A 57671-nucleotide genomic window follows, 5' to 3' on the forward strand; every position below is an offset into this window, starting at 1 on the left:
CCCATAGGAGCACAGGACTATACATCACCAGTAACCTATACAGTAACGGCAGAGGACGAAAGTACAGAAACCTATACAGTAAATATAACAGAAAACGCTTTTGAGGCTTTTGTAACAACGTGGAAAACAACAACTGCCAACGAGGAGATAAAGATTTACACCAATCCTAATCTCACAGGCTATAGTTATGATATAGATTGGGGAGATGGCAGTATCGAGAGTGGGTTAACAGGCGATGCACCCCACCAGTATGCCACAGCTGGTATTCACACAGTATCGATAACAGGAGATTTCCCGGCGATTTATTTTGCTTTCACTTACAGCACCGAATTACAAGCAACAGCAGCAAAATTACAGACCATAGAGAGTTGGGGGGATACACAATGGAAGAGTATGGAACGGGCATTTGCATATTGTACAAACCTTACTAGCAATGCCACAGATGTTCCGGATTTAAGCCAGGTAACTAATATGTCTGGTATGTTTAGAGAAGCCAGTGCTTTTAATCAGGATATAGGTAGTTGGGATGTTAGCTCTGTAGAGAGTATGTCTGGTATGTTTAGAGAAGCCAGTGCTTTTAATCAGGATATAGGTAGTTGGGATGTTAGCTCTGTAGAGAGTATGTCTTCTATGTTTAGAGAAGCCAGTGCCTTCAACCAGGATATTGATAATTGGGATGTTAGCTCTGTAGAGAATATGTTTTATATGTTTAATGAGGCCAGTGCCTTCAACCAGGATATTGGTAGTTGGGATGTTAGCTCTGTAGATAATATGTCTTATATGTTTAATGAGGCCAGCGCCTTCAACCAGGACATTGGTAATTGGGATGTTAGCAATGTAACAAATATGTATGAGATGTTTAGAGCAGCCAGTGCCTTCAACCAGGATATTGGTAATTGGGATGTTAGCAATGTAACAGATATGTATGAGATGTTTAGAGAAGCCAGTGCCTTCAACCAGGATATTGGTAATTGGGATGTTAGCTCTGTAGAGGGTATGTCTGGTATGTTTAATGAAGCCAGTGTCTTCAACCAAGATATTGGTAATTGGGATGTTAGCTCAGTGGAGTATATGTCTTCTATGTTTAATGGAGCCAGTGCCTTCAACCAGGATATTGGTAATTGGGATGTTAGCTCAGTAGAGAATATGTCTCAGATGTTTAATGAGGCCAGTGCCTTCAACCAGGATATTGGTAGTTGGGATGTTAGCAATGTAACAGATATGCTTTATATGTTTTTAAGTGCGAGTACCTTTAATCAGAACCTTTCTGATTGGGCTACCGATAATGTAACAAGCTGCAGACTCTTTAGTCTTTATTCTGGTTTAATACCCGCACAGTTACCAACTTTAGGAAGTTGTTTTGGTGATGAATAAAGTATAACGTTAGGGGTTTTGAACATATAGAAAACCAGCGTTTTTTAGTAACCCTCAAGGCTTAATGTTTTGGGGGTTTTTTAATACCATTATATAGGTATAAACAAGAGTCTATTTATATAATAAAAGAGAAATACAGGTTTTCTGTTATAACGATATTAAAACAAATACTTATTAGTAGGTAATAAGTATGAGCAAAGATTTGGCACAGACAGAGCAGGTTATTACGATATAGGAGTTTATGAATACAAAGCACTATAAAGATTACAGATATCACAAACCGAAAATTAAAAGCATAATCGAAAAGCTGGTAAATGTCTCTAAAAGAATTTTGCTAGTTCTCAATCGGTATAACAGGCTTTTATAACCTGAGTTCGACGTAAAGATCGTAGATAAAAGTCAATAAATATGCTAGATTCAACTTATAATTATTATAGACTATCTAGCTAGTTTATGATAATTTAAGGAAGAGGATGGTATGTTTATTGGTTTTTAGCTTGAAACTAATAGAGTTGAATATGTTTCAGATATCTAAAATTCACTTTATAAATATCTCATAAGTAGCATTCTACAAAAAAACAATCTCATTTTTCTTACGTTGAACCCAGATTTATACTACTGTAATTTAAAATAATTGAATGATTTGTGATGTCGATTGACCAATTAGTGATTTTAAATATTTGTTGTTTTGTATCATTAATTTAAACATTTCAAAAAAAGAAATAATGAAAACAAATCTATTAAAATTTAAAAACCTACTATTGTTAATAATAGTTATAACACTTGCAAGCTGTTCTAAAGACGACCCAGCAAAGAGTGATGGCAAACAAATTCTGAGTTTTATATTTGCCTCCGAGAACAATAGTATACTTAGTGAATCCGTAACCGCTACCATAACCGAAAGTGATAAAACGATAAGTGCGATCTTTCCAAACGGCAGCGATGTAAAATCATTGACCCCGAAGATAGAAGTGTCAGAGTTAGCAACCGTAAGCCCTACTGGCGCACAAGATTTCACTACGGGAGTAACCTACACGGTAACAGCAGAAGACGGTAGTACCCAAGCTTATAGAGCAAGTGTAAGCGTAGAAGAAAGCACTGGCAAACAAATTCTGAGTTTTATATTTACTACAGAAGCCAATACCGTACTAAGCGAAGCCATAACTGCTACTATAGACGAAGCCAGTAAAAGCATATCGGCGAGCGTTCCATACGGAACAGTTATCACGTCACTAACCCCGACTATAGAAGTATCACAATTAGCCACCATAAGCCCCATAGGAGCACAGGACTATACATCACCAGTAACCTATACAGTAACGGCAGAGGACGAAAGTACAGAAACCTATACAGTAAATATAACAGAAAACGCTTTTGAGGCTTTTGTAACAACGTGGAAAACAACAACTGCCAACGAGGAGATAAAGATTTACACCAATCCTAATCTCACAGGCTATAGTTATGATATAGATTGGGGAGATGGTAGTATCGAGAGTGGGTTAACAGGCGATGCACCCCACCAGTATGCCACAGCAGGTATTCACACGGTATCGATAACAGGAGATTTCCCTGCGATTTATTTTGCTAACAGCATCGAAATACAAGCCATAGCAGCCAAACTCCAGACGATAGAGAGTTGGGGGGATACACAATGGAAGAGTATGGAACAGGCATTTGCATATTGTACAAACCTTACTTACAATGCCACAGATGTTCCGGACTTAAGCCAGGTAACCAATATGTATTATATGTTTCTTGAAAGCTCCTTTAATGGAGATATCAGTAATTGGGATGTTAGCTCAGTAAAGGATATGAGTTATATGTTTAGAAAAGCAAGCGTTTTCAACCAGGATATTGGTAGTTGGGATGTTAGCTCTGTAGAGAGTATGGAAGGTATGTTTGATGAAGCCAGTGCCTTTAACCAAGATATTGGTAATTGGGATGTTAGCTCTGTAGATATTATGTCTGCGATGTTTAATGAAGCCAGTGCCTTTAACCAGGATATTGGTAATTGGGATGTTAGCTCAGTAAAGGATATGAGTTATATGTTTTTAGAAGCCAGTGCCTTTAACCAGGACATTGGTAATTGGGATGTTAGCTCAGCAAAGGATATGAGTTATATGTTTAATAGTGCATCAGCGTTTAGCCAGAACCTTTCCGGCTGGGCTACCAATAATGTAACAGTCTGCGCAAACTTTAGTGTTAATTCTGGTTTAACAACCGCACAGTTACCAACTGCAGGAAGTTGTTTTAATGAATAAAGTATAACGTTTGGGGTTTTAGACATAAAGAAAACCAGCGTTTTTTGGTAACCCTCAAGGCTTAATGCTTTGGGGGTTTTTTTAGGTACGTGATAATATAAAGTATTTTTGGTTTTCTACTTCTAACTTAAAATGCTATAAATTATAGTATATATAACACCAAATATATTTTAAGAATTATCTGTAATTTTGGTATGAATCTTGTTTTTAACATAAGAGATACTAAAAAAATGGAAAATAAAATAAAAACCTTATTTACCAGACTGGGTTTCCTTGGCTTACTTATTGGTTATACACAATGTGCCAGTACCCAAAAATTAGAAAATAAATTACCCTTGGAAATAGGCGATGTTTATTACCAACATTGGGTTGCGGGGGTTAAAGGAGGAGGATCGGGCTATAACCTGTTTATTCCAATACAGTCAAACCCAAAAAGCATAGTTTTAGATAGTCTTTATTTTAAAGGACAACAAGTAAAGTTAGAATTAAAAAGGACGTCTGTTTTTGTAGGAAGATTTATATCTGAAGCAAACCAAAAACAGGATATTATTATGAGTCGTGATCCATTAGAAGAATATGGTAATTCTGTTCCAGAACCTTCCAAAAAAACAGCCTTTAAATTGAATGATACAGAATGTGTTGTTAGCTATAAAAAAGGAGATAAGACATTGTACTATAAAATTTCTAACATAACTAAAAAAACATCTACAAAATATCCCAGCACATCATTAAACCAGTAAAACATATCTTTTGGTTTACATAAGCTAAAAACGTATTTTTAGCAGAATAAAAAACGAATCGTTGAGCGGACTTAAAATATTATTTATACAAACATTTATCTATGGTTTAGCGACAGTGCTACCCAGAATGTTAAGTTTTTTATTGGTGCCGCTTTATACTACAGACGGTGTGTTATCTTCTGTTGCAGAGTATGGAGAAGTATCGGTTATCTTTTCATATTTTGTACTATTCAATGTTGTTTTAGCTTATGGCATGGAAACCGCTTTTTTTAGGTTCTTTAATAAAGAAGAAGATAAGAATAGTGTGATAGGAACCTCGGCAATTTCTTTAATAATATCATCTATTGGATTTTTTATAATGGCTTTATTATGTCAAAATCAAATAGCATCATTTATAGGCATTGATATTAAATACATTAATCTGGTTATATGGATCTTATTGCTAGATGCTCTTGTAATTATTCCTTTCGCATGGTTAAGAGCAACACAAAGACCTGTGCGCTATGCCGTAATTAAAATTTTAAACGTAGTCATAAACTTAGGGTTGAATCTATTCTTTCTATTGGCTTTAAAAAACTTAGCAATTAAAGGATCATTATTTGAAAGCATTTATAAATCGAATTTCGAAATAAACTATATTTTTATTGCTAACTTAATTGCAAGTGCTGTAACACTAATAGTAATGGTTCCATTCTATGTGAAGATTAAATATGTATTTAATTCTAACTTGTGGAAAAAAATGGTACGTTACGCACTTCCTGTCTTAATTGCAGGTATTGCTTTTTCAATAAATGAAACGTTTGATCGTGTTTTATTAAATTACCTGCTTCCAGAAGATATCGCCAAAACCCATATAGGTATGTATTCTGCCTGTTATAAATTGGCTTTGTTTATGACGTTATTTGCAACAGCATACAAGCTTGGTATTGAACCGTTCTTTTTCAGTCATGCCAATACCGAAAACCCTCAAAAAAATTATGCTAAAATATTAGAGTTTTTTGTGGCATTTGGAGCAATTATTTTACTTAGTGTTGTTGTTTTTGTAGATGTTTTAAAACCCATAATTGTAAGAGGTGAAGCCTACTGGGAAGCCATGTGGATCGTTCCAATTATTTTGTTAGCCAATTTCTGTTTAGGGATTTATCATAACTTGTCTGTTTGGTATAAAATAACCGACAGAACAAAATTTGGAGCCTATATTTCAATTATTGGTGCTTTAGTAACACTCGTTATTAATATATTATTTATTAAAACCTATAGTTATAAAGCATCAGCCATAGCCACGCTTGTTGCTTATGCCATAATGATGCTATTGTCCTATTATTACGGTAGAAAATATTACCCCATTCCCTATAACCTTAAAAAGATTGGACTTTATTTAGTGGGCTCAATAGGGTTATCGGGGTTGTCATTCTATCAATTTAGAGGCAATTATATAATGGGAATAACAATGCTAATTGTTTTTTTAGGAATTGTTTATATGTCTGAAAGAAGTCAAATAAAACAAATGTTAAAAAAGTAGTATTAAATCACTATTAAGTTTTTTCCCGAGTCTGTCTTTCCCTTTCCCAAGAGCGTATTCAAATTTTAATCAGAAAAGCGATCAAAAACGTCACGTATACTGTTAAAAATAAATAAAGGAATTGTCTTAGAAAATTAAACATAAAAGCTTTTTTAACTTTAATAAAAAGTGTTTTAAGCCTAAATTGACTAATTAGTGATGCATTTTGACCAAAAAATGATGTTAGAATCTAGTTCTTTTGCAAGAAATAAATGAATGAAAACAAATCTAATGTTTGAAAACCTACTAGCATTACAACTATTGATGGTAATCTCCATGGCAAGTTGCTCAAAAGACGATTCAAGCGAACCTAAAAAAGCGACACCAAAGAAATGATAAGCTTTGTATTTGCTACATATAACAATACAGGCTTATCTGAAGATGTCACTGCTACTATAGAGGAGGATCCCAAAACCATTACCGCTACTTTTCCTATTGAAACAAATGTAACAGCATTAATACCTACTATTGAGGTTTCTGGATCAGTAACAGTAAGCCCAAGTGGCTCACAAGACTTTTCAAGTGCAGTAACCTATACCGTAACCGCTGAAGATGAAAGTACCGTAGCATACACGGCAAACATTACAGTAGAAACAAGCGATGAAAAACAGGTATTAAGTTTTGTATTTGGAGCAACAGACAATGATGCACTTAGTAATGATATAACTACGACTATAAACGAAGCCGACAAAAGCATATCGGCCAGCGTTCCATACGGAACAGCTATCACGTCACTAACCCCGACTATAGAAGTATCAGCATTAGCTACAGTAAGTCCTACAGGTTCTCAAGATTTATCGAGTTGGAATACTGCTAACGTAACCTTTTGTGAAGATTTTAGTCCTTTCTTAACAACAGATCAACTCCCAGCGTTAGGGTGTTTCGAATAATACATATATAACTCGGTTATTAGCACAGTAACCAAATTAATAATTTAAAACATAATCCAAAAAAACATGAAAACATACCTACAAAAATTAAAAGCCCTACTCATTTTATTTGTGTTTATAGTGGTAATAACAAATTGCTCTAAATCAGTAGATTCTATGGAAGAACTTGAAAATAAAGATGAAGAAATAGTTAATCTAGCATGTAGTGAATGCGATTTAGTTATAGATACGAGCACAGGAATTGTTGATGGCGAAATACTAAATATACAACCTGGGGCAATTATAGGTTTATCTGGCTCTGGAGATAATTATCAGAATATAACTTTTAATAATATTAGAGGAACAGAAGAAAACCCGATTATCATAAAAAATTGTGATGGAAGGGCTATTGTAATATCTAAAGGTTCTTTCGGAGTAAAATTTAGAAATAGTGAATATTTTAAGTTAGCTGGAGCTGGCGATAAAAATCATGAATATGGAATTAAAATTTCAACTCCAACAGGTTTCTTTTTAACTTTTGAATATTTCACTAAAAATTTTGAAACCTATAATATAGAAGTTGCAGGTTTAGAAACCAATGGAATAGGAGCAGATAATGGTTTTGCAGGCATAGGTATAAAAACAAGCCCATATCAAGATTGCGATTTATTTACAGATCCTACAAGAACCGCTTGGATTATGGAAAATGTCACCGTAAGAAACTGTTATATACATGATGTTGGTGGAGAAGGTTTTTATATAGGTCATGGCTTTTATAATGGTAGGGTAGAAAGTTCTTGTACAGAAATCACCTATTCACACTCAATTCAGCATATAAGAATACATGATAATTTAATTGAAAATGTGGGTTATGACGGTATCCAAATCAAAAATGCCAATCTAGATTGCGAGTTATACAATAATGTGATTCGTAATTATGGAACTTTAAATGAAGGTTTCCAGAATGAAGGTTTGCTTATTGGAGGAGGAACTACTGGTAAGTTTTACAATAATTTTATTTTTGAAGGAACAGGGAACGGAATTCAATTCCAAGGAATGGGAAATGTAGATATATTTAATAATGTAATAGCAAATAGTGGCGGTAATGGTTTTTACGGATCAAATGGTGATCAAGTGTATCGTATACCAGACGGTTACTTTAATATTATAAATAATACTTTTGTTAATTCTGGAGAAAATGGATTTGCCTTTTTTAACAACGAGGGAGGCACCAAAAGACTCATCAATAATATTTTTGCTGTCTCAGCAGAAGACATATATAGAAAGGGAGCTACTATAGACACGATTAGTAATATTATGTCTCAGAATATTAGTGATTTAGATTTTTTTGATATAGCAAATAATAATTATGCTATTGGGAAAAATTCTATAGCTTATAAGAAAGGAACGGATGTTAGTTTGTACGATATAATTGATGATATTTTAGGAAATACACGTTCAGTTCCATATGATATAGGAGCCTATCAATTAGATTAAAACCCTTTAACAGAGAGGTCTCGAGGCCTCTCTGTTTACCTTCACTTTCCTTTCAGAACTCTTCTAGTGCATAGCCGAAGTATATTTCAGTATCTATTGGAATATCAGACTTCAGATAAAAACACGCGCTCTTGAATCTGCCTACCTGTTGGCAGCTCAATGTCATTAAGTTAAGACTAAAATGTCAGTCTGAGCGCAGTCGAAGACCTTATAAGCCTTAGTTTTTAAAAGCATTTCGACTGTGCTACCAATGTGACAAAACAGAACAAATCCCCTTAACTTAATGACATTGGTTGGCAGGCAGGCAGGTTTGTTACTTTTCTTTGGACGAGCAAAGAGAAGTAAATAATAAAATATACCTCTTCTTTAAAAGATGTGGGTACACCGTAGCTGTTGGCAGACAGGAACGAAAATCTAATACCATTTATTGTTAAAGCAAAATAGGCGTTATACCGCTCCTGTTTGTCATTTTATCAATTTAAGGGTATTATATTATAGGAATTTCTATGTTAATTGTATTTTTGGGTATTGTTTATGTATTCGAAAGAAACCAAATAAAAAAATATTAAAACGATAACATGCAAATAAAAATAATAAATAAATCCAACCATACTTTACCACATTACGAAACCATAGCGTCTGCTGGTATGGATTTAAGAGCAAATATATTAGAACCAATAACATTAAAACCTTTAGAGCGTATTATCGTAAAAACAGGTTTGTTTATTGAACTACCCATAGGGTTTGAAGCACAAGTACGCCCACGTAGCGGACTCGCAGCAAAAAAAGGAATTACCGTTTTAAATGCACCAGGAACTGTAGATGCCGATTATAGAGGTGAAATAGGTGTGATTTTAGTAAATCTTTCAAATGAAGAATTTACTATCGAAAATGGCGAACGCGTAGCGCAATTAGTGATTGCAAAACACGAACGCGCAGAATGGATTACTGTAGAAGAACTATCTGAAACGTCGAGAGGTGAAGGAGGATTTGGTAGTACGGGAGTGAAATAAATTCATGCGTAGGTAGGAATCTCATGATAAAGAAGTATGAAACTAATGGTATGTCTATATCATGACAAACAAACCTAATGGAGTATTATATATTTATATTGGAGTAACAGATAATATAGAAGAAAGAATAAAAGAGCATAAGTTAAAAATATATCCTAAATCATTTATAGCAAGATACAATTGCGATAAATTGATTTATTCTGAAGAATTTGAAAAAGGAAGTGAGGCAGAAAAAAGAGAAAGGCAATTCAAAAAATGGAAAAGGAAGTGGAAAATAAATCTGATAGAAGAAATGAACCCAAGTTGGTCTGATCTTAGTATCAACTGGAATTTAAATTTTAATAAATTAAGATAAGAACAATGAGATTCCTATTTTCACAGGAATAAAGTATAACCAAAAAAGATACCTGCTTACGCAGGCATGCATATGAAAATAATAGTACCAATGGCAGGACGAGGTTCTCGTTTACGACCACACAGTTTAACCGTACCAAAACCATTAATTCCAGTAGCAGGACAACCGATTGTTCATAGATTAGTAAAAGATATTGCTAAAGTTTTAAAGCAACCTATCGAAGAAATAGCTTTTGTTTTAGGCGATCCAGCTTGGTTTGGTGACGAAGTGGTTTCAAGTCTGGAGGATCTAGCTAAAAACTTAGGCGCAAAAGCTTCTATTTACCGTCAAGATAAACCATTAGGAACTGGTCACGCCATTATGTGTGCAAAACCATCATTGTCTGGACCAGCAGTTATTGCATATGCAGATACATTGATTAGAGCTGAATTTGATTTAGACCCAACTGCAGACAGTGTTATTTGGACAAAACAAGTAGAAAACCCCGAAGCCTATGGTGTTGTTAAATTAAATGAAAGCAACGAGATTATAGAGTTGGTTGAAAAACCAGAAACCTTTGTGAGCGATCAAGCCGTTATAGGCATTTACTATTTTAAAGATGTAGCTGTTTTAAAAGGAAAATTACAAGAAATACTGGATGAAAACATTATGAATGGTGGAGAATACCAGATCAATGATGGTATTAAACGAATGATGGCCGAAGGCAACGTTTTTAAAACAGGAACCGTTGATGAATGGATGGATTGTGGCAATAAAGCCATAACAATAGAGACTAACGAAAGAATGTTAGGCTTTTTAAAAGCAGATGGGGATGAGCAATTAGTATCGTCTTCAGCAAAATTGGATAATGCAACCATTATAGAACCCTGTTTTATTGGTGAAAATGTTATTCTTAAAGACAGTACCATTGGACCTTATGTATCTATAGGGAATAATAGTGTTATTGAAAATTCGAGTGTTAAGAATAGCTTAATTCAAACAAATACTACAATTAAAAATGCTAATTTAGATGATGCTATGATTGGTAACCATGTTAAATATGATGGGAATTATACCTCTATAAGTATTGGTGATTATTCAGTATTAGAGTAATTCCTGCGACATGTGCTGGACTTGTTTCGGTAAAGCAGGAATCTCATAATAAAAATACATGAATATTGGTATGTTCATACTCATTACAAATAGACCTAAAGGAGTAATTTATATTGGAGTAACAGATAGATAATATAAAAGAAAGCGTAAAAAGATATAAATCGAAGCAATGAACCCAAATTGAACTGATTTAAGTTTAAATTGGAATCTAAACAATAAATTTAAGATACTTACACAGGTATTATATGAAACATAAAATCTACATACTTTTTTTAGCCTTCGGAATGTTAATTTTTCCACATATTATCTATGCGCAAGTAGATTTTAATAAAAAACATGATGATGATTTAGGAGATGTTGAAGATAAGTTTCAAGAATTTTTCTACGAAGCCTTAAAGCAAAAAGGGATTGAGAATTACGATAGATCGGTAGAATCGCTTTTAAAGTGTATAGCATTAGATAACTCTGTGCCCGTTTTGTATTACGAATTAGGTAAAAATTATAATAAGCTTAAAAATTATGGTGCGGCAGAAGAAGCATTAAAAAAAGCGGTTAGTAAAGCACCAGATAATGAATGGTTTTTAGATGAGTTGTATGGATTTTATACATCGCAAAATGATTATGATAAAGCCATAAAAGCAGTTAAGCAATTAGTTAAGTACCACCCAGATTATAAAGAAGATTTGGCGTCACTTTATTTAAGAACAAAGAAATATGATGATGCTTTAGCACTTTTAGATGCCTTAGATTCAGAATTTGGAGTTTCAGTTTCACGAGATGCGATGCGTAACCGAATTTATAAAGAAACAGGACGAAAAAAAGATCAAATAAAAAACCTTGAAGCACGCGTTGAAAGCCACCCAAATAAAGAATCTAATTATTTAGCTCTAATTTTCCGTTATAGCGAAAGCAACGAAAAAGAAAAAGCCTTTGAAACAGCTAAAGAGCTTTTAAAAATGAATCCGAATTCGCAATTAGTACATTTAGCATTATATAAGTTTTATTTAGATGATAACAATACCGAAAAAGCAATTGAATCTATGAAAATTGTTATTAAAAGCAATGAAATAAAACCAGAATCGAAACTTAAAGTCTTAACAGATTTTGTAAAATTTGTTGGGAATAATCCGCAGTATGAGGCAGATTTGGTAGAAGCTACTACGATAGTTAATGGTAATAATAGCAAAACACTTACTGAGTTAGGCCAGTATTATTTAACTAAAAAGAATAAAGAAAAGGCTTTAGAGTATTTTGAGGCCGCATTAAAGTTAGAAGCAAATAATTTTACCCTTTTGCGTAATGTATTATTACTATATATAGATTTAAAAAAGTACAACCTAGCTAAAGAAAAAAGTAACGAAGTACTTCAAAAATATCCATCACAACCCATATTTTATTTAATACAAGGTGTCGCTTTAAATCAATTAAATCAACCAAAAAAGGCTGTTGAAGCTTTAGAAATAGGATTGGATTATATTATTGATGACACAAAAATGGAAACAGACTTTTACAGTCAACTAAGTAAGGCCTATACCCTATTAAACAATACAGCTAAAGCAAAAACGTTTAGTGATAAAGTAAAACAATTAGAAAGTTCAAATTAATGAAAATACGCTCTCAACTCACTTTAGCCTTATTAACCTTATTAGTATTTAATTGTAAATCATCAAAAACAATTGTAGAAGGCAACGCTAATTATAACCTTTCCGCCAGGCAATTAATAAAAGAAAACGCCAAACAAACTCCCAGTTTTAAAACACTTAAGTCAACGCTTAAAGTAACCTATATACAAAAAGACAATTCGCAAACCTATACGTTAAGCTTTAGAGCTAAAAAAGATGAAGCCTTATGGATTAGTGCTACGTTTTCAATAGTAAAAGCATTAGTAACGCCAGAGAAAGTTAGTTTTTATAATAAGTTAGATAGAACCTATTTTGAAGGAGATTATAAATATTTAAGTGATTTATTGGGAACAGAACTAGATTTTCAAAAGGTTCAAAATTTACTATTAGGAGAGACCATTTTCAATTTAAAAAATGGAGCTTACAGCAGTTCTGTTGATGATTCTTCTTATGTGCTTAAACCAAAAAAGCAACGCGAACTTTTTGAAATATTCTTTCTGTTAGACCCATCACATTTTAAAGTAAAGTCGCAACAAATATCGCAACCAAAGGAGTTTAGACATTTACAAATCGATTATTTGTCACACCAAGAAATTGAAAAACAAATTCTTCCAGAAAAAATAAAGATAATTGCTTTAGAGTCTAATGAAGAAACGATTATAAATTTAGAATTCAAAGGTGTTTCTTTAAATGAAACATTGCGTTTTCCGTTTAAAATACCATCGGGTTTTAAAGAAATAGAACTTTAATGTTAAAAAATAAAACATCATATAAAACAATTTTTCTTCTGGTTTTTCTGCTAGGTAGCTCTTTTGCCTTTTCTCAAAATAATAAACAAAAGGAGTTAGAGACGCGACGACAAGAATTGCGTAGAGAAATTCAGAAAATTAATGAATTGCGTTCCGAAAATAAATCAAAAGAAAAATCGCAAATATCATTAATAGAAGATTTTAATTATAAGATTCGTGTTTTATCTAACCTGATTAAAGTAACCAACCAGCAAGCCAATTTACTAACACGTAAGGTTAATTCGAACCAAAAGAAAATAACCGTACTTAGAAACGAATTAAAGGCGTTAAAGAAAGGGTATGCTGCTATGTTAGTAAAGTCTTATAAAAGCAAAAATAAACAGAGCAGAATCATGTTTTTGTTGTCGTCTGATGATTTTAAACAAGCATATAAACGATTACAGTATATTAAACAGTATTCAGACCACCAAAAGCAACAAGGTGAAACCATAAAAAAGAAAACACTCGAATTACAGGATATTAATAAAGACCTACAAAATCAAAAGGATGATAAAAAGAGGCTAATAGCGAGTAATAAAGTCATTCAAAAATCATTAGAATCAGAACGGAAACAGCATGAGGTTTTAATGCAATCAATTAAAAAGAACCTATCGTTGTACGCCTCTCAAATAAAACAAAAGCAAAGAGAAGCTAATAGAATTGATAGAGAAATAGACCGTATTATTAAAGCGGCTATTGCAAAATCTAATAAAAAAGCCAAAGTAACCAATTCAAAAAGTTTTGCGCTTACAGCAGAAGAAAAAGTTTTAGCCTCTAACTTTATAGCTAATAAGGGTAAATTGCCTTGGCCAGTTGAAAGAGGCGTAATAAGATTAGGGTATGGGACACAACGACACCCTATTGATAAGTCATTAACAATTAAGAGTAACGGTGTGCGAATTGCTACGCAAAAAGGCGCTAAAGTTAGAGCCGTTTTTAATGGGGAAGTGAGCGAAATACTTAAAATGAAAAATGTAAACCCCATCGTGATGATTCGCCATGGAAGTTATTTGACTTTATACAGAAATTTATCTAACGTTTATGTTAAGAAAGGGGATAAAGTATCAACTAAGCAAGTTATAGGAGAGGTTTTTACAAACCCTTCAAATGGAGAGACTATTTTAAGCTTTACGATATCTAAGGGAACAAAAACAGAAAATCCAGCTTCATGGGTTTATAAAATGTAAGGTTATCTTTCGTTCTTTTTGTCAGACAATGTGTTCGGTATAGTGAATACGAAAGAAGAAAAATATTTTCAAAAATTAGGTGCTAAAATCAAGCAATTAAGAGAAGAAAAGGGCATTGACCAAAAGGCATTCGCTTTTGATTGTGAGATTGGAAGAACACAATTATATATGATTGAAAATGGTAGAACGAATCCGAGATTATTAACCTTGATGAAAATAGCCGATGGATTGGAAATTCCTGTTTCTCAACTTCTAGAAATTTAATAAAGTAACGTATTTTTAACTTCGTTCTTTGGTGGTTGCTGCCTATTTTAATTCAAACAATTTTATCGTATAGTCAAATAATTCCGTTCCGCCCCATTTTCCGTGTCCTGGAATTACAATTTCTGTTTTTGGATATTTTAATTTGATTTTACGAACGGTCTCAGACCATTTGTTCGTGTTTGCATCTCCCAAATACCCCTTGTTTGCTCCAACTTTTTTAATCAAACATCCACCAAAGATGGCATTGTCTTCTGGGAAATATCCTATGATATTATCTTTGGTATGACCTTCTCCAAAGTACTCCGCATAAACCTTTTTATTTCCAATATCTAACGTAAGATTATTATCAAATCCTTTAATTGGTTTAGAGAAGTTTAAACCATTATTTTTTAGTAATTCTATAGTTTGATTTGTAGCGTATGTTTGAATATTATGTTCTTCAAATTCCTGTATGCCACCAACACAATCTTCGTGAAAATGAGTTGGAATAACAGCTGTTATTTCGCTTTTAAGTTCATTAGTAACGAAATTTATTAATTCTAATGAACTTTTGTTGTCCGTTGGTGTGTCAAAAACAATTCCTTTATTTTCATTTACAACTAACATGCCATTACAGGCTACTTTTCCATAATCGTCTGTATTTAGAAAGGAAATATGTTTGTAAATATGATTCGATAACTTTTTAATTATCAAATTTTCGGTTTGATAGATTATTAAACTATCAACTGCATTCGTTTTAAATTTTTCGTTGTTAGTTTCTTGTTTTGTCTGATTATGTTTAGATGATGATTCTTTACAGGAAATAAAGGTTAATCCTGTAAGAAGAAAAAGTGCTAAAAATAATTTTGTCATAAATTTTGTTCCTTATTTCGGGCTTTTTTTTGGTTGTTGCTAATGTTGTTGTATAAGATTAGTTGGGTTGCGTAAGTTTTTATTCCATTTTACTGAGTTCAATCTCATTCGGACTTTCTGGAAATCCAATTAGTTTATTTTTATAAAAATACATTTCATAGGTTTTTCCTTGTTGCCACCATTTTAATATAATACTATCTCCTTTTCGTTCATTCATACCCATTTCGATAATTTTCAGAGAATCTTTAGAATTTGGTGTTAATTCATATATGCCATAAGTATTTGGATTTTCGGAAATTCTTAATTGAATATTTCTGTCTTCAATTGTAAAATTGTACCTAGTTTGAGAATAAGGGTGATTTTCCATCCAAGAATTCCAAAAGAAAGAAAAGATTAAATAGCAGACGATTGTATTTATAAAAAATAAAATCGAAAGTCTTTTTTTAATAAAGAATGCAAAAATTCCAATCAGAATATTCACGATAACTATGCGAGGTCTATAAGATTCAATTCCAATAGACATAAAAGGGTCAGGTTTAATATTACTAACCCAATATTTCATAAAAAATATGTCAATTAGTAAAATCAGAACTCCAATTCCTAGTATTAATTTTGTTTCAGATTTCGTCATTTTCAAACTTACGCACAACGGTTTTGTGTAAGATTACATTAGCAATGAATTTTATAGTTATTGTAACGGTACCGCACTCGTCAAAGACGAAGCGCTAGCAATACGAGAACTAGCAGGGGCTTTTTTGTGTTACTATAACCTGTATAGGGCAAAAAAGGTAATAACCTTTCAAGTTTGCACTAAGCTAAAAGAACAAACGTTTTTATTTTTTAGAAGAGACAAGAAGTTCTCTAACGTCTACATCCAAAGCTTTGGCTACTTGAAATAAGTTTTCAATTCTCGGTTGCATGTCATTTCGGCACCATTTTGAAATGGTATTTGTATTCATATCTAACTCTTCTGCTAACCAATTATTGGTTTTACCTTTTTCAGCTAGAACGGCCTTTATTCTATTATAAATCGGTTTATCCATAGTAATTGCAATTATCTAGTACCAAAAATAATGAAGAAAAATAAATGTTATAAGTATTAAAATATGCTTTATTAGGAGATTTAAAAATCTTTATGTAACTTTGAAATGCTTTAAAAGGATATAAATAAACTTTTAAGGTTTTTTATTAGAAGTTAAAAACATATTATGAAAATCAATTATCCGAAATCAGTTTTTTAACGTTTTATAACAAAAAGCTTTCTCATAAAAAACAAGATTCTATCTCTAAAATGTGGTTTCGATTGTTTTTATGGCTTACTCGATATGGCACTCGTCAAAGACGAAGCGCTAGCGCATACGAGGACTAGCAGGGGAGTTAATGTGTTCGTTAAGGGACATAGTTTATACAAGTTAAAGATTAGACTTTACACTAAATTAGTTTCTAACCTTATATTTTTTTTATTCATTAAAAATTCCATTTCAGATTAATTATTCAATAGATGAGTAACAAAACGATACCTTAGCATAAGAGCTGTGATTTTTTAAAAATTAAACCCTTTTTGCTAACATAGGGATGATAAACTCTAAGTATGGATCTTAATTTAATTTAGACTCTAACAATCACAAAGCCTCTTCTTGTTTTCTTATAATGGTTTCCATTCCAAAAATAATAGCGCTTTCCTCTAACTTTTACAATTTTGTAATGTCTAGGAGCGGTTTTTACAATAGTTACTTTTGCAGGTTTAGTAACGACACGGGTAGCACAAGATGAAAAGCTCATCGTACATAAAGCAAAAAATAAAATAATAAGTAATCTCATAGCTTTTTAAGATTTGATTCTACTATAAGACTCGTAAAAAAGGTAAAAGTTTAATTATTCAAATAGTGCTTTTAATTCCGTAGCCTCATTTGGTTTTATTTTTCCAGCTAATAATAGGCTTAATTGTTTACGACGCAATGCAGCATCAAAACGTTCTTTTTCTAAATCGGTTTCTGGTAGTACTTCAGGAACTGCAATAGGGCGTGCAGTTTCATCTACAGCCACAAAGGTGTAAATAGCTTCATTTGCCTTTGTTTTATCACCAGACTCCCTATCTTCTATCCACACATCAATAAAGACCTCCATAGAGGTTTTAAAAGCACGAGACACTTTAGCTTCAACCGTTACGACACTTCCTAAAGGAACGGCTCTATTAAAAGCGACATGGTTAACTGATGCAGTTACGACAATACGTCTTGAGTGACGTCTGGCAGCAATACTTGCAGCACGATCCATTCTCGCTAGTAACTCGCCACCAAATAAGTTATTTAAGGGGTTGGTTTCACCAGGTAAAACCATATCGGTTAGTATGGTTTTCGATTGTTCAGGAGTCTTTGCTTTCATTACAAAAAAAATTTAATCTAAAAATTCCCCAACTGCCCTATGATTTGCCTAAAGGATAGTCCGTTTTAAGAATTTTTTATTGATTTGGCAAAGGTAAAACGATTCTAGGAGTTATGAAGTACGATTTAAAATATAATTAAGTTAAGAGAATTTAGTCCAATGCCCTAACAGATAACCAAGCGTCATTGTTATGCGTTTCTTTAATAGTTCTTAGTGCTCGAAGCGCTTCAAACCTATCTTCATAACTAGCATAAACAACTTCATGTAAACCATATTTATTCACACCAATTTTTCTGGCTTTAAAGCCTTCTGCTTTTAGCTGTGAGATTTTTTTATCACAGTTTTCTTCAACTCTAAAAGCACCTGCTATTATATGAAAATTACCAGTTTGTTTCGAGACATTTAAATTAATGGCAGGAAACGGGTTTAAATTAAATGTGGCTTGTTGTATTTTAGTATCTAATTGTTGTGTTGCTTCCTCTTGCGCTAATTGATTATGTTGTTCAATTTGATTTACATAATAATTAGACCCAGCAATACCACCAAGTGTTAAGGCAATTAAAGCAACCGCAGCATATTTTAAATACGGCTTGGTTTTGCGCTTTTCGGGAGTTACAGTAATAGGAATTACTTTTTCAATGCTTTCAACTTTTTCTTTGTAAACCTCACGAGTTACTTTAGGCGATACAAATTGAGACATGCCAAAAGAATCTGTTAGATAGTTAAGGTGATTTGAAGGTTCGAATAAAATTTTACCTTCACTATTAAAAACAATGTCTCCAATATTTTTAAAAGTAAGTGTTTCCCCTTGTTCTAAATAAGACTTTAATATACTTACTCGCTTAGCAATTTTTTTATTGGCAACTTCAAAAGGGATTTTTTCTACATCAGCAATATAATGGGCTAATAAACCATCATTTTTTTGAATTTGCTCATTAAAAGACACCGTTTTATTAGGTGGATAAAAGGCATTTGTGGTTTCATGAATGGTTGCAGATACACGTTGTGTTAAAAAAGCACCAAACTCAGGAATGGTAACACACTCATATCTATATAGTAAATCGCTTATGTAGGTTTCTAATTGCATAAAAACAAAGTTAGAAAATTATACTTTCAGATAAAAATTAGAGCAAGAATTTATTAACAAATTTTTATTTTATTCTAACACCTATTTATTTATAGCTAAATTCGTACATTTTTAAAATCAATTATATAGAATGACCGAAACGGATTTGCTTTATGCTTTGGCTTTACAGCACGTATCAAATATTGGTGATATAACAGCTAAACGCCTTATTTCACATTGTGGTACTGCCGAGGCTGTTTTAAAAGAAAAGAAGCAAAATTTGCTTAAAATTAGTGGTGTTGGGAGTGCTATTTTAGGCGATTTATTTGAAACAGATCATTTAAAGGCTGCTGAAAAAGAAATTGATTTTATAAAATCGAATACTATTAAAGTGTCTTACTTTAAGGACGATGGTTATCCCGAAAAACTAAAACATTGTATTGATGGTCCTATTTTATTATTTCAATCGGGGGCTATTAATTTAAAAGAACAACATATTATTAGTATAGTTGGTGCTCGGAAAATAACAACGCATGGTATCGCGTTTTGTGAAGCATTGGTGGAAACCTTAGCACCCTATAACCCTATTGTTGTTTCTGGTTTTGCATATGGAACCGACATTACTGCACACAAAGCAGCTATTAAAAACAAGTTACAAACAGTTGGTTGTTTAGCACACGGATTGAATCAAATTTACCCTAAAGTACATAAAAAGTATATGGTTGATGTGGAGAAAAACGGCGGCTTTTTTACCGATTTTTGGAGCAGTGATAAGTTTGATAGAAATAATTTTTTAAAACGAAATAGAATTATTGCGGGATTAAGCGAAGCGACCATTGTTATAGAATCTGCAGAAAAAGGAGGAAGTTTAGTTACTGCCGATATTGCAAATTCTTATAATAGAGATGTGTTTGCTGTTCCTGGAAGAACAACAGATAGCCAGAGTATTGGGTGTAATAATTTAATAAAATATCAAAAAGCACATATGCTAACCACGCCTTTAGATGTTCCTTATATTTTAAACTGGGAATTGGAAAAAGATAAAAAACCAGCAATACAAAAACAGTTGTTTGTTGAATTGAATCCTACAGAAAAAACAATTTATTCGTATCTAAAAGAAAACGAAAAACAACAACTAGACGTGATTGCTATTAATTGCAACATGCCTATTTTTAAAATAGCAAGTGTATTACTTACTATGGAACTTAAAGGAGTGATTAGACCTTTGCCTGGGAAGTTGTTTGAGATTATTTAATTCCTGCCTTTGCAGGAATTAAATAATTGAAATTTATTATTTTCTAATTGAATTTCTGCCTTCAAAAGAATGACAAAAAGTAAATTTTTAATACCCAATCTTTTCTCGTACTCTGTTTAAAACAGAATTGGCTACTACTGTTGCTTTTTCTGCTCCTAAACTTAAGACCTTATCAATCTCTCCGAGGTTATTCATGTAGTAGTTATATTTTTCACGTTCGGTAGCAAACGTTTCAACAACCAATTCAAATAAAGCTTGTTTTGCATGCCCATAACCATAGCCACCATTTTCATAGTTAGTTTTCATGGTTTCTATTTGTGCATCATTAGCTAATAAACTATAAATTGAAAAGCAATTACATGTTTTCCAATCTTTAGGGTCTTCAAGTGGTGTACTATCCGTTTGAATAGTCATTATTTGTTTGCGTAGTTTTTTATCATCTAAAAAGATATTGATGATATTATTTCTACTCTTACTCATTTTTTCACCATCGGTTCCAGGAATGAGCATGGTGTTTTCTTGTATTTTTCCTTCAGGGAGTACAAATGTGTCACCCACTTTAGCATGAAAACGAGAGGCCACATCACGTGTCATTTCAATATGCTGTAGCTGATCCTTGCCAACAGGGATAATTTCGGCATCATACAACAAAATGTCGGCAGCCATAAGCATAGGGTAGGTAAATAAACCAGAGTTTACATCTTCTAACCTGTCGGCCTTATCTTTAAAACTATGCGCTAATGTTAAACGCTGGAAAGGAAAAAAACAGCTTAAATACCAAGATAACTCAGTAACCTGCGGGATATCACTTTGTCTGTAAAACACTGTTTTTTCTATGTCTAAACCAAAAGCTAGCCAGGTGGCTGCAGTAGAATACGTGTTAGTACGCAACGTTTTAGCATCTTTAATTTGAGTTAAAGTATGCAGATTTGCGATAAATAAATAAGAATCGTTTTCAGGATTATTAGACATTTCTATTGCTGGCATGATAGCCCCTAATATATTTCCTAAATGCGGTGTTCCTGTACTTTGTATACCAGTTAGTATTCTTGCCATAATTTTATTTAAAGCGCAAATTTAGAGATAAGTTATGCAATAAAAAAAAATGGCACTAGCCTCTTTGATAAAAAAATAAAAATGGTTACTTTTTAAATAAGCCTGCAACAAATAATATGACCGAAGCACCAATAGCACCCGTTAAAATATCGCCTATAATACCTCCTATAAATGAGATGTTAAGCGTTGCAAATAACCAGTTACCAACAAAGCCTCCAATAATACCAATAACAATGTTTAATAGTAATCCAAAACCACCACCTTTCATTAGTTTTCCTGCTAACCAGCCTGCAATAGCACCAATTAATAGTGAATAAAGTAAACTCATAATTATATAATTTTAAAATTATTATGTTTTAAAGATAATCAATTTATAATAGTATTTTTGATACTTATGAAAGTTATAAAACACATATTTTGGACGTTTTACCGTATCTGGTTTTACATTCTTGTAGGGTTACCAATACTTATTCTGTTTCCTGTACTTATAATTTCTATTTCAAAAGAATCATGGTATCCGTTCTTTTTTAAGATTGCCAGATTTTGGGCAAAAATAATTTTAATTGGTATGGGGTTCAGGTATCGTATTGAACGAGAACAAACGCCCAGAAAAGATAAGAGCTATATGTTTGTAGCGAACCATACTTCTATGACAGATATTATGCTCATGCTGGCTTCTATTAAAAATCCATTCGTATTTGTCGGAAAAAAGGAGCTTACTAAAATTCCGCTTTTTGGTTTCTTTTATAAACGGACTTGTATTGTGGTTGATAGAAGCTCACCAAAAAGTAGGCAAGCTGTTTTTTTAAGAGCACAGCGCAGATTACAATCTGGTTTAAGCATTTGTATTTTTCCCGAAGGAGGTGTGCCAGAAGAACACATAAATTTAGATGAATTTAAAAATGGGGCTTTTAGATTGGCAATAAATCATCAAATTCCTATTGTGCCATTAACTTTCGCCGATAATAAAAAACGATTTCCGTACATATTTTTTGGTGGTAGCCCAGGAAGAATGCGTGTTAAGATTCATAAATTTTTATCTACAGAAAATTTAACAACAGATGATACGAAACCTTTAAATGAAACGACTAGGAATATTATCTTGAAACAATTACAAATTTTTAATAAATAAAAAACTGCTCATGGGGATGAGCAGTTTTTTTCGATATTGATTTTCCTTAAACTCGAAAATCAATATCCAGATCTAACCAAAAACCTAGAATTTAATGGCGAATCCAGTATAAACCCCTATAAAGAAAGGTTTAAAATCGCCAGATGTATTATTAAATGTGTTAATTTGATATTTAAACATAGGCTCTAAATTCAAGTCTATCTTTTTAGATATTTGATAATTTAAACCCAATCCCAAATTAGCACTATAACTTACTTTGTTTATATTATTTGCTTTACCTATAAGTGTTTTTTCACCACTATTTGCCTCAGAGAATATTTTATTATTATTTAAAAAGAATGAGCTAAAGCCACCAATAAAATTAATTCCTAATTTTTTGTCTGAAAGGGCGTATTGAAATTCCAAAGGAATCTCGATATACCCCATATCTTGATTAATAGAAATGTTATCTGACGATGACAATGATTCAGGAGTGTCATTTGATACGAAACTTTCATCACTAACGAGAACGACTTTTTCTTGAACACTATTACTAGTATTGTTGTTGGTTTGAATAGCATCAACATTTTGTAATGTAAGACTACTTGAGGCTTTACCTATAGTTTGAAGAATAACCGCACCGTTAGTGTTATATCCCAAATTAACCTTATTAATACCAGAACGGATACTTAGCCTTTTGTTAATAGCATAACTAGTAGAAATACCATAACTCATATTAAGTTCACCACTTTTAGAATTATTATTGAATTGAGAACCTCCTATTGAAGAACCTTTTCCTAAAGTATTAAAATAAACAGGCGCAGCATTTGGGGCGATACTCCACCTATTTGATTCTTTCTCTTTTTCAATAATGTCTTTGGTTTTATCTATGGCTTCTTCTATGCTAAGCTTATTTTCTTCTACTGTATCATTAATTACAGTTTCTGTATTTTCTTTTCTGATCCCTGTAATTGCAGTATTATTTTTTGAAGTGTTATTTATGATCTTTTTTGCTTTTTCTTTATCAATTAATGATTCTTTATTTTGTTGAATAACTTGATTGTTTTTTTCAGAATGAGAAGCAATGGCGGTACCATTTTTCAATGTATTTTGAAGTTTTTCTGGATCTCTTTTTTCTTCAGAATTATCTGTGATAACAATATTGTTTTTTGATTGATTAATAATGTTATCAGGATCATTTTTTTCTTCAAGACTCTTTGCAACGGCGGTATTACTTTCAGTATTTGATAATTTGTTGATTGTATTTTGTTGCCTATTTGCAGAAAGATTAGTACCCTTTTTGCTTTCATCATTGTTTTTTGAAGCAGGTGTTTCTACAATTGATGATTCTTTTGAAATTATTATTTTCTTAGATAAAGGGTTTGTTTTAATTTGTGGCTCACTATCTAAATTTTCATTTTCATTAGAGCCAGTGTTAGTAACAGCATCTTTTGTATGATACAAATTATTAGGGTCGTCTTTTTTAAGATCTGAAGATGTTGTGTTTTCAGTATCGGTATTAGTTATTTCATTGGTTGGAGTTGTATTATTATTAAAATAAGCACCACCAATAGTTAATAAAAGCAATAATAACGCAGCAACACCAGCATAACGCCACCAAATAGGAATAACACGACGTTTTTTCTTTTCTGGGTTAAGTTTAGCTTCTATATTTTCCCAAACAGCATCACTAGGAATGGCTTCAAAATCTTTAAAGCTTTCCTGAAACAATCTGTCAATATGTTTTTTATCACTCATTATAATGATTGTAAACTTTGTATTGTCTTATATTTTTCAATAGTTTCCTTCAAACTTTGTCTGGCACGTGCCAAATTAGATTTTGAAGTCCCTATATTTATATCTAACATGTCTGCTATATCTTTATGTGAATAACCATCTAATACATATAAGTTAAAAACCAACCTATATCTGTCTGGTAATTCTTGAATAATTTGTAAAAGATAATCGATGGATATAGCATCTTCATCGACTTCTAGTTCAACATCTTCAATTACATTTTCATTTATAATATCAAAAACCTTTTCGTTTCTGTATCGTTGCAATACTGTATTTACAGTAATGCGCTTTAACCAACCTTCAAAAGAACCTTTATTCTTATACTGTTCAATTTTTTTAAAAATTGTTAAAAATGCGTCTTGCAAATTATCTTCAGCTTCGGCACGATTTCGTGAATACTTTAAGCATACAGAAAATAGTTTACTCGAAAAGAGTTTATATAATTCTCCTTGGGCTTTCGTATTATCAACTTTACAATTTTCTATGAGTTGGTCTAAACTCAAACTAAAACATGTATTAAATTAATTCTTAATTTTTAGTCAACTACGGGTATTTCGATAGTTAAATATTGACTTTCCCCATCTGTGTCTTTTCCTTGCCAAAATTTAAAAATATAAGAACCATTGCTTGTAACCGTAAAGTCGAAAGTTGCTTCTACCAATTCTTCTTGTAGGTTTTCGCAATTGTCTCTTTCAAAGACATAGTTTATTGGAGCAATAGTACGTTCATTATTTTCTTTTAAATAATAAAATTCTTTAAACGCATGACAGGTTGAGGGTCTAAGGTAAGAAACAGTAACTGGATATGTTTCTCCTAGGGTAAATTCATCAGGAATATCAACACTCTCAACTGGTAGAATTTCAAGACTGAAATTCTGATCATCATCATCAAGACTACACGAAGATGCAGATAAAACAGCTATTAAACAAAGAACAAAAAACTTTTTCATAGGTAAATACATTTTAGGGAGTAATATACATGCTTATTTTATGTAGATGCTTAAGAAATAAAAAGGTTGCGTGTAAAATCAAAAAATCCCGAATTAACGGGATTTTTTAATTATTCTGCTACTACTATTTTTCTGACTTTTCCTTCGAGTTCGTCCATGAGTTCGGGATTATCTTTAATAAGAGCTTTTACAGCATCACGCCCCTGCCCCAGTTTCGTGTCATCATAACTAAACCAAGAACCGCTTTTCTTTACAATTTCATGTTCCACAGCAAGATCCAATATTTCACCTACTTTAGAGACACCTTCTCCGTACATAATATCAAATTCTGCCATTTTAAAAGGAGGAGCTACTTTATTTTTAACCACTTTTACTCGGGTTTTATTACCAGCAACACTTCCGTCGGTTTCTTTAATTTGAGTAGAACGACGTATATCTAATCTAACAGAAGCGTAGAATTTTAAAGCATTTCCCCCTGTTGTGGTCTCTGGGTTACCAAACATAACCCCAATTTTTTCACGTAATTGGTTAATAAATATAACGGTACAGTTGGTTTTACTAATAGAACCTGTAAGTTTTCTTAAAGCTTGAGACATTAATCGAGCGTGTAAACCCATTTTAGAGTCTCCCATTTCACCTTCAATTTCACTTTTAGGTGTTAATGCTGCTACAGAATCGACTACCACAATATCAATAGCTCCAGAGCGAATTAAATTATCGGCAATCTCAAGGGCTTGTTCACCATTATCTGGTTGCGAAATAATTAAATTATCAATGTCTACTCCTAGCTTTTCAGCATAAAATCTATCAAAAGCATGTTCAGCATCTATAAAAGCAGCAATACCGCCAGCTTTTTGAGCTTCAGCTATAGCATGTAAAGTAAGTGTGGTTTTTCCAGAAGATTCTGGACCATAAATTTCTATAACACGTCCGCGTGGATATCCACCAACGCCTAAGGCAATATCTAAGCCTAAAGAACCAGACGGAATAGCTTCTACATCTTGTACAGCTGCATCGCTCATTTTCATTACTGTTCCCTTTCCGTAAGCTTTGTCTAATTTATCTAATGTAAGTTTAAGTGCTTTTAATTTGGCTTCTTTTTCGCTGCTCATTTATAATTTTTTTTTCTGAAGTTATGCCTGCTAAAATACTACATCTTTTATCATGATACAATAATAGTTTTCAACATAAATTCAGAAATAAAAAGACTGATTATTAATTTAAAAAAAATAAAGTGCCATGGCGCAACGCAACCTTTTTACATATTTTGCATCTACTAATTAAAGTGGAAAATTTTGCTATGAAAAAGAATTAAATTGAAATTTTTCAAACAAACAATTTTAATAATGTATTAGGTGTTTCAGTAACTGTATATTGTAAATAGTAACTGTAAAGCCGATGGTGACTAAACTCGTGAGATATTATTTAAAGAAAATTAAATTAATATTAACGGATCAGTCAAAAAAAAGCACTTTATATTTACTAAAGTGCTTTTTTTATACAATAAATTGTGACACGTCTTTAAAATTGTATTTTTGCCCCTTAGTTTCATTTTTCTTTCCCTTTAGGAAGGCTAGGATGAGAATTCTTTAACCTTATAAATTAGTATAGCATGCAACTGTACAATAAATTAAGTGCAAAAGAAAGAGCCGAATTAATTGATAAAGCAGGAAAAAATCGATTAACACTTTCTTTTTACCAATATGCCAAAATTGGCAACCCACGAGTTTTTAGAGATCATTTGTTTATCACTTGGGATGCATTAGATGTCTTAGGCCGAATTTATGTTGCTCACGAAGGTATTAATGGTCAATTATCACTACCAGCCGATCGCTTTAACGAATTTAAAGCACATTTAGATACCATTACATTTTTAAAGGATATCCGATTAAATATTGCGGTAGAGCAAGACAACAAATCGTTTTTAAAGCTAAAAGTAAAAGTGCGTAACAAAATTGTTGCCGATGGTTTAAATGATGCTACGTTTGATGTTACAAATAAAGGAATCCATGTAGGGGCAAAACAGTTTAATAATCTTATAGAAGACGAAAAAACGGTTTTGGTAGATATGCGGAACCATTATGAAAGTGAGATAGGCCATTTTAAAAATGCCATAACACCAGATGTAGATACTTTTAGAGAATCTTTAGATATTATTGAGGACGATTTAAAAACTCATAAAGAAGATAAAAATCTTGTAATGTATTGCACTGGAGGAATTCGCTGCGAAAAGGCAAGTGCTTATTTTAAGCATAAAGGCTTTAAAAATGTATATCAATTAGAAGGGGGTATTATTGAGTATGCACGTCAAGTAAAAGAAGAGCATTTAGAAAATAAATTTTTAGGTCAAAACTTTGTTTTTGATGACCGAAGAGCAGAACGTATTAGTGCAGATGTTATAGCGAATTGCCATCAATGTGGAACCCCGTTCGATGTACATACTAATTGTGCTAATGAAGCTTGTCATTTACTGTTTATTCAATGCGATTCTTGCAAAGAAACCAATGAAAACTGTTGTTCTACCAATTGCATGGAAATAAATAGGCTACCTTATGAGGAGCAAAAAGAATTGCGCAAAGGACAAGGAAATAGTAACGATATTTTCAAAAAAGGACGGTCTGAAGCTTTAAAATTCAAATAAGATGCAGCATATAGAATTAATGGCTCCAGCAGGAAACTTTGAATCGCTTCAAGCAGCTTTAGATAATGGCGCAGACTCTGTTTATTTTGGTGTAGAACAGCTAAATATGAGAGCTAGGGCATCAATAAACTTCACTTTAGATGATTTGCCTGAAATTTCAAAGCGATGTAAAGCAAAAAATGTAAGAACGTATTTAACATTAAATACAATCATTTACGATCATGATTTATCTATCGTAAAAACACTTATAAATAAGGCAAAGGAAGCAGATATTACAGCTGTAATAGCAATGGATCAAGCTGTAATAGCTTCGGCACGAGAAATTGGTTTAGAGGTGCATATTTCAACCCAAATTAACATTACCAATATTGAAACGGTTAAGTTTTATGCGCTGTTTGCAGATACTATGGTGTTGAGCAGAGAATTAAGTTTGCGTCAAGTAGCAAAAATTACCGAAGCTATTGAAAAAGAACAAATAAAAGGACCTTCGGGTAAATTAATAGAAATTGAGGTATTTGGTCATGGGGCGCTTTGTATGGCTGTTTCTGGGAAATGTTATATGAGTTTGCATTCTCAGAACTCATCAGCAAATAGAGGGGCTTGCAAGCAAAATTGTAGAAAGAAGTATACAGTTATAGACCAGGAAACTGGTTTTGAAATGGAATTAGATAATGAATACATCATGTCTCCCAAAGACTTATGTACCATAGATATTTTAGATCAGGTAGTAGAATCTGGTATTAAAGTATTAAAAATTGAAGGGAGAGGTCGAGCTCCAGAATATGTTGCCAGAGTTATAAAATGTTATAGAGATGCTATTGATAGTCTTGAGAATAAAACCTATAATAAAGAAAAGGTTATTTCCTGGATGCAAGAATTGGAAAAGGTTTATAACCGCGGATTTTGGAATGGTTATTATTTAGGACAGAAATTAGGAGAATGGAGTAATGGTTCTGGGTCGCATGCAACCCAAAAAAAGGTGTATATAGGTAAAGGTGTGCATTTTTATACCAAAGCTAAAATAGGGGAATTTAAAATTGACGCTTACGATGTTGCTCTTGGAGATACTATTTTAGTAACAGGACCAACCACGGGAGCTAAAGAAATGGAAGTAAATGAGATGTTGGTAAACGATGAAAAGTTAACAATAGGCTCTAAAGGTGATACGATAACGATACCATTAGATTTTAGAATAAGACCTTCTGATAAATTATATAAGATTGTTGAAAATAAAGCCGAAGCTTAATGGTTGTTATTACATTACAACGTAATAAGTGTATAGGCTGTAATTACTGTGTGGAGTTGGCTCCTAACCAATTTCAAATGTCTAAGAAAGATGGTAAAACCGTTCTTTTACATTCAAAAGATAAAAAAGGATTTTTTACAGTAAAATCTAACGATGATGTTATTTTTGATGCATGCGATAAAGCATCCAAAGCATGTCCTGTAAACATAATTAGTGTTAAGAATGTTTAAGTTTAAGTAAACATAGCATTATTACCTTTGTTCGTAAGAACTAAATTGTCTTATTAAAATAACAAGAGGAACTTCGGAAAAGAGAAGGAAACAGTACTCTTCTCTTGAGCAGTCCCAACTGTAGTTAAAAAGGATGTGCTTTAGTCCATTTGACTTTCAGCTTCTAAAAAAAATGACACGAATTTCACAAACTCACAGGAATTTAGTTTTACCATGTTTATTCTTTTTCTTTTGTTTTTCAAAGTAGATTTAACTAGGAAACGAGTTAAATTGATAAAATTTAAGTTGTTAAAAAAAAATCAGATTTTATTCATGAGAATAGGAAGAAAATATAAAAACTTGTGAATTCGTGACAAAAAAATCTCAAAAAAAGTACGAGTTTGCCCTGCGCATTTACCTTATAAAAAGGATTTAAGGAATATTTTTAATACATTAGGCAAAAAAAGTAAATGAACGTTTACAAGCTTTTGCGGTTAAATAGGAAAATTAAAAGCCATAGAATTAAATTTTTTGGTCTTTGGTTATTACATACTTTTAATAAACGCTATCTAGCAGTAAATCTAGATCCTGTATTGGCTTGTAATTTACGTTGTAAAATGTGTTATTTTACAGATGCGGATTATGTGAAAACATTAAAAGGTCAATTTAAAGAAGAAGAACTTGATTTGATTGCTAAAGCTATTTTTAAAAGGGCTTTAAAACTTCAAATTGGTTGTGGAACAGAACCAACATTATATAAGAACTTAGTAAAGATTGTTAAACTAGGAAAGGAATATAAAGTACCTTATATTTCTTTAACCACAAATGCGAATCTACTTAATGAGGAAAGTATTGAAGCGCTTTTAAAAGCAGGGTTGAATGAATTTACGATATCGCTTCATGGAGTGACTAAAGAAAGTTATGAAGGATTTATGAAAAAGGCTAGTTACGAAAAGTTTCACAATGCCTTTAATGCTTTGCAAAAGCTAAAACAGAAATACGATTTTAAAGTTCGCATTAATTATACATTTAATAAAGATAATTTTTATGAACTTAAAGATCTTTTTGCTCATTTTAATGGAGCAAGTTTTGATTTACTTCAAGTTAGACCAATTCGAAAACTAGGGAATACAGAATATAGTGATTTTGATTTAGAACCTTTACGTAAAAATTATTCTGAGACCATTCAAAAAATTAGAGAAGACTGTAAAGCTAATAATATTACTCTTTTAGCTTCAGATTATATTCCAAATAAGGAGTTAATTAATGATTCTAGTTTAATATTTGATTATACTTTTTGTTATGTTTCTCCAGATAGCTTTTGGAAAAAAGGTTTTAATTGGAAAGAGGAGTCGTTTAATCAATACTCAAAAAAAATTGGTTGGAATAATCAACTTTTTTTAAATGTTTTCAAATCCAAAAAGAAGCTTAGATCTCTTTCAAATAGACTGAACTACGAAGTGGAGTTTAATTAGAAATCTTTGTTTTTAGTTTTTAGAATAGTCTTATCTTTACATTTCAAAATGATTATTAACCTTCATTCGTAATATAATAATTATTAACGAATTCAATATATAAATATATGGCTTGCGCAAGTTGCTCTACTAAAGATGGCCAACCTAAAGGCTGCAAAAACAATGGTACTTGTGGTACAGACAGTTGTAACAAGCTAACTGTTTTCGATTGGCTAGCAAATATGTCGTTGCCCAGCGGAGAAAAACCATTCAATTGGATTGAGGTACGTTATAAAAACGGAAGGAAAGAATATTATAATAATAAAGAAAATTTAACACTTAGTATTGGGGATATTGTAGCTACCCAAGCAAAAGCAGGTCATGATATTGGTATGGTTACCCTTACGGGGGAATTAGTGCGTATTCAGATGAAACGCAAAAACATATCGGATAAGAAAGAAGAGGCTTTAAAAATTTACCGAAAAGCAAGTCAAAAAGATATTGATATTTGGTCGTCTGCACGCGATAAGGAAGAACCAATGAAAGTAAGGGCGCGCCAGTTTGCAATTGATTTGAAATTGCAAATGAAGATTTCCGATATCGAATTTCAAGGAGATGCCAGTAAAGCTACTTTTTATTATACGGCCGAAGAACGCGTTGATTTTAGAGAGCTTATAAAAGTTTTTGCTCGCGAATTTAGAACGCGTATAGAAATGAAACAAGTCGGGTTTCGCCAAGAAGCTTCAAGACTTGGAGGTATTGGATCGTGTGGCCGTGAGTTATGTTGTTCAACATGGTTAACAGATTTTCGATCGGTAAGCACATCGGCAGCAAGATACCAGCAGCTATCATTAAATCCTCAAAAATTGGCAGGACAATGTGGTAAATTAAAATGCTGTTTAAATTATGAACTAGACACCTATCTTGATGCCTTAAAAAGTTTTCCTAAAACAGATACAAAAATATATACCGAAAAAGGTACTGCAGTGTGTCAAAAAACAGACATTTTTAAAGGGCACATGTGGTATGCTTATGAGGGAGAATGGAATAATTGGTATAAAATAACGACGAGTCAAGCCAATGAAATTATTCAACTAAATAAGAAGAAGAAGAAAATTGCTAGCCTTGAAGAATATGCTTCAGAGTTAGTAGATGATATTAAAGCTGAATTTGAAAATGTTGTAGGTCAAGACAGTTTAACGCGTTTCGATAGTCCGAAATCGAATAATAAACGTAAAAATAATAAAAGAAGGAACAATAGGAACAATAAAAATAATAAGAACAACAGAAATAAAAGAAAACCTCAAAACAGTAAAAATGCAACAAAGTAATGTATTATTATTTCTTTTAATGTCTTGTTTAGTCTTTGTGTCTTGCGATTCTAATCGCGTTTTCGATACTTATAAGTCGGTTCCTAACAAATGGCATAAAGATTCTATAATTAGTTTTAAAGTAAACCCACCAGATTCTACGAATGCGTATAATCTGTTTGTTAACTTAAGAAACACTAATGACTATAAGTACAATAATTTATTTTTAATAGTTGAAATGAGTTTTCCACATGGTAAAACTATTAAAGACACTTTAGAATATAGAATGGCAGACCCAAGCGGAAAATTTTTAGGCACAGGCTTTACAGATGTTAAAGAAAATAAGCTTTGGTATAAGGAGCAAGTCGTTTTTGAAGAAAAAGGAGACTATACCGTTAACATACAACACGCTATGCGAGAAAATGGAAAAGTGAATGGTGTTATAGAGTTAGAAGGTATTACAGATGTTGGTTTTAGAGTTGAAAAACCGTAAAAAAATAAATAATAGATCCCCCAAAATTCTGATTTTTTTTCAGAATTTTACCGTAAGAATTTAATATTATAAAGTTTAATGGCAAAAAAGAAACAAGCAACAACAACTCAAGATTTTTCAAAATACATCCGTTGGTTTTGGATGCTATTTTTAGGAGGAATACTTTCGGTAGTGCTTATATTTTTAGTTACATCCTTTTTTGGGGATCTACCAGACCACACAGTATTAGAAAATCCTAAAACCCATTTAGCAACTGAGATTATTTCATCTGATGGGAAAACTTTAGGCAAATTCTATTTAAATGATAATAGAACCCCAGTAGGTTATAATGAGTTACCACAAAATTTGATAGATGCATTAATTGCGACAGAAGATGCACGTTTTCATGATCATGCAGGGATAGATGCTAGAGGGACGCTTCGAGCTATTGTTAAATTAGGCTCTGGAGGAGGTGCAAGTACTATATCTCAACAACTGGCTAAACAATTATTTACAGGGGTGGCTTCAAAAAATATAATTGAACGAGTCCTTCAAAAAGTAAAAGAGTGGATTATAGCTGTTCGTTTGGAGCGTCAATATACTAAAGAAGAGATTATTGCTCAATATTTTAATATTTATGATTTTGGTAACAATGCAGATGGTATTCGCAGTGCAGCTGCAATCTATTTTGATAAAGAGCCAAGTGAATTAAATATGAAAGAGTCTGCTATGTTGGTTGGGATGTTTAAAAATTCTTCATTATATAATCCAAGAAGAAACCCAATAGGAGTAAAAAATAGACGTAATGTTGTTTTACATCAACTGGAAGACTATGATTATATTAATGAAACTGTAAAAGATTCACTTCAAAAAACGGCGTTAGATTTACGTTACACACCACAGTCACATCGTGATGGTATTGCTACTTATTTTAGAGCATATTTAGATGGTTTTATGAAAGATTGGATCAAGGAGAATCCGAAACCAGATGGATCAAATTATAGTTTATACAATGATGGTTTAAAAATTTATACTACCATAGATTCGCGCATGCAACAATATGCAGAAACTGCTGTAGGACAGCATATGCCTAGGCTACAAGCAGAGTTTGATAATCAAAATACACCTAAACGTAACCCAACGGCACCGTTTTTAGAACTTACAGGAAAAGAAATAGATCTTTTATTGAAACGTAGAATGAGGCAAGGTGAACGATGGAGAATATTAAAAAAAGCAGGAAAGTCTGATAAAGAGATTGAAGCATCATTTCAAAAACCTACAAAAATGACTGTTTTCAAGTGGGAAAAAGGAAAAGCTTCAGAAGTAGATACCATTATGAAACCTATAGACTCCATGCGATATTACAAATCGTTTTTAAAAACAGGAATGATGTCTATGGATCCTTTAACGGGGCATGTAAAAGCATGGGTTGGAGGTATGAATTACAGGCATTTTCAATACGATATGGTAAAACAAGGAAAACGTCAAGTAGGCTCTACATTTAAACCGTTTGTTTATACCACAGCTATAGATCAGTTGCATTATTCGCCTTGTGATGAATTTCCAGACACACCATTTTGTATAGAGAAGGGTAAACATGGAAACATGGAAGAATGGTGTCCTAAAAATTCTAATGGAGAGAATGATTATGGAGGTAGCAGAACTTTAAAAAATGCTTTAGCGAACTCTGTAAATACCATAACAGCAAGATTAATTGATAAGGTAGGGCCGCAACCTGTTGTGAATTTAGCAAAAAACTTGGGAATTCAATCCGAAATACCTCCAGTGCCTTCAATAGCTTTAGGGGTTCCAGAAATAAGTGTCTACGAAATGGTTGGTGCTTATGCTACGTTTGCAAACAAAGGTGTTTATACAAAACCCGTAATGGTGACTACTATTCAAGATAAAAATGGTGCTATTTTATATCAGTTTAAACCAGTAACACGAGATGTTTTAAGCGAAGAAACTGCTTATGTTGCAGTGAAACTTATGGAAGGGGTTACGCAAGGAGGTTCTGGAGTAAGATTAAGACATAGCTCTGCAACTAGCCCAGAATACAAAAAAATCATTACAGGCTACCCTTATGGGTTTAAAAACGATATTGCAGGAAAAACAGGGACGACTCAAAACCAAAGTGATGGTTGGTTTATGGGTATGGTGCCTAATTTAGTTACTGGTGTTTGGGTAGGTGCAGAAGATAGATCTGTCCATTTTTCAACTGGCAGATACGGACAAGGAGCTGCTATGGCATTACCAATTTGGGGGTTATACATGAAAAGTTGTTATGCAGATAAAGCTTTAAGTATTTCTAAAGAACCATTTGAAAAACCTTTAAATTTATCTATTAATGTAGATTGTTCTAAAGTTTCAAATACTATTGATAGTGATGAAGGTGATGATCTTCCCGAAGATTTAAACGGATTTTAAAACATCAATCATAGTTAACACTAATAATAAAAACCATTCTTTTTGAATGGTTTTTTTATTGGTATTTTCTCTATAAATAAAATTCTACTCAAATCGTTTAATTTTATTGATATAATAAGTTATTGTGTAATTATTTTAAAAATAATTCATTTATACGTAATTTTATGCAGTAAAAATTTAATAAAAATGATTAATAAAAAGGTTGCTAGTGTTCAAGATGCTCTTAAAGGAGTATCGGATAACATGACATTTATGCTTGGAGGGTTTGGACTTAGTGGAATTCCTGAAAACGCTATTTCAGAATTAGTGAAACTTGGTGTTAAAGGAGTAACATGCATCTCTAACAATGCTGGAGTTGATGATTTTGGACTGGGTTTACTGCTTCAAAAAAAGCAAATAAAAAAAATGGTATCGTCTTATGTGGGAGAGAATGATGAATTTGAAAGTCAAATGCTTTCAGGTGAATTGGATGTAGAACTGATTCCTCAAGGCACGTTGGCCGAGCGTTGTCGGGCAGCCCAAGCGGGTTTCCCAGCTATTTATACACCCGCAGGTTACGGTACCGAAGTGGCTGAGGGTAAGGAAACTCGGGATTTCGATGGGAAAATGTATGTGTTAGAGCATGCTTTTAAAGCCGATTTTGCATTTGTAAAAGCTTGGAAAGGTGACGTAGCGGGTAACTTAATTTTTAAGGGGACTTCTAGAAATTTCAACCCTAATATGTGTGGTGCTGCAAAAATAACGGTCGCTGAGGTTGAAGAGTTGGTTCCTTTAGGGGTTTTAGATCCTAATCAAATTCATATTCCTGGCATTTTTGTGCAACGTATTTTTCAAGGAACCAATTATGAAAAGCGTATTGAACAGCGAACAGTAAGGTCAAAAAGTTAAAGTGCTTGTCATTCCTGCAAAACAGGAATCCACTTTTACAAATATTAAGTTTCAAATAAAAATTTTCGTATTCAAGGGAATAACAAAATAGGAAAATATAAGATTTCCACCTTCGCGGAAATGAAAGAAGTATAATTATATGTTAGATAAAAACGGAATAGCAAAGCGAATAGCAAAAGAAGTAAGAGACGGGTATTATGTAAATCTGGGGATAGGTATACCAACTTTAGTAGCAAACTATGTAAGGAGCGATATAGAAGTAGAATTTCAAAGTGAAAATGGTGTTTTGGGTATGGGACCGTTTCCGTTTGAAGGCGAAGAAGACGCGGATCTTATAAATGCAGGAAAGCAAACCATAACAACATTGCCAGGAGCCAGTTTTTTTGATTCGGCTATGAGTTTTTCCATGATACGTGGGCAACATGTAGATCTCACCATTTTAGGTGCTATGGAAGTTGCTGAAAATGGAGATATAGCTAATTGGAAAATACCAGGCAAAATGGTAAAAGGTATGGGAGGCGCTATGGATTTAGTTGCTAGCGCCGAAAATATTATAGTTGCTATGATGCATACAAATAAAAGAGGTGAATCAAAACTTTTAAAACAATGCTCATTGCCGTTAACTGGTGTAGGTTGTGTTAAAAAGATAGTAACAAATATGGCAGTACTTGAAGTAACAAACAAAGGTTTCAAACTTTTAGAACGTGCTCCAGGAGTTTCTGTAGATGATATAAAAAAGGCTACTGAAGGTACTTTAATTGTAGATGGAAATATTCCCGAAATGGAATTGTAATATGCTGCTTATTACGAAAAAATGATCCCTTATAAACATTCAATTTGAAAGTTTTCTAGCAAAAGGTTCAAATTAAATGACTGCTAAAAGAATATAAATCAGATTAAAATCGATGAAATGTTAAAAATTTGTGCATTTTATCGATTTTTTATGTTTTTAATCTGGTTTATAGAAAAATTGTTTCATATTTGTAGTCCCCAAAATTATCAAACAAAAATAGATTTCCCCAAATCTACCATAAATTTAAAAACTTATGAAATTTGCAACAAATCTACCTGAACAACCTACATTAAGTGAAAGTAAATTTAAAGAAACACTTAAAAGTAATTTGAGATTTTTAAAAAGTTTACTGTATTTAACAAAAAAAGTATTTATGCTATAACCCTTTGGGTATAGCATAAATTAATTTTTTAGTATATGCTTCTTTGGGCGTATTATAAATAACATCTGCATCGTCCAATTCTTCTATTTTACCATTATTCATCACTAATAATTGATCAGACATATATTTTACGACAGCTAAGTCATGTGAAATAAAAATATAGGTAAAACCAAAAGTTTCTTTAAGCTCATTTAAGAGGTTTAAAACTTGTGCTTGAACAGATATGTCTAATGCAGAAACAGATTCGTCGCATACAATTAATTTTGGCTGTAGTGCTATGGTTCTTGCAATTCCAATCCGCTGTCTTTGTCCACCAGAAAATTCATGTGGATATCGGTTAAAATAGTCCTCAGACAATCCAACACGATTTAAAATATCTATAACTTTTTCTTTTCGTTCTTTATCCGAATTAAAAAGCTTGTGAACCACCATAGGTTCCATGATAGCTTCACCAACAGGAATTCTAGGATTTAATGATGCGTATGGATCCTGAAAAATAATTTGAATGTCTTTGCGAAGCTTTTTAATTTCTGAATGCCGTAATCTTGTAATATCAATACCATTATATAATATTAATCCAGCAGTTGCTTTATCTAGTTGAAGAATAGCATTGCCTAATGTAGATTTACCACAACCAGATTCTCCTACTAGTCCCAATGTTTCTCCTTCATACAATTTGAAACTAACATCATTAACAGCCTTAAATGATTGCGGCTTGGTAAACCAACCCGATTTAGAAATATATTCTTTTTCAACATTTATAACCTCTAGTAGCGGTGCTTTGTTATATAGTTTTTCGTGTTGAAGTTTACGTTGCTCAGTTGTAATGATTTCGTTTGAAGTTGTGCCATTTAGATAATCATCTATGGTTGGTAATGTTTTTAATCGAGTATCTAATGAAGGTCGTGAGTTAATAAGTGCTTTTGTATACACATGTTTTGGTGATTTAAAAATAGTTGAAACATCTCCCTGTTCAACAATATCACCTTTATACATAACTAGAACTCTATCGGCTATTTCAGAAATTAAAGCCAAATCATGAGTAATGAAAATAACACTCATTTTTGTCTCAATCTGCAAGGTTTTTAATAATTTAATAATTTCTTTTTGAACAGTAACATCGAGTGCTGTCGTAGGTTCATCTGCAATTAAAATATCGGGCTTGCAAGCAATGGCTATAGCAATCATAACACGTTGTTTCTGTCCGCCAGAAATCTCATGCGGATAAGAATTGTAGGCTCTTTTGGTGTCTGGAAGTTTTACTTTTTCAAATAATATAAAGGTTTCTTCTTTTGCTTCTTGTTTAGAAAGTGTCGTGTGTTGTAATAAAATTTCTTGAACCTGTTTTCCACAGGTCATTGAAGGATTTAAAGAACTCATAGGTTCTTGAAAAATCATGGCAATTTTTTTTCCACGAATATTTTGAAACGCCTTTGAAGCAAGGACGCTTAAATCTTTGTTATTATAGTTAATACTTCCTGAAGTAATTTTTGAAATATTTTTTGGCAATAAACCCAAAATAGCTAAAGATGATACTGATTTTCCCGAACCAGACTCTCCCACAATACCCAATATTTCATTTTTATTCAGATGATATGAAATGTTATGAATCACTTCGTTTTCTCCAAATGAAATGGAAAGATTTTTAATATTTAAAATAGTGTTTTCCTGCATTTATATAAATTGAATTATACTAAAATAAATTCAGCACAGGTTTTTTTGATTCGTTAAGGCTAAAAATATAAACATAGCCAAAGTTACGGTTCTGTTTTTAAAACGTCAAATAAGCAAAAAACAATAATTTAAGACACGAATTTTCCTGCCTGCCAGCAGGTTTAAATCTGTATGTAGACTTAAGATAGACTGAAAGTCTGGGTCGTGTTTATGTTAGACATAGAGATATTAACCACATTACGATTCTATTCGTGTAGATTTGTGCAATTCGTGTCTTAAATTATTATTTGATGCTCAGGTTCTAGTTTACAGTTGCATAGGAAAACTAATCTAAAAAAGATATGGATATATAGGTAGCTGAAGTTACCAACAGGTTTTAGGAAATAGAAAAAGTCAAGATGAGTTCGGTATTAGATATGAATAATTTCATCTTCCATTAAAAGATCATCACCGCGTAATCTTAAAAATATTTGAGCTACAGCAATAGTGTCTTTTTCACAATAAATAATAATTCTATCAACTTCGTTTTCTTCATAATATACACGATAAACTTCACTACCATCAATATCGTCTTTTGGTGATGGAATTCCTAAAACATTAGTTAATAATTTTAATGATGTATAGGCTTTATAATCTCCAAATTTCCATAATTCTAAAGTATCTAAATGAGGTACTTCCCATGGTTTCTTTCCGAAGAGGTTTAGTTTATAAGGTAGCTCAATATTATTAATTATCATACGACGTGCTATGTATGGGAAGTCGAATTCTTTACCATTGTGAGCGCAGAGGAGGTGTTTTGTTTCATTGAAATGTGATAACAATAAATTTTTGAAATCTTTTAAAATTTTAATTTCATCACCGTAAAATGACGTTACTCTAAAAGTACGGGCGTCATTTAAAATATTGAAATACCCTACTGATATACAGACTATTTTTCCGAATTCAGCCCAAATACCAGCGCGATCGTAAAATGCTTCGGCAGTAAACTCATCTTTGCGTTGGTATTTCGATTTATGGTCCCAAAGAGCTTGTTTATCTTCATTTAATTCAGAAAAATATTGTGTTTCAGGAACCGTTTCAATATCTAGAAATAAAATGTGTTCTAAATTGAGTTTAGAGATCATATAAAACTTTAATTCTTTTAAAATTTAAATGTACGCTTTTATCATCTTAAATAACAAGTATTTACGCACATAAAAAGAAAGATTAAGATTTTTTTTAGATTGTGGTAATCCCACAAATTTGATTAATTGCTGGTATTTTGTCAAAAACATTGATTAATTTTCACTAAAACATTGAATATGTTAATTATATTTAAATAACTAAAATAATTTATTATGCCTAAAAAATCTACCATTAAAAAAATTTCTTTGTCTTTTTTAGCATGCTTTGCAGTTGGATTTACCTTTTATTTCAGTAATGAAAAGCTATTGAAAGATGATATTTCTAAACAAAGAGAACAACATTCTGAATTTTTGAAAAACAGTCCATTTATTGAAACACTTACTTGGGACAAAAAAACAAGAAAACAAAAAGGATTACCTCCAAATCGTTATTTTGAACAAATGTGGGAATTAACCATAAATCCAGGTACAGGAAAACTTGATATTGAAGAGCTTACTAATTTAAGAGAACAATTAAAAAAAGAACGCAAAACGAAAGGATCATCAAGTGGTTTAGCACAGCGTAATCCTGGTAATGCTTCCAATGCTTGGGAAGAGAGAGGTCCCAACAATGTTGGTGGGAGAACAAGAGTGATTATGTTCGATCCAAATGATAGTTCCAATAATACTGTTTATGCGGGAGGCGTAAGTGGAGGTTTATGGAAAAACACAAATATTAGTAGTAGTGCTTCTTCTTGGTCTAGAGTAGAAAATGTTCCAGGTAATTTATCTGTAACTTCGATTACAGTAGATCCAAGAGATTCTGATATTTGATATGTTGGTACAGGAGAACAATACACCGCAGGCGATGTTGTTGGTAACGGTGTATATGTTACTACAGATGGAGGTACAACATGGAGTGCCTTAAATATTCCACCAGCAGATAGTGGTGATATAGATTTTAGTGCAGCAAATTTATTTCTTTCAGGGATTTATTATGTAAATGATGTTTTAGCTTGGGATAATGGGACTTCAACAGAATTGTTTGTTGCTGTTGGTGCTCATGCTTATGGTGACTCATCTAGTCCAACAAACTGGTTAGGGTTACAATCGGCTGGATTATATCGTTCAACCAATGGAGGAACCTCTTGGAGTAGGATTGAATCTACAAATATGGAACATACATTTGGTGGTTTATCCTATTATTATATTCCTAATGATCTTGAAGTGGGTGCTGATAATAAACTATGGATGGGAACTATAGGATCTGCACTTGGTGCAGGTGGTGGTCGTGTATATAGCTCTACAGATGGAGGTACATGGACTGAAGCTGCAGCTTCTCCTTTAACGGATTCCAATCGCGTTGAGCTTGAACCGTCTGCAACAGATGCTAATAAATTATATGCTTTAACAGGAGGGGTGACTTCTCCTGTTCATATTTATAGTACTACAGATGGTTTTGGAAGCATTTCTTCTACTAGTCTTCCTAATGATGCTGACACTGGTATCCCAGCCAATGATTTTTGTAGAGGACAAGCGTTTTATGATTTAGTTATTGAAACAGATCCTTCAAATGATGATATTGTTTATGTAGGAGGGATTGACTTATTTAAAACAACGAATGGAGGCTCTTCTTGGTCGCAACTCTCGCATTGGTATGGTGGTTTTGGGTATCAGGGAGTTCATGCCGATCAACATGCTATTGCCTTTGGAAATAATTCATCTTCACAAATCGTGTTTGGGAATGATGGAGGTTTATACTACTCTGGCAACTCTGGAAGCACTATTTCTGTTAGAAATAATGGATACAATGTAACACAATTTGTAAAAGCAGGAATAGGACCCGATGGAACTGGTGATACCAATGGTATCTTTTCAGCTGGCTCACAAGATAACGGAACACAGGCATTTAGAAGTGCTACAGTGGGGGTTAATAGCTCTGAAGAACTAAGTGATGGTGATGGCTTTTATACATTTGTAGATAAGGATGGTCAATACATGATTGCAACGTATGTATTTAATATTATTTATAGATTTGATTTACCTTGGGACGGGCTAGGTCGTATTGATGGAGCTGCTACAACATTGTCAAATAGTCAATCCACTGGAGATTTTGTAAATCAAATGGATTATGATAGTGATGCGAATCGTTTGTTATCCAATAACTCTTCGGGTTTTAGTTATTCTATTAGAAGTATTAATGTTGCTGCAAACAGCAGTGGGACATTAACAGACGCTACTTTAACATCTAAACCAACGGCCTTTAGAGCATCTCCTTTTGCTGCTAATACATGGTATGTTGGCACTGCTACTGGTGGTCTTTTAATGTTGACTGGTGTTACTAATTCTTCAGCAACTTGGACAACCATTACAACACCTTTTGTAGGTTCTGTATCTTCTGTTAGATTTGGAGGCACAGCAAATGATTTAATTGTAACCATGCATAATTATGGCGTTACAAGTGTTTGGTATTCTTCAGATGCAGGTTCTAATTGGTCGAGTAAAGAAGGAAACTTACCCAATATGCCTGTTAGAGACTTTTTATTAAATCCGTTAAATTCTAACGAAGCCATTATTGCAACACAGTTAGGGGTTTGGGAGACATCCGATTTTAGTGCTACTAGTCCTACATGGTCTCAAGCTTATAATGGCATGAGTGATGTTAGTGTCACTTCGTTAGACTATTGGGATGTTAGTGGAGATGATACAACGAATAAAGTTATCGCATCTACATACGGTCGAGGCGTATTTACAGGTAGTTTTACATCGTCGATCCCAGATACCGAAGCACCAACAGCACCAACTAATTTAGCAGCTTCTAATCTTACTCAAGCTAGTGTTGATTTATCATGGACAGCTTCAACAGATAACGTTGGGGTATCAGGATACGACATATATCAAGATGGTTCGCTAATAACAAACGTTAATGGTACTATGTATCAAGTTACTGGATTGAGTGCTAGTACAATGTATAGTTTTACTGTTAAAGCAAAAGATGCAGCAGGAAATGAGTCGACTGTAAGTAATATAGTAAATACAACAACGCTTGCACCAGATACCGAAGCACCAACTGCACCAACAAATTTAACTGCTTCAAATATTACAGATTCAGGCGCTAGTTTAACGTGGACAGCTTCTACAGATAATGTTGGGGTGAGTGGTTATGATGTGTATCAAGGTGCATCCATTATTGCTACAGTGATAGGTACAGCATACGAAGTAAGTGGCCTAACGGCAAATACAAATTATGACTTCACCGTTGTTGCAAAAGATGTAGGAGGAAATATATCAACGGCAAGTAATGTCGTTTCTATAACAACAGATAGTGTCGTTATTACTTATTGTACTTCTGCGAGCAGAAATGTTAATGATGAGTATATAGGTAGAGTTCAATTAAATACGATAGACAATTCATCTGGAGCACAATTTTATTCAGATTTTACAAGTCAATCAACAACTTTAACCAAAGGCTCACAGTATACAATTACTGTAACACCAACTTGGACAAGTGCAATTTATGATGAAGGCTATTCGGTTTGGATAGATTATAACAGAAATGGAGATTTTACTGATGCTGGCGAACAAGTTTGGACACAAGCAGCTACTACTACTACACCAGTAAGCGGAAGTTTTACAGTGCCTACTAGTGCTGTTGAAAATTCAACAAGAATGCGAGTAACTATGAAATATAATGGGATTCCAACCTCTTGTGAATCTTTTCAATATGGTGAAGTTGAGGATTATACTATAGTGATTCAAGGTTCTGGGGCTATAGCTCCAGTAATTGCATTAAATACGGATGATGGATTTAACTTAGATGAAGCCTTTACAATTTATCCAAACCCAGTTAACAAAGGCGTTTTAAATATTAGAATGCCTAGCGAAATTAATATAAACTATAGAATTTTTAATATGCTAGGCCAAAAGGTAACGAGCGGTACTACATCTAAAGAAATTGATGTTTCTAATCTTGAGGCAGAGGTTTACTTTTTAGAAGTAAATGATGGTTATAAGACTATGATTAAAAAGTTTATAAAGCGCTAATATTAGATAGAAAACAAATAAAAAGAGGTTGTCTAAACATTGTTTTTAGATGACCTCATTTTATTAAAGTTAAACATTGTTTCCCAAAAATAGCAGCTACTCCAGCAGCAAGCCCTCCAAGGACTCCTGAGAGTAATATTAAAAAGTATGGATTCCCATTTAAGGGAAGTAAAGTAGCAATTTTATTAGCCAATATAAAATCGTTTGTATTACTTAACCAAAAGGAATATGCCATCCAAAAAAGTGCAATAGCTAAAAAAGGAATAAGAAATACAGAAAAACCTTTTAGGCGAAAAAATAAACTAGATACAAAGGCAGCTACCATAACAGACCACCAAGGCATAAATTGAGATAATAAAAGAGCTATAATAATGGTTGCTATAAAATTGATGCTATTTTTTTTCATTATTTTGATGTTAAAGTTTGGGTAGCAATAATACCTTCTGTTTCATTTTGGTCTTGCATGAATAATACATTGAAATATTCGCCAGTTGCCCATTTATCTATAAAATTATCGTAGTATTTACTTCCTGGGTTTCCAGATTGACCGCCAGGGTAGATCCCTAAAGCTTTTGGAGGAGAACTCATTTCTACTATCATACGCCAGGAAGGTCCCCAATTTTTACCTGCAGCATTTACAGTGTTTTTATCGCCTCCTATAGGTAGATCAAACCTTGAAAAGGCTGGTAATGCTTGCAATAAATGTCCAACATAAGTGCCTTTATAAGCTTGCCAATTGTAATCACCATGTTTTGCTTTCCAGTTTATTAATTTTTCTGCAGCATTTTTAAATGTGATTAAAAACAAATCGTTAGCCGTTTCTTTTTCAGGTGTATTTAATATATCCATAAAGGCATCATTTGGATGGTTTTTCAACATATAAATGGTTTGGTATACGAAAGGATAGTCCATAGCTGAATTAGGATCATTAAATTCATCCCAAACAATTTGATATAGATCTGTCCACCATGCATCCCAAATACTGGGTGCCATTTTATCAATTTCGCTATAAAAATCCCATGACTTAATTATATTTAATACGTCTAACTCTTCTTCAGAAAGAGATGATATGTCCATATGCTCAAACATATAAGGTAACAATTCGGATGCTTTAAGATTAAAGTTGTTGTTTTGAAGGTTTTTAAAATCATCAACCGTAAATGTTTCTTTCGACCTAAAGAAACTATTAATAACACGATTTCTATAAGTATCATACCCATCATTAAATACATAAAACGGATAAGATGCATCGGTTGGGTATTGGTTAGACGAACTAATAAAACCGCGTTCTGGATTTTTTGTATGTGCATTAAACTCCTGTGGAATAAAACTCTGCCAGTCATGTTTTGGGTTACTACCATCCATTAAAAATTTCCCTTGACCTTTCCATTTATTTGGAAACTTTCCTTGAACCCATAATGCAATATCACCATTAGTTGAAGCAAAAGCAAAATTTTGTGCTGGTGCCACATGATTAGAAATGGCATTCAAATAATCCTCATAATTTTTTCCATTGTTGAGTTTATAGAATAGACGTGTAAAATTATGACCAATATGCCCTGTCCATTTCATGGCATAGCCTTCTTTTTCATCATTGGCTTTAAATGTATGATCATAACTAACAGGGCCATGATGTGTATAAATTACTGAATCTATATAGGTTTTTTGCCCTTTTATTTTAATTTCCTCAAGCCTTACATGCGTGTTTTTCCATGTCCCATTATACTTATATTGGGTTCGGTTTTTATCTTTAAATTCAATTTTATACCAATCTTTAACATCTCTGGTAGCATTAGTAACCCCCCAAGAAATAGTATTATTAAATCCAATAATAACCCCTAAAGCACCTGGAAGTGTCGCTCCAAATGTATTTTGACTCGGAGAAGATAACTGCATTACGAACCAAATGGAAGGCAAATTGAGTCCAAGATGGGGATCGTTGGCTAGAATTGGGTTGCCTGAGTAGGATTTGTTACCAGAAACGGCCCAATTATTACTCCCATTATGAGGGTTAGGCTTTACCATAGTTTCAGAAATAGAGTCTAAAGGTAATTCGCTTTGAGGAATTGCCGTAATTTCTTTGTCAATAAAGCTCCAATCTGTTTCTTTTGGAATTACAGGTTCATCAAAATCAAAAAAATCTGGAAATAGTAAATCAAAACGATCTTTGCCAAATTTGCGTAGTACATTTGTATATTCCAAATCGGAATCACCACCGCAGAGCATATCTGTCATGTACATTAATAAATACATTGTTTTATCAATAGTCCAGGCTTCTGGTTTATAATCTAGAAGTTTATATTCAACAGGGTAATCTTTAGGGTCGAGTTGGTTTATGTAGGCATTAACACCATCTTTATAAGCTTCCAAATATGCCATAGATTCTTTATCTGCCTTAATGATTTCTAAGCTGTTTTCTGCTCCGAAAACCATACCTTTTCTACGTTGAGCCCTATCATAATTTAATGCTTTTTCACCAATTATTTCAGAGAGTCGTCCAGCCGAAGCAAGGGTTTGAAATTCCATTTGCCATAAACGATGTTTTGCTGTTATGTAACCTTGTGCTCTGTATAAATCTGTATTATTTTGAGCAAATACATGAGGAATGCGTTCCTTATCATAATGAACAGTGACATTATCTATAAGACCTTTAATTTCAAGATCACCAGTTATAGATTCATCCTTTTCGTTCTGCCAAATACCACCAGAAGGATCTAAAAATTTACCTATAGGGGGAATTGCTCCAAGTTTTGTGTTAAAAGCGTAAAAAATCGCTATAGTAAGTATAAACGATACTATAAATTTGAGGTATTTCATGTGCTTGTATCTATTGTGTTTTAATTGTCACGTAACATCCATATAATCATTGTTCTAGGGTGCCTAATTTTTAGTTATGGATGTTTCATATATCTGGTTTTACGTAGAAACTAAAGATAAGAAAATTATATACGAATAGAACGCGGTTATTTTTGATTTGTTTTTAGACTACGTTTTTTTTTATAAAAAGGTTTGTCTGCTACGTAAATGGTTTTAATAACCTCTGCGAAAACAACACGTTCTTTGTTTACTATATGAGCCGTTTTTATCAAATTTAATTCTCCTTTTTTAGCAACTTGAGCTTTAATAGTTTCTATTTCTTCAGACGAGAAAGAGAATTCTGCATAAACATTTTCTTTAGCAGGTCGTTTATATTTTATAGTAGCGTCTTTATCCCAAACAATATAATGATCACCTAAAATATGCATAAGTTGAATCATATAAATAGGGTCGGTAGCAGAAAATAAGCTTCCTCCAAAAATTGACCCAACATAATTTTTGTTTTTGATGCTTAACGGAATTTTAATTTTAACATACATTAAATCTTCAGAAACTTCAATGATTTTTCCAGTAGACCGCCTGTACATGGGCGACAAATTAAATAGATATTTATAAATTTGAGCGTCTGTTAAAAAGGTTTTAAATATTTTGGACAGCGTTTTGTACATGTTTAAAAAAGAGATTGTTGTTTATAAGGACTTTCGTGTTCTAACAACCACTGTTTGCGATGTAATCCACCAGCATACCCTGTTAAACTGCCATCAGTACCAATTACTCTGTGGCATGGTACAATAATCCAAAGGGGGTTTTTACCATTGGCGTTAGCTACAGCACGAATGGCTTTTACATCGCCCAATTGTTTTGATAATTCTAAATAAGAAAATGTTTTACCGTAGGGAATTTGCTCAAGCTGTTTCCATACTTTTTTTTGAAATTCGGTGCCTTGTGGGTTTAATTTAAGATCGAATTGCTTGCGCTTACCTTTAAAATACTCGTTAAGTTGGGTAACACAATCTTCTAATTCTACAGGAATAATATCAGTTACTTTTTCTTCAGAATTTAAAACGGTTATGGAATGTATACCATCAATATCACCATCAATTTTGGTGTAACCTAAAGGCGAATTAATTATACAACTTTCCATAGAGATAATTTTATGATGACTAAATTACGAAATCAATCTTATAATCATCCATGTTAAAAGATTTTGAAATTAAGTTTTTTATACTAATTTAATGGTATAAAACGTGAAATGTTTAAAAACAAAGAAAAACAAATTTTTATACGTATAAGTATATTTTTTTTAATATATACAGGATGTTATTCTCAAGTCTTACAAGACAGTCTTAATATAGTAAGATCTCATGCATCGTATGCAGAGAAAGTGTATTTACAATTAGACAAAACCGTATACACCTCAAACGAAACCATTTGGTTTAAAGCTATAGTTACAAGTGCCTCAAACCATATTCCAACAGATTTAAGTGGCGTATTGTATGTAGAGTTAATCGATCCGTACAAAAAAATTATTGACAAGCGTTTGCTAAAGCTTAACAATGGATTAGCGGAGGGTTCCTTCAGCCTTCAAAATTATAAATCAGGACAATATTTAATTAGAGCTTATACAAATTGGAATAAGAATTTTGATCAAGATTTTACATTCAATCAATATATTCAAATCCATACATTACAAGAAAAAGAAAGCCCTATAAAAACGGTTACATTAACTAAAACAGATGGCGAAGCGTCTAAACTTTCGGCACAATTAAATCCGCGATTATTAGATAATAAATACAGAGGGAAGTTAAAAGTCTATTTAACTTTAGATGGGAAAGAAGATTCGTTAGAAGTAAAAAAAGATAAAACGGGGTATTATAATTTGGATTATTCAATTCCTGAAGAAACTAAACTAGCCACATTACAATTAAACTTAGGCCGTTTTAAAACCTTTTCTAAAACCATCGCATTAAATAAAGATGATTTAGATATACAATTTTTTCCCGAAGGCGGGGAGTTAGTAAGTGGTTTAAAAAGCGTTGTAGGTTTTAAGGCTATAGATTATGCTGGTAAAGGAAAAGAAGTTACAGGAAACATTATTGATGAAGCTGGGCAGGTAATTTCCACCTTTAAAAGCAATCACTTAGGTATGGGAAAAGTACAATTTACACCTCAACCTAACAAACAATATTATGGAACTATAATAGGTAATCAAGGGACTGTTCTTAAATATCCTTTTCCTAAAGTTTCTTCCGTTGGTATGGTATTAAATGTTATTGAAGACGCTTCTAATATTAATGTTTTAGTAACTTCTAAGGACACTTTTGAAGGAGAATCAATCTCTATACGAGCACGACACAGAGGTATAACAGATTATTATTCCAATATTAAAACCAAAGGCAATACCGTTTATAAACAATTTGAAAAAGCCCTATTTCCAGAAGGTATTATAGAATTTACCATTTTTAATAGTAATCAATTGCCTGTATGTGAACGCTTATTTTTTAATAGAAATAAAGAACAACAACTAAATATTTTGGCTAAACCCAACCGAAGTATTTATGGACAACGTGACAAAATTAAGCTTGATATTGAAATAAAAGATTTTAATGACGAATCCGTAAATGCTAATTCATCAGTTCTGGTTATAAACAAAGAACAATTGGGAGATTTACAAGAATTGCGTCAAAATATACGGTCTTACTTTTTGTTATCTTCTGAAATAAAAGGTGACATTGAAAATGCAGGACACTATTTTAGAGATGAAAGCAACCCTGAAGACCTCGATGTTTTGATGCTTACACAGGGGTGGCGAAAGTATCTCTATAAAAGCCCAAAAGGAGCTTTTGTGAATCAACCAGAAAAAGTACTTACTGTAAGTGGAAGAATAGGCGAAGTAATAAACGCTAAAAAACCATCAAAGCAATATGTAGAGCTAACCATGATGACTTTTGGTGATACCGCTAAAGGTTTTTATACGCAACAAGTAGATAGTACAGGTATATTTAATTTTAGTATAGCTGACACCTATGAAGATAATTTAGAAATTGTCATTCAGTCTAAGAATAAAAAAGGAAAGAATAAAAACTACACCATCGTTTTAGATAAAAAAACGGTTCCTGAAATTCAGTACAATCCACAAAAAAAGATTAAAGTTGTAGATACTGTAATTGATGCTTATTTAGAAAAAGCCAAAGCGCACGAAAAAGTTGTTGAAGCTTTTAGATTATCGGAAGGCACCATAGAACTTGATGAGGTTTTATTAGATAGCTATAAGCTAACTCCAGAACGCGAAAAAATGATGGAACTGCACGGGCCACCAGATGTTGTTATAGAAGATAAAGAATTGCAAAGTAAAATTAAAAAGTGGTCGTATGGGTTGTACAGTATCCTTCTTTTTAATTACCCTGAAAAGGTAAGTGTAATAAGGGGTGGTTCTGGTGGTGGGTTTTTATATGCAAATGTTCATGGAGCAGATTTTACATTTGTTATTATCGATGGTATTCCAGTAAAAATTTATAATTATTCATTGATCCAGAGTTTACCTACAGAAGAAATAAAAAGTGTAGAGCTTATAAAATACCCTAAAAACCCTGAAAAATATGCTTTTGATGTATTTGGAACGAATGTTTATAAAGGTATGGAAACATGGTCATTTATAAATATTTACACCTATGCCGGCAAAGGATTATTCAGTGTACAAAGAACCCCAGGTATGTCTAAAAAAACCGTCCCTGTATTTTCTACACCTCGAGAATTTTATGCACCCAAATATGAAAATTTAACAACTCAAGATTGGAAAACACCTGATTTAAGACCTCTGATTTATTGGAATGCAAATTTGCAAACCAATGCAGAAGGCAAAACTATGGCTGAGTTCTATAATGCTGATAATACAGGTGATATGTTAGTTGTTATTGAAACTATTACAGAAGATGGGAAAATAGGCTATCATGAAATGACTTATACTGTTGAAGAAAAGCTTGAAAAGTAGCAGATAAGATTAATTTATTGAAATGGAACAATATCTCATTTTTTAATCTGTGTTTTTATCTTCTAGAATACCCAGTTTTTTTGCTCTGGCTTCCCAGTTTTGTCTGGCTTGTACCTGTAAGTCTGAAACGTCATCACTTTCATCCATAATTTCTAATCCTAAAAGTGTTTCAATAACATCTTCCATGGTAACCAAGCCGCTTACAGAACCGTATTCATCAACTACCAAAGCCATATGGTTTCTGCCTTCTATTAACAATTCAAACAGGTCTGGAATAGGTAAATTTCGGTTAACTATAATAATATGTCGTTTTAAATCCGAAAGCTTTTTATCTCCATGGTCTAGTGCCATTTCTTTAAAAACTTCGTCTTTAAGTATCAACCCTTTTATGTTGTCTGGTTTGTTCGAATAAATAGGAATTCTTGAAAAATGAAGATTCATATTTTTATTAAAAAAATCTTCGATACTTGTATCTTGGTCTACTGCTAGCATAACAGTTCTAGGCGTCATAACATCTTTTGCTAGAACCTCTTTAAAAGTCAATAAGTTTTTAATGATCTTACTTTCAGATTCTTTAAAAACACCTTCTTCATGTGCCATATCTGTCATAGCATGAAAATCTTCACGGCTTAAAACACTACCATGCCCTTTACCCCCTATTAATTTTGTAGTTAATTGTAATAGCCAGAGCAGACCTGTCCATTTTAAAGGAAAAATTAAAACAATTAATGCTTTAGAGGTGAAATTAGCTAAACTCTTCCAATACGTTGCTCCAATTGTTTTTGGAACAATTTCTGAAGCTACTAAAATTAAAAACGTCATAATAGCAGATACTATTCCAATAGTATTAATTCCAAAATACTCTATTTTGTAAGGCAATTTTTCAGCCTGAATACCAACCATCATCGCTCCTAGCGTATGCGCAATGGTGTTTAAGGTGAGTATGGCAATTAGAGGTTTGTCTACATCTTTTTTTAAGCGTTCTAAAGTAAAGGCATATTCTTTTCCTTCTTGTTTTTTTACATTTATAAATGTTGGTGTAACAGTTAGTAAAACGGCCTCAAGTATAGAGCATAAAAAAGAAAAGAAAATTGAAATTGCTGCCCAGAAAAATAATGCACTCATTTAAAAATTTATTTATAGCTAAAATAGTTAAAATTTATTTTGTAAATTGTGTAAGTAAACACTTTGGTTGGTGTAGTATTTTCTTTCTTTTTTAATTTTAGAATTAATGGAGTAATTTAAATAACAAATTATGACAATTGAAAAACCATCCTATGTCCTTGCAGAAGTTACCTGCGTAAAAAATGATTGTAACGAAACCTTTAGTGTTATTATTTCTTCAATATATACTGTTGTTGACAGGCCTGTTGGAGAAATAGATTTCAATATATCAAAACAAAATGAAATAGCAGAAACCAACAGAATTGATGACTATGTCGTTATTAAATGTAGCTGTGGACATAGCCAAAGAGTCTATTTAAAACTAAAACAAAAAAATGAGAAATTAATTTAAAAGCTTTTGGCTTGCCAAAGGGTAAAAACTATTGGTAATAAATTATAAAACTTATTGATCTCAATTGTAGTTAAAAAGATATACTTAATTGTATTTCGCTTTTCAGCTTCTAAAAACTTTTGACACAAATTTCACGAATTCACAAGAGTTTCGTTTTGCCATGTTTATTCTTTTATTTCGATATTTTACGAAGCAGACTTTCGGTCTGCAAAAATGAACCTAGGGTCTTCCTATTCATGATTTAGTTGGTTTTTGTTTTGCCTTAGGTGATTCTTTTTCTGGAATATTTAAAATTTCGGTTGGATAAGGAAGGTAACTAGAAAAGGTGCTGTCTAAAAAGAGATGAACTTTGTCGAGAGTAAAGCAAAGGCTTTTTTTTCTAAAAATCAAAACATTAAAATTTTAGAGATTCTTCACAGCTTTGCTGCTACCTAGAAACAAAATATATTTTGTTTCTAGGTAATATTCGTAATGAATCTTTTATAGATCTATATGAATTATTGTTGTTTATAGAAAGTTGAAGAAAGATATTGGTATTAAAGCTAAAAGTGCATTGTTTTAGTGACTATAACTGTATTTTAATTGTAAGATTTGTTACTTTATATTATGTTTGTGTAGAAAAAGGAGTCATATTAAAATATGAAAAAACTTATAAAATTTTAATTATAAGAATATGGGTTTATGGTAATATAAGCAATCGCAAAAAACTTAGTATTGCAAGAAATTTTAAATAGAATAAGATGGGTGCCATTGCTAAATTTACAGAAGATGAAACCATTTTACTAAAATTTATAAAATTAAAAGAGGATATAACAATCTAGAAGGATTAGTATACCGAAACGCTGTGGTTTTAAAGTAGATATTGAAAATGTAAAAGAGTTATTACGTGCGGAAATTGAATAGAATAAAAAATTAAAAATATTATGGAAAAGTTTGAAACCTACAATAACAATCAAAAGATTACATTTAATGTCACTAATATTGAAACCAAAGCTCAACAATTAAACGAGATGGCATTTTTTCTTAGAAAAAAAGGAGATTTAGACGATTTCGATATTCTAGATAATAACACGCCAAGCTCAACATCCTTTTCTAAAGAACAAGCTAAAGAACGAGTGATTTTAGAAGCTAATATTGTTTTTATGGTAGACTCTAATCAAGAACCCAACAAAAGCAAAATTATGAAAGAAACGATTATACGATATAGTTTGTATGATCAAGATAATAGAAAAACGTATTACTCTACTTTTGTTGATTTTGAAGACGAATATATAGATAATGGAGGCGAACAATTTACGGTAAAAAAGAACATTGAAATTGACCTAAAAGAAAACTTAGTTAATAACCATAGAGTTTTTGTTGAATCACTTAACCAATAATTATGAGATTGACACTTTTATTTATAATTCTTTGTGTTGTTAATTTATCAGCTCAAGAAGAAGAAAAAAACAAATCTATCAATGATTTTAATTTTGAAAGCACAACAAGCCCTGCGTTTTCAATTTTAGAGGAAACACCAACGGTAATAAACACCCCAGAAAATTTAAAAAGTCTGGCATTATATCTGTCTAATGGGTTTTCTAATGGCAATATTTCTTTAGAGACTAATCCTTATTGGCTTATTACAAACACTAAAGACAAGTCTTATAGGGATTATAGAGGAATTAAAAAAAATAAAAATGCTGAATATATTATAGATCCCTTTAAGTCTATTCAAACAAACACCTCTTTTTCTTTAGGGTATATTAATAAAAAATTTCAAGGATTTGAAGACGAGAAAAAAACACTTGCTATTGGTTTGAGAACGACACTGCTAGAGCTTTATGGAAGAAAAAGAACTAAGAAAGTTTTAGGTATTATTAATGTTGTTGATAAAGCATATTCGAATGAAGCTATAACTAAATTTGATAAGTATATTAGAGGTTTTAGTTTAACAACTCCAGACAGAAAAAAATCTGAGGACTATGTTAACAACGGCGTTATACCAAAAGAATATAGTGATGCTGCAGTAAAGTTTTTACAAAGATATACAGAGTATGGATCTGTGTATGCAGATGGCGCCAGTTTGGTAAAGGCCTATTTTGAAGAAACCAGCAAAAAAGTATTGGGCTTTTATTTTAACCCTAAGAATATTAAGCCTTTAATTCGTTTGGATGGTGCATTAGCTTATAGCGAGTTGTTTAAGGAAAATGAAATTAATGCCAATACAGCTAAGAGAATTGGGAGCTGGTTAACTTTAGATGTTGCAATTCAATTAAATGATAAAAATTATTTTCATATATATGCTATAAGTAGATATATAGATAATGGATTTAATATTGATGCGGAGCAGAATTATTTTAATACAAATTTTTGGGATATTGGAGGAAAGCTAGAGTTTGAGCTTGATAAATTCAAATTGTCTTACGAGTATTTAAAGCGAGACGGTTATGGTGAACAATATAGATCTGTAGGGAATTTAGTTTATCAAATTAATAAAAAAATGAGTATTACTGGTGGTTTTGGTAAAGATTTCCCTCAAAATGATAACCTAATAACCCTATTTGGTATAAATTGGGGGTTAGATCTTGGTGAAAAATCTTTTTCCAAATAAAAGAGTGTGTTAGTATTAAAAGAGACTGTCTGAAAAGTGTTATTCTGAACATTACCGAGAAACAAACTATATTTTGTTTCGAAGGTAGCAGCAAAGCTGTGAAGAATCTCATAAATTTTATTGCTTTATTTTTAAGATTCTTCGACTCCGACAATTGTCGGAATGCTACCATTGACGTGTTTTGTAAACAACTAAATTTCAGTTATTTGTCATTCAGAGCGCAGCGAAGAATCTTTATTATTAATCTCTAAAGATTCTTCAGTCGTACCTCCTTCTGAATGATACTCCTATTACGTCATTATATACGCTTGATAATTTTTTTTATCTCAAATCTCTGAATGAACACCCCTATTACGTCATTTCATCCGCTAGTTAAAATTTTTAACACAGATCTCTGGATGACAAAGTTCATCACTTTTTATACAGGCTCTTTTTACTCAATTTTTGTCTTTTTATTGATCCATAGAGCTACTACACTATGAATTGGAAAAATACTTCAATTTTAGGATAATAACTTAACTACATCTTTAGCAAAATAAGACGCTATAATATCTGCACCAGCACGTTTTATAGCGGTAATTTGTTCCATCATTACAGCATCGTGTTCTAACCAGCCTTTTTCGGCAGCGGCTTTTAACATGGCATATTCTCCAGAAACTTGATATACAGCAACGGGAACATCAACTTCGTTTTTAATGTCTCTTACAATATCTAAATAGCATAATCCAGGTTTTACCATAACAATATCTGCGCCCTCATCTATATCCATTTCGGTTTCTCTAATGGCTTCAAAGCGATTAGCATAATCCATTTGATACGTTTTTTTATCTTTTGGAATCTCAACTAAATCTACAGGGGCAGAGTCTAAAGCATCACGAAATGGTCCGTAAAATGCCGAGGCGTACTTTGCAGAATAGCTCATAATACCTGTGTCTGTAAAACCTTTATCTTCTAAAGCTTCACGAATAGATAGAATACGACCGTCCATCATATCGCTTGGAGCAACAAAATTAGCACCAGCTTGAGCATGAGAGACACTCATTTCACTTAAAACATCAACAGTTTCATCATTTAAAACCTGTCCGTTTTCAATAATACCATCATGTCCGTAAGCCGAATAAGGGTCTAATGCAACATCTGTCATGACTAACATATCAGGACATGCATTTTTTACGGTTTTAATGGCGCGTTGCATTAATCCGTTAGGGTTTAAAGCTTCTGTTCCTTTATTGTCTTTTAAATTATCTGGAACTTTTACAAAAAGTAATACCGATTTTAAACCCAATTTCCATAATTCTTTTACTTCTCCTTCGAGTAAATCCAAGCTATAGCGATAGTAATTTGGCATGGATGGAATTTCATCTTTAACGCCTTTGCCTTCAACAACAAAAAGGGGCACCAAAAAATCATTTGGTGTTATAATCGTTTCACTAACTAAAGAGCGAATGGCTTTGTTAGTTCTTAGCCTTCTATTTCTTTTTAATGGATACATATTTATGTCTATAAAATTCTCTATAATTGTTATTTTTATCAATTGCAAAGTTAATCATTAAAACCTAGTTTATATTGAGAGAATCGTTAGGTCGTTTAGAATTTAATTTTCCTTGGAGAAGTTATCAAGCGAATCTTTTAAAAAATTTTGACAATCATATTTCAGATAACCATTTTCATGTTATAGCACCTCCTGGTTCTGGAAAAACAATTCTAGGGATTGAAATTATAAGAAAGCTAGGTGAAAAAACACTGGTTCTAGCACCAACACTTACTATTAGAAACCAATGGGAAGATAGGTTACAATCTTTTTTTACTAAAAATGGGACGTATCAATCGTATTCTTTTAATATAAAATCGCCTGACGATATTACATTTGCGACCTACCAATCCTTACATGCTTTTTATAAAACATTTGAGGATAAAAATGATTATTACTCTTTTTTTGAAACACATAATATTAAAACACTTGTTTTAGACGAAGCACATCATTTAAAAAATGAATGGTGGAACTGTTTAATTGATTTAAAAAACAATAATCCTTTTTATATAGTAGCACTAACAGCAACACCTCCCTATGATAGTAATAGAACTGAAGTCTCAAAGTATTTTATGCTTTGTGGTGAAATAGATGATGAAATTGCCGTTCCAGATTTAGTAAAAGAGACCGATTTGTGTGCACATCAAGATTTTGTCTATTTTTCTAAACCAGAAGATTTAGAGATTAACTTTATTGTAGAGTATAGACGGAAAATTGCTGATTTTAAAGATAAATTGCTAAATGATAAGACTTTTATTTCTTTTATTAAACAACACCGATTTTTTGATGAACCTAAGGCTTATTTAGAAGACCTTTATTCTAATGCTGAATATTTTTCGGCGATTCTAATTTTTTTAAATGCTTGTGGGGTAACAATTGAAAGATATAAATTAGAAATACTAGGTTTTAATGGAAAGGAAACCATAACATTTCCAACGTTACAACTGGAATGGTTAGAGGTTTTATTTCAAAACTTATTGATTAACGATAGGGAACAATTGTTAGAACACGAACCGTATTTATTGCGTTTAGAAAAAGAATTAAGAAGCATAAATGTATTAGAAAAGAGGAAAGTAAATTTTATAGGCGAAGATTCACTGTATAAGTCTTTAGCTAGCAGTCCGAGTAAACTTAAAAGTATTGTTAGCATTGTATCTTCAGAGCATGAAAGCTTAAAAAGTGATTTAAGGTGTGTTATTTTAACAGATTATATCCGAAAGGAGTTTTTAGATACTGAAGAAGTTGATACCCAAACTATTAATAAAATAGGGGTGATTCCTATTTTTCAGTATTTAAGAGTTCATTTTTCTAATAAAGAAACATTGGCAGTGATTTCTGGAAGTCTGGTTATAATCCATAATACCATTTTAAAAGCATTTAATCTTATCGAGGATTGTGATTCTTTTACATTCACGCCTTTGCCAGTCGATAATGAGTTTTTAATAGTCACCTCTAAAAAAAGAACAAAACATTCGATAGTAAACAT

General features: G+C 32.4%; 51 protein-coding genes (1 of these 51 running past the window's edge). 31 read left to right on the forward strand and 20 right to left on the reverse strand.

What is annotated here, in order from left to right:
* From Q4Q40_RS00005 to Q4Q40_RS00065, 13 genes are all read left to right on the forward strand, one after another.
* A partial coding sequence (locus tag Q4Q40_RS00005; RefSeq protein WP_303299615.1) for a BspA family leucine-rich repeat surface protein occupies window positions 1-1374 on the forward strand: 1374 nt, incomplete at its 5' end.
* Window positions 1375-2099: 725 nt separating this feature from the next.
* A complete protein-coding gene (locus Q4Q40_RS00010) occupies window positions 2100-3635 on the forward strand; it encodes a BspA family leucine-rich repeat surface protein (protein ID WP_303299616.1) in 1536 nt (511 codons plus the stop codon).
* Between the two features lie 230 nt (window positions 3636-3865).
* A complete protein-coding gene (locus Q4Q40_RS00015) occupies window positions 3866-4375 on the forward strand; it encodes a hypothetical protein (protein WP_303299617.1) in 510 nt (169 codons plus the stop codon).
* Between the two features lie 61 nt (window positions 4376-4436).
* Window positions 4437-5897: an oligosaccharide flippase family protein gene (locus tag Q4Q40_RS00020; protein ID WP_303299618.1), complete on the forward strand. Its 1461-nt coding sequence runs from the start codon at window positions 4437-4439 to the stop codon at window positions 5895-5897.
* 371 nt (window positions 5898-6268) lie between these two features.
* On the forward strand, window positions 6269-6826 hold the full coding sequence (locus Q4Q40_RS00025) for an SGBP N-terminal domain-containing protein (protein ID WP_303299619.1): 558 nt from the start codon (window positions 6269-6271) through the stop codon (window positions 6824-6826).
* A 66-nt stretch (window positions 6827-6892) separates the two neighbouring features.
* On the forward strand, window positions 6893-8302 hold the full coding sequence (locus Q4Q40_RS00030; protein WP_303299620.1) for a right-handed parallel beta-helix repeat-containing protein: 1410 nt from the start codon (window positions 6893-6895) through the stop codon (window positions 8300-8302).
* Between the two features lie 578 nt (window positions 8303-8880).
* Window positions 8881-9315, forward strand: a complete 435-nt coding sequence (gene dut / locus Q4Q40_RS00035; RefSeq protein ID WP_303299621.1) for a dUTP diphosphatase — start codon at window positions 8881-8883, stop codon at window positions 9313-9315.
* Between the two features lie 58 nt (window positions 9316-9373).
* Complete coding sequence (locus Q4Q40_RS00040) at window positions 9374-9670, forward strand: GIY-YIG nuclease family protein (protein ID WP_303300701.1); 297 nt, start codon at window positions 9374-9376, stop codon at window positions 9668-9670.
* 72 nt (window positions 9671-9742) lie between these two features.
* Window positions 9743-10762 carry a sugar phosphate nucleotidyltransferase gene (locus tag Q4Q40_RS00045; RefSeq protein WP_303299622.1) on the forward strand — a complete coding sequence of 340 codons (1020 nt, stop codon included), beginning with the start codon at window positions 9743-9745 and terminating at the stop codon, window positions 10760-10762.
* A 245-nt stretch (window positions 10763-11007) separates the two neighbouring features.
* The gene (locus tag Q4Q40_RS00050) at window positions 11008-12366 is read left to right on the forward strand and encodes a tetratricopeptide repeat protein (RefSeq protein WP_303299623.1); all 1359 of its coding nucleotides are present in this window, start codon (window positions 11008-11010) and stop codon (window positions 12364-12366) included.
* Window positions 12366-13133: a lipoprotein insertase outer membrane protein LolB1 gene (gene lolB1 / locus Q4Q40_RS00055; protein ID WP_303299624.1), complete on the forward strand. Its 768-nt coding sequence runs from the start codon at window positions 12366-12368 to the stop codon at window positions 13131-13133. Before Q4Q40_RS00050 ends, lolB1 begins: the two co-directional genes overlap by 1 nt.
* Complete coding sequence (locus tag Q4Q40_RS00060) at window positions 13133-14359, forward strand: murein hydrolase activator EnvC family protein (RefSeq protein ID WP_303299625.1); 1227 nt, start codon at window positions 13133-13135, stop codon at window positions 14357-14359. The genes lolB1 and Q4Q40_RS00060 overlap by 1 nt, the downstream gene beginning before the upstream one ends.
* A gap of 42 nt (window positions 14360-14401) precedes the next feature.
* The gene (locus Q4Q40_RS00065; RefSeq protein ID WP_303299626.1) at window positions 14402-14623 is read left to right on the forward strand and encodes a helix-turn-helix domain-containing protein; all 222 of its coding nucleotides are present in this window, start codon (window positions 14402-14404) and stop codon (window positions 14621-14623) included.
* A 42-nt stretch (window positions 14624-14665) separates the two neighbouring features.
* On the opposite strand, the gene bla is transcribed toward Q4Q40_RS00065, so the two are convergent.
* The 6 genes from bla to Q4Q40_RS00095 all read right to left on the reverse strand — a co-directional run bounded on the left by bla (window position 14666) and on the right by Q4Q40_RS00095 (window position 18947).
* On the reverse strand, window positions 14666-15475 hold the full coding sequence (gene bla / locus Q4Q40_RS00070) for a subclass B1 metallo-beta-lactamase (protein ID WP_303299627.1): 810 nt from the start codon (window positions 15473-15475) through the stop codon (window positions 14666-14668).
* Between the two features lie 79 nt (window positions 15476-15554).
* Entirely contained in the window at window positions 15555-16106 is a 552-nt protein-coding gene (locus tag Q4Q40_RS00075; protein WP_303299628.1) for a hypothetical protein, read from the reverse strand.
* A gap of 202 nt (window positions 16107-16308) precedes the next feature.
* Window positions 16309-16518: a helix-turn-helix transcriptional regulator gene (locus Q4Q40_RS00080; RefSeq protein WP_303299629.1), complete on the reverse strand. Its 210-nt coding sequence runs from the start codon at window positions 16516-16518 to the stop codon at window positions 16309-16311.
* 565 nt (window positions 16519-17083) lie between these two features.
* A complete protein-coding gene (locus Q4Q40_RS00085) occupies window positions 17084-17296 on the reverse strand; it encodes a DUF6515 family protein (RefSeq protein WP_303299630.1) in 213 nt (70 codons plus the stop codon).
* 54 nt (window positions 17297-17350) lie between these two features.
* A complete protein-coding gene (locus Q4Q40_RS00090) occupies window positions 17351-17860 on the reverse strand; it encodes an acyl-CoA thioesterase (protein WP_303299631.1) in 510 nt (169 codons plus the stop codon).
* Window positions 17861-18011: 151 nt separating this feature from the next.
* Window positions 18012-18947: an HU domain-containing protein gene (locus Q4Q40_RS00095; RefSeq protein ID WP_303299632.1), complete on the reverse strand. Its 936-nt coding sequence runs from the start codon at window positions 18945-18947 to the stop codon at window positions 18012-18014.
* Between the two features lie 130 nt (window positions 18948-19077).
* Here Q4Q40_RS00095 and dprA point away from each other — a divergent pair, with 130 nt between their 5' ends.
* Entirely contained in the window at window positions 19078-20181 is a 1104-nt protein-coding gene (gene dprA, locus Q4Q40_RS00100; protein ID WP_303299633.1) for a DNA-processing protein DprA, read from the forward strand.
* Between the two features lie 87 nt (window positions 20182-20268).
* Here the strand turns inward: dprA and trpS are convergent, their stop codons facing one another.
* Window positions 20269-21237, reverse strand: coding sequence for a tryptophan--tRNA ligase (gene trpS / locus Q4Q40_RS00105; RefSeq protein WP_303299634.1), 969 nt, complete (start codon window positions 21235-21237; stop codon window positions 20269-20271).
* An 85-nt stretch (window positions 21238-21322) separates the two neighbouring features.
* Window positions 21323-21565: a GlsB/YeaQ/YmgE family stress response membrane protein gene (locus Q4Q40_RS00110; protein ID WP_303299635.1), complete on the reverse strand. Its 243-nt coding sequence runs from the start codon at window positions 21563-21565 to the stop codon at window positions 21323-21325.
* Between the two features lie 66 nt (window positions 21566-21631).
* On the opposite strand from Q4Q40_RS00110, the gene Q4Q40_RS00115 reads away from it, so the two are divergent.
* On the forward strand, window positions 21632-22369 hold the full coding sequence (locus tag Q4Q40_RS00115; protein ID WP_303299636.1) for a lysophospholipid acyltransferase family protein: 738 nt from the start codon (window positions 21632-21634) through the stop codon (window positions 22367-22369).
* Between the two features lie 84 nt (window positions 22370-22453).
* Here the strand turns inward: Q4Q40_RS00115 and Q4Q40_RS00120 are convergent, their stop codons facing one another.
* The 4 genes from Q4Q40_RS00120 to recA all read right to left on the reverse strand — a co-directional run bounded on the left by Q4Q40_RS00120 (window position 22454) and on the right by recA (window position 26206).
* On the reverse strand, window positions 22454-24106 hold the full coding sequence (locus tag Q4Q40_RS00120) for a porin family protein (protein WP_303299637.1): 1653 nt from the start codon (window positions 24104-24106) through the stop codon (window positions 22454-22456).
* On the reverse strand, window positions 24106-24648 hold the full coding sequence (locus tag Q4Q40_RS00125; protein WP_303299638.1) for an RNA polymerase sigma factor: 543 nt from the start codon (window positions 24646-24648) through the stop codon (window positions 24106-24108). Before Q4Q40_RS00125 ends, Q4Q40_RS00120 begins: the two co-directional genes overlap by 1 nt.
* Before the next feature lie 32 nt (window positions 24649-24680).
* Window positions 24681-25094, reverse strand: coding sequence for a hypothetical protein (locus Q4Q40_RS00130; RefSeq protein WP_303299639.1), 414 nt, complete (start codon window positions 25092-25094; stop codon window positions 24681-24683).
* Window positions 25095-25204: 110 nt separating this feature from the next.
* Window positions 25205-26206 (reverse strand): recombinase RecA, encoded by a 1002-nt coding sequence (gene recA, locus Q4Q40_RS00135; protein ID WP_303299640.1) that lies wholly within the window; start codon window positions 26204-26206, stop codon window positions 25205-25207.
* A 500-nt stretch (window positions 26207-26706) separates the two neighbouring features.
* Between recA and trhO the strand changes: the two genes are divergently transcribed.
* The 9 genes from trhO (at window position 26707) to Q4Q40_RS00180 (ending at window position 36534) form a co-directional block, all read left to right on the forward strand.
* Window positions 26707-27735, forward strand: a complete 1029-nt coding sequence (gene trhO / locus Q4Q40_RS00140; protein ID WP_303299641.1) for an oxygen-dependent tRNA uridine(34) hydroxylase TrhO — start codon at window positions 26707-26709, stop codon at window positions 27733-27735.
* Between the two features lies 1 nt (window position 27736).
* A complete protein-coding gene (locus tag Q4Q40_RS00145) occupies window positions 27737-28981 on the forward strand; it encodes a peptidase U32 family protein (protein ID WP_303299642.1) in 1245 nt (414 codons plus the stop codon).
* A complete protein-coding gene (locus Q4Q40_RS00150; protein WP_303299643.1) occupies window positions 28981-29211 on the forward strand; it encodes a ferredoxin in 231 nt (76 codons plus the stop codon). The genes Q4Q40_RS00145 and Q4Q40_RS00150 overlap by 1 nt, the downstream gene beginning before the upstream one ends.
* 449 nt (window positions 29212-29660) lie before the next feature.
* Window positions 29661-30665: a radical SAM protein gene (locus Q4Q40_RS00155; protein ID WP_303299644.1), complete on the forward strand. Its 1005-nt coding sequence runs from the start codon at window positions 29661-29663 to the stop codon at window positions 30663-30665.
* A 107-nt stretch (window positions 30666-30772) separates the two neighbouring features.
* Window positions 30773-31975, forward strand: a complete 1203-nt coding sequence (locus Q4Q40_RS00160) for a PSP1 domain-containing protein (protein WP_303299645.1) — start codon at window positions 30773-30775, stop codon at window positions 31973-31975.
* Window positions 31962-32447, forward strand: coding sequence for a gliding motility lipoprotein GldH (locus tag Q4Q40_RS00165; protein ID WP_303299646.1), 486 nt, complete (start codon window positions 31962-31964; stop codon window positions 32445-32447). The genes Q4Q40_RS00160 and Q4Q40_RS00165 overlap by 14 nt, the downstream gene beginning before the upstream one ends.
* 78 nt (window positions 32448-32525) lie before the next feature.
* Window positions 32526-34853, forward strand: coding sequence for a penicillin-binding protein 1A (locus Q4Q40_RS00170; RefSeq protein WP_303299647.1), 2328 nt, complete (start codon window positions 32526-32528; stop codon window positions 34851-34853).
* A gap of 186 nt (window positions 34854-35039) precedes the next feature.
* On the forward strand, window positions 35040-35741 hold the full coding sequence (locus tag Q4Q40_RS00175) for a CoA transferase subunit A (protein WP_303299648.1): 702 nt from the start codon (window positions 35040-35042) through the stop codon (window positions 35739-35741).
* A gap of 139 nt (window positions 35742-35880) precedes the next feature.
* Window positions 35881-36534, forward strand: a complete 654-nt coding sequence (locus Q4Q40_RS00180; protein WP_303299649.1) for a CoA transferase subunit B — start codon at window positions 35881-35883, stop codon at window positions 36532-36534.
* 376 nt (window positions 36535-36910) lie between these two features.
* On the opposite strand, the gene Q4Q40_RS00185 is transcribed toward Q4Q40_RS00180, so the two are convergent.
* On the reverse strand, window positions 36911-38590 hold the full coding sequence (locus tag Q4Q40_RS00185; RefSeq protein ID WP_303299650.1) for an ABC transporter ATP-binding protein: 1680 nt from the start codon (window positions 38588-38590) through the stop codon (window positions 36911-36913).
* A 410-nt stretch (window positions 38591-39000) separates the two neighbouring features.
* On the reverse strand, window positions 39001-39714 hold the full coding sequence (locus tag Q4Q40_RS00190; RefSeq protein ID WP_303299651.1) for a 3'-5' exonuclease: 714 nt from the start codon (window positions 39712-39714) through the stop codon (window positions 39001-39003).
* 213 nt (window positions 39715-39927) lie between these two features.
* On the opposite strand from Q4Q40_RS00190, the gene Q4Q40_RS00195 reads away from it, so the two are divergent.
* Together Q4Q40_RS00195 and Q4Q40_RS00200 are read left to right on the forward strand one after the other, a co-directional pair.
* Window positions 39928-40527, forward strand: coding sequence for a hypothetical protein (locus tag Q4Q40_RS00195; protein ID WP_303299652.1), 600 nt, complete (start codon window positions 39928-39930; stop codon window positions 40525-40527).
* 207 nt (window positions 40528-40734) lie between these two features.
* Entirely contained in the window at window positions 40735-43737 is a 3003-nt protein-coding gene (locus Q4Q40_RS00200; RefSeq protein ID WP_303299653.1) for a GEVED domain-containing protein, read from the forward strand.
* Between the two features lie 55 nt (window positions 43738-43792).
* Here the strand turns inward: Q4Q40_RS00200 and Q4Q40_RS00205 are convergent, their stop codons facing one another.
* From Q4Q40_RS00205 to Q4Q40_RS00220, 4 genes are all read right to left on the reverse strand, one after another.
* Window positions 43793-44143: a hypothetical protein gene (locus Q4Q40_RS00205; protein ID WP_303299654.1), complete on the reverse strand. Its 351-nt coding sequence runs from the start codon at window positions 44141-44143 to the stop codon at window positions 43793-43795.
* Window positions 44143-46554 (reverse strand): penicillin acylase family protein, encoded by a 2412-nt coding sequence (locus Q4Q40_RS00210; RefSeq protein ID WP_303299655.1) that lies wholly within the window; start codon window positions 46552-46554, stop codon window positions 44143-44145. The genes Q4Q40_RS00205 and Q4Q40_RS00210 overlap by 1 nt, the downstream gene beginning before the upstream one ends.
* A gap of 146 nt (window positions 46555-46700) precedes the next feature.
* Window positions 46701-47141, reverse strand: coding sequence for a DUF4442 domain-containing protein (locus Q4Q40_RS00215; protein ID WP_345027261.1), 441 nt, complete (start codon window positions 47139-47141; stop codon window positions 46701-46703).
* Between the two features lie 83 nt (window positions 47142-47224).
* Window positions 47225-47698, reverse strand: a complete 474-nt coding sequence (locus Q4Q40_RS00220; RefSeq protein WP_303299657.1) for a methylated-DNA--[protein]-cysteine S-methyltransferase — start codon at window positions 47696-47698, stop codon at window positions 47225-47227.
* A gap of 108 nt (window positions 47699-47806) precedes the next feature.
* Between Q4Q40_RS00220 and Q4Q40_RS00225 the strand changes: the two genes are divergently transcribed.
* Window positions 47807-50545 carry a hypothetical protein gene (locus tag Q4Q40_RS00225; protein WP_303299658.1) on the forward strand — a complete coding sequence of 913 codons (2739 nt, stop codon included), beginning with the start codon at window positions 47807-47809 and terminating at the stop codon, window positions 50543-50545.
* A 42-nt stretch (window positions 50546-50587) separates the two neighbouring features.
* On the opposite strand, the gene Q4Q40_RS00230 is transcribed toward Q4Q40_RS00225, so the two are convergent.
* Complete coding sequence (locus Q4Q40_RS00230) at window positions 50588-51670, reverse strand: CNNM domain-containing protein (RefSeq protein ID WP_303299659.1); 1083 nt, start codon at window positions 51668-51670, stop codon at window positions 50588-50590.
* A 130-nt stretch (window positions 51671-51800) separates the two neighbouring features.
* Between Q4Q40_RS00230 and Q4Q40_RS00235 the strand changes: the two genes are divergently transcribed.
* The 3 genes from Q4Q40_RS00235 (at window position 51801) to Q4Q40_RS00245 (ending at window position 54654) form a co-directional block, all read left to right on the forward strand.
* Complete coding sequence (locus Q4Q40_RS00235) at window positions 51801-52061, forward strand: hypothetical protein (protein ID WP_303299660.1); 261 nt, start codon at window positions 51801-51803, stop codon at window positions 52059-52061.
* Window positions 52062-52984: 923 nt separating this feature from the next.
* The gene (locus tag Q4Q40_RS00240; protein ID WP_303299661.1) at window positions 52985-53440 is read left to right on the forward strand and encodes a hypothetical protein; all 456 of its coding nucleotides are present in this window, start codon (window positions 52985-52987) and stop codon (window positions 53438-53440) included.
* 2 nt (window positions 53441-53442) lie between these two features.
* Entirely contained in the window at window positions 53443-54654 is a 1212-nt protein-coding gene (locus Q4Q40_RS00245) for a hypothetical protein (protein WP_303299662.1), read from the forward strand.
* 502 nt (window positions 54655-55156) lie between these two features.
* Here the strand turns inward: Q4Q40_RS00245 and hemB are convergent.
* The gene (hemB, locus tag Q4Q40_RS00250) at window positions 55157-56146 is read right to left on the reverse strand and encodes a porphobilinogen synthase (protein ID WP_303300703.1); all 990 of its coding nucleotides are present in this window, start codon (window positions 56144-56146) and stop codon (window positions 55157-55159) included.
* Window positions 56147-56220: 74 nt separating this feature from the next.
* Between hemB and Q4Q40_RS00255 the strand changes: the two genes are divergently transcribed.
* Window positions 56221-57671: the 5' portion of a DEAD/DEAH box helicase family protein gene (locus Q4Q40_RS00255; protein WP_303299663.1), read on the forward strand. The gene runs 1186 nt beyond the window's last position; 1451 of the gene's 2637 nt are visible here — the first part of the coding sequence; the start codon lies at window positions 56221-56223; its stop codon lies beyond the right edge, outside the window.

The sequence above is a fragment of the Flavivirga jejuensis genome (assembly GCF_030540765.1).
Taxonomy (GTDB): domain Bacteria; phylum Bacteroidota; class Bacteroidia; order Flavobacteriales; family Flavobacteriaceae; genus Flavivirga; species Flavivirga jejuensis.

Bases quoted from the DNA above. Each gene is read 5' to 3' on its own strand.
- Q4Q40_RS00230 (WP_303299659.1), bottom strand. From the start codon at position 51,670: ATGAGTGCATTATTTTTCTGGGCAGCAATTTCAATTTTCTTTTCTTTT.
- Q4Q40_RS00010 (WP_303299616.1), top strand. From the start codon at position 2,100: ATGAAAACAAATCTATTAAAATTTAAAAACCTACTATTGTTAATAATA.
- recA (WP_303299640.1), bottom strand. From the start codon at position 26,206: ATGAGCAGCGAAAAAGAAGCCAAATTAAAAGCACTTAAACTTACATTA.
- Q4Q40_RS00175 (WP_303299648.1), top strand. From the start codon at position 35,040: ATGATTAATAAAAAGGTTGCTAGTGTTCAAGATGCTCTTAAAGGAGTA.
- Q4Q40_RS00090 (WP_303299631.1), bottom strand. From the start codon at position 17,860: ATGAAAGCAAAGACTCCTGAACAATCGAAAACCATACTAACCGATATG.
- Q4Q40_RS00130 (WP_303299639.1), bottom strand. From the start codon at position 25,094: ATGAAAAAGTTTTTTGTTCTTTGTTTAATAGCTGTTTTATCTGCATCT.
- bla (WP_303299627.1), bottom strand. From the start codon at position 15,475: ATGACAAAATTATTTTTAGCACTTTTTCTTCTTACAGGATTAACCTTT.
- Q4Q40_RS00080 (WP_303299629.1), bottom strand. From the start codon at position 16,518: ATGGATAAACCGATTTATAATAGAATAAAGGCCGTTCTAGCTGAAAAA.
- Q4Q40_RS00095 (WP_303299632.1), bottom strand. From the start codon at position 18,947: ATGCAATTAGAAACCTACATAAGCGATTTACTATATAGATATGAGTGT.
- Q4Q40_RS00075 (WP_303299628.1), bottom strand. From the start codon at position 16,106: ATGACGAAATCTGAAACAAAATTAATACTAGGAATTGGAGTTCTGATT.
- Q4Q40_RS00110 (WP_303299635.1), bottom strand. From the start codon at position 21,565: ATGAGTTTACTTTATTCACTATTAATTGGTGCTATTGCAGGCTGGTTA.
- Q4Q40_RS00085 (WP_303299630.1), bottom strand. From the start codon at position 17,296: ATGAGATTACTTATTATTTTATTTTTTGCTTTATGTACGATGAGCTTT.
- Q4Q40_RS00060 (WP_303299625.1), top strand. From the start codon at position 13,133: ATGTTAAAAAATAAAACATCATATAAAACAATTTTTCTTCTGGTTTTT.
- Q4Q40_RS00180 (WP_303299649.1), top strand. From the start codon at position 35,881: ATGTTAGATAAAAACGGAATAGCAAAGCGAATAGCAAAAGAAGTAAGA.
- Q4Q40_RS00030 (WP_303299620.1), top strand. From the start codon at position 6,893: ATGAAAACATACCTACAAAAATTAAAAGCCCTACTCATTTTATTTGTG.
- Q4Q40_RS00015 (WP_303299617.1), top strand. From the start codon at position 3,866: ATGGAAAATAAAATAAAAACCTTATTTACCAGACTGGGTTTCCTTGGC.
- Q4Q40_RS00025 (WP_303299619.1), top strand. From the start codon at position 6,269: ATGATAAGCTTTGTATTTGCTACATATAACAATACAGGCTTATCTGAA.
- Q4Q40_RS00160 (WP_303299645.1), top strand. From the start codon at position 30,773: ATGGCTTGCGCAAGTTGCTCTACTAAAGATGGCCAACCTAAAGGCTGC.
- Q4Q40_RS00145 (WP_303299642.1), top strand. From the start codon at position 27,737: ATGCAGCATATAGAATTAATGGCTCCAGCAGGAAACTTTGAATCGCTT.
- Q4Q40_RS00225 (WP_303299658.1), top strand. From the start codon at position 47,807: ATGTTTAAAAACAAAGAAAAACAAATTTTTATACGTATAAGTATATTT.
- Q4Q40_RS00115 (WP_303299636.1), top strand. From the start codon at position 21,632: ATGAAAGTTATAAAACACATATTTTGGACGTTTTACCGTATCTGGTTT.
- dprA (WP_303299633.1), top strand. From the start codon at position 19,078: ATGACCGAAACGGATTTGCTTTATGCTTTGGCTTTACAGCACGTATCA.
- Q4Q40_RS00155 (WP_303299644.1), top strand. From the start codon at position 29,661: ATGAACGTTTACAAGCTTTTGCGGTTAAATAGGAAAATTAAAAGCCAT.
- Q4Q40_RS00235 (WP_303299660.1), top strand. From the start codon at position 51,801: ATGACAATTGAAAAACCATCCTATGTCCTTGCAGAAGTTACCTGCGTA.
- Q4Q40_RS00195 (WP_303299652.1), top strand. From the start codon at position 39,928: ATGCCTAAAAAATCTACCATTAAAAAAATTTCTTTGTCTTTTTTAGCA.
- Q4Q40_RS00220 (WP_303299657.1), bottom strand. From the start codon at position 47,698: ATGGAAAGTTGTATAATTAATTCGCCTTTAGGTTACACCAAAATTGAT.
- dut (WP_303299621.1), top strand. From the start codon at position 8,881: ATGCAAATAAAAATAATAAATAAATCCAACCATACTTTACCACATTAC.
- Q4Q40_RS00215 (WP_345027261.1), bottom strand. From the start codon at position 47,141: ATGTACAGGCGGTCTACTGGAAAAATCATTGAAGTTTCTGAAGATTTA.
- hemB (WP_303300703.1), bottom strand. From the start codon at position 56,146: ATGTATCCATTAAAAAGAAATAGAAGGCTAAGAACTAACAAAGCCATT.
- Q4Q40_RS00045 (WP_303299622.1), top strand. From the start codon at position 9,743: ATGAAAATAATAGTACCAATGGCAGGACGAGGTTCTCGTTTACGACCA.
- trhO (WP_303299641.1), top strand. From the start codon at position 26,707: ATGCAACTGTACAATAAATTAAGTGCAAAAGAAAGAGCCGAATTAATT.
- Q4Q40_RS00165 (WP_303299646.1), top strand. From the start codon at position 31,962: ATGCAACAAAGTAATGTATTATTATTTCTTTTAATGTCTTGTTTAGTC.
- Q4Q40_RS00245 (WP_303299662.1), top strand. From the start codon at position 53,443: ATGAGATTGACACTTTTATTTATAATTCTTTGTGTTGTTAATTTATCA.
- trpS (WP_303299634.1), bottom strand. From the start codon at position 21,237: ATGGCAAGAATACTAACTGGTATACAAAGTACAGGAACACCGCATTTA.
- Q4Q40_RS00050 (WP_303299623.1), top strand. From the start codon at position 11,008: ATGAAACATAAAATCTACATACTTTTTTTAGCCTTCGGAATGTTAATT.
- Q4Q40_RS00170 (WP_303299647.1), top strand. From the start codon at position 32,526: ATGGCAAAAAAGAAACAAGCAACAACAACTCAAGATTTTTCAAAATAC.
- Q4Q40_RS00240 (WP_303299661.1), top strand. From the start codon at position 52,985: ATGGAAAAGTTTGAAACCTACAATAACAATCAAAAGATTACATTTAAT.
- Q4Q40_RS00185 (WP_303299650.1), bottom strand. From the start codon at position 38,590: ATGCAGGAAAACACTATTTTAAATATTAAAAATCTTTCCATTTCATTT.
- Q4Q40_RS00210 (WP_303299655.1), bottom strand. From the start codon at position 46,554: ATGAAATACCTCAAATTTATAGTATCGTTTATACTTACTATAGCGATT.
- Q4Q40_RS00205 (WP_303299654.1), bottom strand. From the start codon at position 44,143: ATGAAAAAAAATAGCATCAATTTTATAGCAACCATTATTATAGCTCTT.
- lolB1 (WP_303299624.1), top strand. From the start codon at position 12,366: ATGAAAATACGCTCTCAACTCACTTTAGCCTTATTAACCTTATTAGTA.
- Q4Q40_RS00150 (WP_303299643.1), top strand. From the start codon at position 28,981: ATGGTTGTTATTACATTACAACGTAATAAGTGTATAGGCTGTAATTAC.
- Q4Q40_RS00190 (WP_303299651.1), bottom strand. From the start codon at position 39,714: ATGATCTCTAAACTCAATTTAGAACACATTTTATTTCTAGATATTGAA.
- Q4Q40_RS00120 (WP_303299637.1), bottom strand. From the start codon at position 24,106: ATGAGTGATAAAAAACATATTGACAGATTGTTTCAGGAAAGCTTTAAA.